The organism is Streptomyces sp. NBC_01092, assembly GCF_045039535.1.
Taxonomy (GTDB): domain Bacteria; phylum Actinomycetota; class Actinomycetes; order Streptomycetales; family Streptomycetaceae; genus Streptomyces.
The window spans coordinates 9,114,349-9,172,019 of the sequence record NZ_CP108659.1; the positions used below are offsets into that span (position 1 = coordinate 9,114,349).

Annotated in this window: 44 protein-coding genes and 1 tRNA gene (2 of these 45 only partly in view); 28 read left to right on the top strand and 17 right to left on the bottom strand. The window is 70.7% G+C overall.

What is annotated here, in order from left to right:
- The 5 genes in view from fdhD to OG254_RS41295 are tightly spaced (at most 10 nt apart) and all read right to left on the bottom strand, a layout consistent with a single transcriptional unit that may run on beyond the window.
- Nucleotides 1-479 carry the 5' portion of a formate dehydrogenase accessory sulfurtransferase FdhD gene (gene fdhD / locus OG254_RS41275; RefSeq protein WP_405592568.1) on the bottom strand. Its footprint begins 370 nt before the window's first position, so 479 of the gene's 849 nt are visible here — the first part of the coding sequence; the start codon lies at nt 477-479; its stop codon lies beyond the left edge, outside the window.
- Nucleotides 480-486: 7 nt separating this feature from the next.
- A complete protein-coding gene (locus OG254_RS41280) occupies nt 487-1,347 on the bottom strand; it encodes a 2Fe-2S iron-sulfur cluster-binding protein (protein ID WP_405592570.1) in 861 nt (286 codons plus the stop codon).
- Nucleotides 1,344-3,161, bottom strand: a complete 1,818-nt coding sequence (locus OG254_RS41285) for an NADH-ubiquinone oxidoreductase-F iron-sulfur binding region domain-containing protein (protein WP_405592572.1) — start codon at nt 3,159-3,161, stop codon at nt 1,344-1,346. Before OG254_RS41285 ends, OG254_RS41280 begins: the two co-directional genes overlap by 4 nt.
- A gap of 6 nt (nt 3,162-3,167) precedes the next feature.
- Nucleotides 3,168-5,093, bottom strand: coding sequence for a molybdopterin oxidoreductase family protein (locus OG254_RS41290; RefSeq protein WP_405592574.1), 1,926 nt, complete (start codon nt 5,091-5,093; stop codon nt 3,168-3,170).
- Between the two features lie 10 nt (nt 5,094-5,103).
- Nucleotides 5,104-6,075 (bottom strand): 2-dehydropantoate 2-reductase, encoded by a 972-nt coding sequence (locus tag OG254_RS41295; RefSeq protein WP_147995974.1) that lies wholly within the window; start codon nt 6,073-6,075, stop codon nt 5,104-5,106.
- A gap of 257 nt (nt 6,076-6,332) precedes the next feature.
- Between OG254_RS41295 and OG254_RS41300 the strand changes: the two genes are divergently transcribed.
- The 4 genes from OG254_RS41300 to OG254_RS41315 all read left to right on the top strand — a co-directional run bounded on the left by OG254_RS41300 (nt 6,333) and on the right by OG254_RS41315 (nt 9,685).
- The gene (locus tag OG254_RS41300) at nt 6,333-7,676 is read left to right on the top strand and encodes an OFA family MFS transporter (protein WP_405592576.1); all 1,344 of its coding nucleotides are present in this window, start codon (nt 6,333-6,335) and stop codon (nt 7,674-7,676) included.
- The gene (locus tag OG254_RS41305; RefSeq protein WP_261989325.1) at nt 7,645-7,779 is read left to right on the top strand and encodes a hypothetical protein; all 135 of its coding nucleotides are present in this window, start codon (nt 7,645-7,647) and stop codon (nt 7,777-7,779) included. Before OG254_RS41300 ends, OG254_RS41305 begins: the two co-directional genes overlap by 32 nt.
- A 149-nt stretch (nt 7,780-7,928) precedes the next feature.
- Nucleotides 7,929-8,867, top strand: coding sequence for a beta-ketoacyl-ACP synthase III (locus tag OG254_RS41310; RefSeq protein WP_351192651.1), 939 nt, complete (start codon nt 7,929-7,931; stop codon nt 8,865-8,867).
- 140 nt (nt 8,868-9,007) lie between these two features.
- Nucleotides 9,008-9,685 carry a GntR family transcriptional regulator gene (locus OG254_RS41315; protein WP_405592579.1) on the top strand — a complete coding sequence of 226 codons (678 nt, stop codon included), beginning with the start codon at nt 9,008-9,010 and terminating at the stop codon, nt 9,683-9,685.
- Nucleotides 9,686-9,752: 67 nt separating this feature from the next.
- Here the strand turns inward: OG254_RS41315 and OG254_RS41320 are convergent, their stop codons facing one another.
- Complete coding sequence (locus OG254_RS41320; RefSeq protein ID WP_405592581.1) at nt 9,753-10,253, bottom strand: DUF4231 domain-containing protein; 501 nt, start codon at nt 10,251-10,253, stop codon at nt 9,753-9,755.
- Nucleotides 10,254-10,554: 301 nt separating this feature from the next.
- On the opposite strand from OG254_RS41320, the gene OG254_RS41325 reads away from it, so the two are divergent.
- The 15 genes from OG254_RS41325 to OG254_RS41395 all read left to right on the top strand — a co-directional run bounded on the left by OG254_RS41325 (nt 10,555) and on the right by OG254_RS41395 (nt 31,281).
- The gene (locus OG254_RS41325; protein ID WP_351192702.1) at nt 10,555-11,736 is read left to right on the top strand and encodes an ROK family transcriptional regulator; all 1,182 of its coding nucleotides are present in this window, start codon (nt 10,555-10,557) and stop codon (nt 11,734-11,736) included.
- 112 nt (nt 11,737-11,848) lie between these two features.
- A complete protein-coding gene (locus tag OG254_RS41330) occupies nt 11,849-13,369 on the top strand; it encodes a sugar ABC transporter ATP-binding protein (RefSeq protein ID WP_351192644.1) in 1,521 nt (506 codons plus the stop codon).
- Complete coding sequence (locus tag OG254_RS41335; RefSeq protein WP_405592583.1) at nt 13,366-14,385, top strand: ABC transporter permease; 1,020 nt, start codon at nt 13,366-13,368, stop codon at nt 14,383-14,385. The genes OG254_RS41330 and OG254_RS41335 overlap by 4 nt, the downstream gene beginning before the upstream one ends.
- 17 nt (nt 14,386-14,402) lie before the next feature.
- Nucleotides 14,403-15,440: a substrate-binding domain-containing protein gene (locus tag OG254_RS41340; protein WP_405592585.1), complete on the top strand. Its 1,038-nt coding sequence runs from the start codon at nt 14,403-14,405 to the stop codon at nt 15,438-15,440.
- A gap of 366 nt (nt 15,441-15,806) precedes the next feature.
- Nucleotides 15,807-17,057 carry a Gfo/Idh/MocA family protein gene (locus tag OG254_RS41345; protein ID WP_405595500.1) on the top strand — a complete coding sequence of 417 codons (1,251 nt, stop codon included), beginning with the start codon at nt 15,807-15,809 and terminating at the stop codon, nt 17,055-17,057.
- Between the two features lie 36 nt (nt 17,058-17,093).
- Complete coding sequence (locus OG254_RS41350; RefSeq protein WP_351192633.1) at nt 17,094-18,092, top strand: sugar phosphate isomerase/epimerase family protein; 999 nt, start codon at nt 17,094-17,096, stop codon at nt 18,090-18,092.
- Nucleotides 18,093-18,470: 378 nt separating this feature from the next.
- On the top strand, nt 18,471-22,193 hold the full coding sequence (locus tag OG254_RS41355; RefSeq protein ID WP_405592587.1) for a ThuA domain-containing protein: 3,723 nt from the start codon (nt 18,471-18,473) through the stop codon (nt 22,191-22,193).
- 83 nt (nt 22,194-22,276) lie between these two features.
- On the top strand, nt 22,277-23,560 hold the full coding sequence (locus tag OG254_RS41360) for an inositol-3-phosphate synthase (RefSeq protein ID WP_405592589.1): 1,284 nt from the start codon (nt 22,277-22,279) through the stop codon (nt 23,558-23,560).
- Nucleotides 23,557-24,579, top strand: a complete 1,023-nt coding sequence (locus OG254_RS41365) for an SCO3242 family prenyltransferase (protein ID WP_405592591.1) — start codon at nt 23,557-23,559, stop codon at nt 24,577-24,579. Before OG254_RS41360 ends, OG254_RS41365 begins: the two co-directional genes overlap by 4 nt.
- Nucleotides 24,576-25,607, top strand: coding sequence for a sugar phosphate isomerase/epimerase family protein (locus tag OG254_RS41370; RefSeq protein WP_405592593.1), 1,032 nt, complete (start codon nt 24,576-24,578; stop codon nt 25,605-25,607). Before OG254_RS41365 ends, OG254_RS41370 begins: the two co-directional genes overlap by 4 nt.
- Nucleotides 25,604-26,572, top strand: coding sequence for an EboA domain-containing protein (locus tag OG254_RS41375; RefSeq protein ID WP_405592595.1), 969 nt, complete (start codon nt 25,604-25,606; stop codon nt 26,570-26,572). The genes OG254_RS41370 and OG254_RS41375 overlap by 4 nt, the downstream gene beginning before the upstream one ends.
- On the top strand, nt 26,572-27,495 hold the full coding sequence (locus OG254_RS41380) for a TatD family hydrolase (protein ID WP_405592597.1): 924 nt from the start codon (nt 26,572-26,574) through the stop codon (nt 27,493-27,495). Before OG254_RS41375 ends, OG254_RS41380 begins: the two co-directional genes overlap by 1 nt.
- Before the next feature lie 3 nt (nt 27,496-27,498).
- Complete coding sequence (gene eboE, locus OG254_RS41385) at nt 27,499-28,668, top strand: metabolite traffic protein EboE (RefSeq protein WP_405592599.1); 1,170 nt, start codon at nt 27,499-27,501, stop codon at nt 28,666-28,668.
- A complete protein-coding gene (locus tag OG254_RS41390) occupies nt 28,665-30,119 on the top strand; it encodes a nucleotide pyrophosphatase/phosphodiesterase family protein (RefSeq protein WP_405592601.1) in 1,455 nt (484 codons plus the stop codon). The genes eboE and OG254_RS41390 overlap by 4 nt, the downstream gene beginning before the upstream one ends.
- A 115-nt stretch (nt 30,120-30,234) precedes the next feature.
- Entirely contained in the window at nt 30,235-31,281 is a 1,047-nt protein-coding gene (locus OG254_RS41395; protein WP_405592603.1) for a sugar phosphate isomerase/epimerase family protein, read from the top strand.
- 65 nt (nt 31,282-31,346) lie between these two features.
- Here OG254_RS41395 and OG254_RS41400 read toward each other — a convergent pair whose 3' ends face one another.
- The 5 genes from OG254_RS41400 to OG254_RS41420 all read right to left on the bottom strand — a co-directional run bounded on the left by OG254_RS41400 (nt 31,347) and on the right by OG254_RS41420 (nt 39,330).
- Nucleotides 31,347-32,735 carry an OFA family MFS transporter gene (locus tag OG254_RS41400; RefSeq protein ID WP_405592605.1) on the bottom strand — a complete coding sequence of 463 codons (1,389 nt, stop codon included), beginning with the start codon at nt 32,733-32,735 and terminating at the stop codon, nt 31,347-31,349.
- Nucleotide 32,736: 1 nt separating this feature from the next.
- Nucleotides 32,737-34,125, bottom strand: a complete 1,389-nt coding sequence (locus OG254_RS41405) for an OFA family MFS transporter (protein WP_405592607.1) — start codon at nt 34,123-34,125, stop codon at nt 32,737-32,739.
- 121 nt (nt 34,126-34,246) lie between these two features.
- A complete protein-coding gene (locus tag OG254_RS41410; RefSeq protein ID WP_405595502.1) occupies nt 34,247-36,391 on the bottom strand; it encodes an acetate--CoA ligase family protein in 2,145 nt (714 codons plus the stop codon).
- Nucleotides 36,392-36,395: 4 nt separating this feature from the next.
- A complete protein-coding gene (gene frc, locus OG254_RS41415) occupies nt 36,396-37,637 on the bottom strand; it encodes a formyl-CoA transferase (RefSeq protein ID WP_147994591.1) in 1,242 nt (413 codons plus the stop codon).
- 10 nt (nt 37,638-37,647) lie between these two features.
- Nucleotides 37,648-39,330, bottom strand: a complete 1,683-nt coding sequence (locus OG254_RS41420) for a thiamine pyrophosphate-binding protein (protein WP_405592609.1) — start codon at nt 39,328-39,330, stop codon at nt 37,648-37,650.
- A 145-nt stretch (nt 39,331-39,475) separates the two neighbouring features.
- On the opposite strand from OG254_RS41420, the gene sucC reads away from it, so the two are divergent.
- The 3 genes from sucC to OG254_RS41435 all read left to right on the top strand — a co-directional run bounded on the left by sucC (nt 39,476) and on the right by OG254_RS41435 (nt 43,193).
- Nucleotides 39,476-40,609, top strand: coding sequence for an ADP-forming succinate--CoA ligase subunit beta (sucC, locus tag OG254_RS41425; RefSeq protein ID WP_405592611.1), 1,134 nt, complete (start codon nt 39,476-39,478; stop codon nt 40,607-40,609).
- A gap of 14 nt (nt 40,610-40,623) precedes the next feature.
- Nucleotides 40,624-41,541, top strand: coding sequence for a succinate--CoA ligase subunit alpha (gene sucD / locus OG254_RS41430; RefSeq protein WP_405592613.1), 918 nt, complete (start codon nt 40,624-40,626; stop codon nt 41,539-41,541).
- Between the two features lie 110 nt (nt 41,542-41,651).
- Nucleotides 41,652-43,193 (top strand): aldehyde dehydrogenase family protein, encoded by a 1,542-nt coding sequence (locus OG254_RS41435; RefSeq protein WP_405592615.1) that lies wholly within the window; start codon nt 41,652-41,654, stop codon nt 43,191-43,193.
- 38 nt (nt 43,194-43,231) lie between these two features.
- Here OG254_RS41435 and OG254_RS41440 read toward each other — a convergent pair whose 3' ends face one another.
- Nucleotides 43,232-44,563 (bottom strand): DUF2254 domain-containing protein, encoded by a 1,332-nt coding sequence (locus OG254_RS41440; RefSeq protein WP_405592617.1) that lies wholly within the window; start codon nt 44,561-44,563, stop codon nt 43,232-43,234.
- Nucleotides 44,564-44,706: 143 nt separating this feature from the next.
- Between OG254_RS41440 and OG254_RS41445 the strand changes: the two genes are divergently transcribed.
- Nucleotides 44,707-44,791: transfer RNA gene (locus OG254_RS41445), tRNA-Leu, on the top strand.
- A 181-nt stretch (nt 44,792-44,972) separates the two neighbouring features.
- Nucleotides 44,973-45,578, top strand: a complete 606-nt coding sequence (locus OG254_RS41450) for a response regulator transcription factor (RefSeq protein WP_351192700.1) — start codon at nt 44,973-44,975, stop codon at nt 45,576-45,578.
- 114 nt (nt 45,579-45,692) lie between these two features.
- Here OG254_RS41450 and OG254_RS41455 read toward each other — a convergent pair whose 3' ends face one another.
- The 5 genes from OG254_RS41455 to OG254_RS41475 all read right to left on the bottom strand — a co-directional run bounded on the left by OG254_RS41455 (nt 45,693) and on the right by OG254_RS41475 (nt 53,016).
- Entirely contained in the window at nt 45,693-47,648 is a 1,956-nt protein-coding gene (locus tag OG254_RS41455) for an ATP-binding cassette domain-containing protein (RefSeq protein ID WP_405592619.1), read from the bottom strand.
- Nucleotides 47,645-49,378: an ABC transporter ATP-binding protein gene (locus OG254_RS41460; protein WP_405592621.1), complete on the bottom strand. Its 1,734-nt coding sequence runs from the start codon at nt 49,376-49,378 to the stop codon at nt 47,645-47,647. The genes OG254_RS41455 and OG254_RS41460 overlap by 4 nt, the downstream gene beginning before the upstream one ends.
- Nucleotides 49,379-49,474: 96 nt before the next feature.
- Nucleotides 49,475-49,597 (bottom strand): SapB/AmfS family lanthipeptide, encoded by a 123-nt coding sequence (locus OG254_RS41465; protein ID WP_351192585.1) that lies wholly within the window; start codon nt 49,595-49,597, stop codon nt 49,475-49,477.
- 6 nt (nt 49,598-49,603) lie between these two features.
- Nucleotides 49,604-52,216, bottom strand: coding sequence for a class III lanthionine synthetase LanKC (gene lanKC, locus OG254_RS41470; RefSeq protein ID WP_405592624.1), 2,613 nt, complete (start codon nt 52,214-52,216; stop codon nt 49,604-49,606).
- A 296-nt stretch (nt 52,217-52,512) separates the two neighbouring features.
- Nucleotides 52,513-53,016: a MarR family winged helix-turn-helix transcriptional regulator gene (locus OG254_RS41475; RefSeq protein WP_405592626.1), complete on the bottom strand. Its 504-nt coding sequence runs from the start codon at nt 53,014-53,016 to the stop codon at nt 52,513-52,515.
- A 176-nt stretch (nt 53,017-53,192) separates the two neighbouring features.
- Here OG254_RS41475 and OG254_RS41480 point away from each other — a divergent pair, with 176 nt between their 5' ends.
- The 4 genes from OG254_RS41480 to OG254_RS41495 form a co-directional block, all read left to right on the top strand.
- Nucleotides 53,193-54,407 carry a cytochrome P450 gene (locus OG254_RS41480; RefSeq protein WP_405592628.1) on the top strand — a complete coding sequence of 405 codons (1,215 nt, stop codon included), beginning with the start codon at nt 53,193-53,195 and terminating at the stop codon, nt 54,405-54,407.
- A 33-nt stretch (nt 54,408-54,440) separates the two neighbouring features.
- Nucleotides 54,441-54,641: a ferredoxin gene (locus OG254_RS41485; protein WP_351192578.1), complete on the top strand. Its 201-nt coding sequence runs from the start codon at nt 54,441-54,443 to the stop codon at nt 54,639-54,641.
- Nucleotides 54,642-55,043: 402 nt separating this feature from the next.
- The gene (fusA, locus tag OG254_RS41490; protein ID WP_405592631.1) at nt 55,044-57,113 is read left to right on the top strand and encodes an elongation factor G; all 2,070 of its coding nucleotides are present in this window, start codon (nt 55,044-55,046) and stop codon (nt 57,111-57,113) included.
- A 444-nt stretch (nt 57,114-57,557) separates the two neighbouring features.
- Nucleotides 57,558-57,671: the 5' portion of a hypothetical protein gene (locus OG254_RS41495; RefSeq protein WP_405592633.1), read on the top strand. The gene runs 438 nt beyond the window's last position; the window shows 114 of its 552 coding nt (coding positions 1-114); its start codon is at nt 57,558-57,560; its stop codon lies beyond the right edge, outside the window.

The window sequence follows — 57,671 nt, forward strand, 5'->3', positions numbered from 1 at the left end:
ACCCGTTGGGCCGCGCGCAGCCGGTCGGGGAGGCTCGCGAGCAGTTCGGGTTCGACCCGGACCGGGGGAGTGTCGGCTATCGGCCAGCGGGCCGTCGTACGGACGGCGTCCAGCGACGCCTTGCCGCACAGCCCGCAGGACGACGTCGTGTACACGTTCCGTTCGAGGGTGATGTCGGGGATGGTCACCCCTGGCGAGGTCCGCACGTCCACCACGTTGTACGTGTTCGAGCCGTCCGCCGTGGCACCCGCGCAGTAGACGATGTTCTGCAGGTCGGACCCCTCGGCCAGCACGCCCTCGCTCACCAGGAAACCGGCCGCCAGCGCGAAGTCGTCGCCGGGGGTGCGCATGGTGATCGCGAGCGGCTTGCCGTTGAGGCGGATCTCCAGCGGTTCCTCGGCCACGAGCGTGTCCGGGCGGCTGGAGACCGCCCCGTCCCGGATCCGGATGACCTTGCGTCGTTCCGTGACTCGTCCCATGTGTGCCTCAGTCCCGGTTCTGTACGTGCTGGTAGCCGAAACGGCCCTTGATGCAGAGGTTGCCGTGGGTCACCGGGTTGTCGTGCGGCGAGGTGACCTTCACGATCTCATTGTCCTGCACGTGCAGGGTGAGGTTGCAGCCCACTCCGCAGTACGCGCACACGGTCGTCGTCTCGGACTGCTTCGTCTCGTCCCACGTACCCGCCGCCCGCATGTCGAACTCCGACTTGAACGACAGGGCGCCCGTGGGGCAGACCTCGATGCAGTTGCCGCAGTACACGCATGCCGAGTCGGTCAGCGGGGCGTCGTGTTCCACGGCGATCCGGGCGTCGAACCCCCGCCCGGCGACCGAGATCGCGAAGCTGTTCTGCCACTGGTCCCCGCACGCGTCCACGCACTTGTAGCAGAGGATGCACTTGTCGTAGTCGCGCACATACAGGTCGTTGTCGACCTTCGGCTCCTCGTTCAGCCGGGCCGCGTCCGGGCCGAAGCGGTCCGGCTTGGCCTCGTACTCCTTGATCCACTCGGCGACCCGCGGAGTCGTCGACAAATCGACCGAGGAGGCGAGCAGCTCAAGGACGATCTTGCGGCTGTGCCGGGCGCGCTCGGTGTCGGTGCGGACCTCCATGCCCGGCTCGGCCTTGCGCGAGCAGGCCGGGACCAGGGTCCTGGCCCCCTCGACCTCCACCACACACACGCGGCAGGCGTTCTTCGGCCGCAGCGTGTCCCCCTCGCACAGCGTCGGGATGTCCTTCCCGGCCGCCCGGCAGGCGTCGAGGATCGTCGACCCCTCGGGTGTGCGCACCGGCTCCCCGTCGATCGTGAACTCCAGCAGACGGCGCGGAATCCCCAGCGGTGTCACGGTCATTCGTACGCCCCCAGTCGGTCGATGGCGGATTCCACGGCGTTCCACGCGGTCTGCCCCAGACCGCAGATCGAGGCGTCCCGCATGGCGCGGCCGACCTCTCTGAGCAGGGCGATGTCATCGGCGGCCGCCGCACCCGTCCGCTCGACGATCCGGTGCAGCGCTTCCTCCTGACGTACGGTCCCGACCCGGCACGGCACGCACTGCCCGCACGACTCGTCGCGGAAGAACTCGGCGATCCGCAGCAGCAGCCGCGGCAGCGGGACGGTGTCGTCGAAGGCCATGACGACACCCGAGCCGAGCGTCGTGCCCGCCTCCCGCGTGCCTTCGAACGTGAGCGGGATGCCGAGCTCGTCCGGCCGTACGAAGCCGCCGGCCGCGCCGCCCAGCAGCACCGCCCGCAACCCGTCCCGGACCCCGGCCAGCTCCAGCAGCTCGCCGAGCGTCGCGCCGAACGGCAGCTCGTAGATGCCGGGCCGCTCGACACTCCCGGACACGCAGAACAGCTTCGGCCCGGTCGACCTCGCCGTGCCGATCGCCGCGTACGCCGGTGCGCCCATGGTCAGGATCGGCAGGACGTTGACCAGCGTCTCGACGTTGTTCTCCACCGTCGGCTTGCCGAACAGGCCCTTCTCCACGGGGAACGGCGGCTTCGAGCGCGGTTCGCCCCGGTAGCCCTCGATGGAGTTGAAGAGCGCTGTTTCCTCGCCGCAGATGTACGCCCCCGCGCCCCGCCGGATCTCGATGTCGAAGGCGTAGCCCTGGCCGAGGACGTCGTCGCCGAGGAATCCACGCGCGCGTGCCTGCGCGATGGCGTGCTCCAGGCGCTGCAGGGCGCGCGGATATTCGCCGCGCAGATACAGGTAGCCCTTGTGGGCGCCGGTCGCGTACGCCGCGATCGTCATCGCCTCGACCAGCGCGTACGGGTCGCCCTCCATGAGGACGCGGTCCTTGAAGGTGCCCGGCTCGGATTCGTCGGCGTTGCAGACGAGGTAGTGGGGGTGGTCGGGCTGCGACGCCGTGGCCTGCCATTTGCGGCCGGTGGGGAAGGCGGCGCCGCCACGCCCGACCAGGCCGGAGTCGCCGACCTCGCGGATGACTCCGGCGGGACCGAGCTCGAAGGCCCGGCGCAGTGCGGCGTAGCCGCCGTGGGCGCGGTAGTCGTCCAGCGAGGTCGGGTCGACGACCCCGATGCGCCGCAGCAGGACCAGATCGTCGCTCCCCGCCTGCGGCACTGCCATCGCCGCCGCCGGCTCCTCGGGCGCCGAGTCCGGCGCGCTCGCGGCGAGGACGGCGTCGTGCACGGTCGCCGGCGCCGAGACCGCCGTACGCACCGGATCCCCGGCCTTGATCGCGAGCGCCGCCGGAGCCCGTTCGCACAGGCCGAGGCACGGGCTGCGCTCGACGTGGACGCCGGGGCCGAGGCTCGCCTCGACGCCCGCGCACAGGTCGGCCGCGCCCGCCGCCGCGCAGGCCAGGTCCGTGCAGACGTGGAGCACGGTCGCGGGGCGGGGCTTGACCGAGAACATGGCGTAGAAGGTGGCGACCCCGTACGCCTCCGACGGCGGCACCGTCAGCCGCCGGCACAGGTAGTCGAGGGCGCCCTCGCTGATCCAGCCGATCCGGTCGTTGATCGCGTGCAGCCCCGGCAACAGCAGGTCGCGGCGGTCCCGGGCCGCGCGCCCGCCCCGTGCCCACCGCAGGTCGGCGTCGGAGCGGGCGGCGCCCTCCCAGGAGGACTCCGGCGGGCCCAACAGGGCGTCGACGGCGACCCGTTCGTCGTCCGACGGTTTGCTGTCACCGAAGTGCAGGTCCACTTGACGTCACCTCACGATGGTCGCGACGGGGAGCTTCTCGATCCGGATCGCCGACGCCTTGAACTCCGCCGTCCCCGCGATCGGGCAGTTCGCCTCGATCGTCAGCTGGTTGGTGTCCACCTCGTCGGGAAAGTGCATGGTCATGAAGGCGAGCCCGGGCCGCAGCGCGGGGTCGACCCACACCGGCGCGACGACCGAACCGCGCCGCGAGGACACCTGGACCTCCTCGCCGACGACGACCCCGTACCGCTCGGCGTCCTCCGGGCTGATCTCGACGTACTCGCCGCGCCGCAGCGGGGAGGCGAAACTCCCGCTCTGCACCCCGGTGTTGTACGAGTCGAGCCGTCGCCCGGTGGTGAGCCGGACCGGGTACTCCTCGTCGGTGAGGTCGACCGGCGGATCGTGCTGGACGATTCCGAACGGCGCCGCCATGCCGCGCCTGGCCGGGTCGGTCTCCCACAACCGGCCGTGCAGATAGGTCGGTTCGACCTGCTCGGTGCTCGGGCAGGGCCACTGGATGCCCTGCTCCTCCTCCAGGCGTGCGTACGTCATCCCGTAGTGGTCCGGCGACACCGACCGGAGCTCGTTCCAGACCGCCTCGGCGTCGGCGTACTTCCACTCGTGGCCGAGCCGGGCCGCGAGCTCGCAGATGATGTCGATGTCCTCGCGCGCCTCGCCGGGCGGGGTGACCGCACGCCGCACACGCTGAACTCGCCGCTCGCTGTTGGTCGTTGTGCCGTCGGTCTCGGCCCAGCCGGCGGTGGCCGGGAGGATGACGTCCGCCAACTCCGCCGTCTTCGTCAGGAAGATGTCCTGGACGACGAGGAAGTCCAGCTCCCGCATGCGCCGTACGGCCTGCTCGCTGTCCGCCTCCGACTGCGCCGGGTTCTCGCCGATGCAGTAGACGGCCTTGAGCGTGCCCTCCTCCATGGCCTCGAACATCTCGGTGAGGTTGAGGCCGTAGTGGGGCTGGATCACGGTGTCCCAGGCCGACTCGAACTTCAGCCGGCTGTCGGGGTCGAGGATGTCCTGGAAGCCGGGCAGCCGGTTGGGGATCGCCCCCATGTCGCCGCCGCCCTGCACGTTGTTCTGGCCGCGCAGGGGCTGGAGCCCGCTGCCGTAGCGGCCGACGTGCCCGGTCAGCAGGGACAGGTTGATCAGCGCGCGGACGTTGTCGGTGCCGTTGTGGTGCTCGGTGATACCGAGGGTCCAGCACAGCTGGGCGCGCTCGGCGCGGGCGTAGGCGTGGGCCAACTCCTTGATGGCGGCGGCCGGTACGCCCGTCACCTTCTCGGCCAGCGACAGCGTCCACGGCTCGACGAGTGCCTTGTACTCCTCGAAGCCGCTGGTCGCCCGCGCGATGAACGCCTCGTTCGCGAGGCCCGCGTGGATGATCTCGCGGCCGATCGCGTGCGCCATCGGGATGTCGGTGCCGACGTTGAGCCCCATCCAGCTCTCCGCCCACTCGGCCGTGGAGGTGCGGCGCGGGTCGACCGCGTACATCCGGGCGCCGTTCCTGATCCCCTTCAGCACGTGCTGGAAGAAGATCGGGTGCGCGAAGCGGGCGTTGGAACCCCACATCACGATGACGTCGGTGTGCTCGATCTCCTCGTAGGAGGAGGTGCCGCCGCCCGAGCCGAAGGCCGCCGACAGGCCCGCGACGCTTGGCGCGTGGCAGGTGCGGTTGCAGGAGTCGACGTTGTTGGTGCCCATGACGACCCGGGCGAACTTCTGCGCCACGTAGTTCATCTCGTTCGTGGCCCGGGCGCAGGAGAACATGCCGAACGCGTCCCGGTTACGGGCCAGTCCGGCGGCCGCGCGGTCGAGGGCCTCCTCCCAGCTCGCCGGCCGGAAGGGCTCGTCGCGGGAGTCCCGGACGAGGGGGTGGGTGAGCCGGGTGTAGTTCTTCGGAGTACGGTCCCGTTTCCTCATACGGCGCTCCTCATGCGGCGCTCCTCAGCGCGAGCAGGTCCGAGATGGCGTGCACGGTGCGCAGGGTGGGCACCTCCACGCCGGTGATCTCCGCCAACTCGACGACCGCCGCGAGGAGTACGTCGAGTTCGAGCGGCTTGCCCCGCTCCAGGTCCTGGAGCGTGGAGGTGCGGTGGTCGCCGACCTTCTCGGCGCCCGCGAGCCGGCGCTCGATGGAGACGCCGACCTCGCAGCCGAGGGCCTCGGCGACCGAGAGCGTCTCGGTCATCATGATCTCGATGACCTTGCGGGTGCCGCCGTGCAGACACATCTGCCGCATGGTGGCCCGGGCCAGCGCGCTGATCGGGTTGAAGGAGATGTTGCCGAGCAGCTTGAGCCAGATGTCGTTGCGCAGGTCGGGTTCGACCGGGCACTTGAGGCCGCCGGCGATCATGGCCTCGCCGAGGTCCAGACAGCGCTTGGACACGCTGCGGTCGGGCTCGCCGATGGAGAACCGGGTGCCTTCCAGGTGCCGTACGACACCCGGGCCTTCGAGTTCGGTCGCGGCGTAGACCACGCAGCCGACGGCCCGTTCGGGCGCGAGCACCGCACTGACCGTGCCGTCCGGGTCCACGCTCTCGACGCGGTGGCCGTCGTGGGGGCCGCCATGGCGGTGGAAGTACCACCAGGGGATGCCGTTCTGGGCTGCCACGACGGCCGTGGTGTCGTGCAGAAGAGGCTCGATCAGCGGCCCGCACGCCGCGTACGAGTTGGCCTTCAGACCCAGGAAGACGTAGTCGACCGGGCCGATCTCGGCCGGGTCGTCGGTGGCGTGGGCGCGGGCGGTGAAGTCGCCGCGCGGACTGAGCACCCGCACTCCGTGCTGCCTCATGGCCGCGAGATGCGGTCCACGGGCGATCAGGTGCACGTCGGCACCCGCGCGATGCAGCGCGGCTCCGACGTAGGCGCCGATGGCACCGGCGCCGAGGACTGCAACTTTCACTTCGGAACGCTCCGTTCGGTCGAGGGAGTACCGCGGAGGTGACTGGGAAGCTGTCGGACCGGCCGGAGAGCGGCCGAATCCTGTCGACGGAATATTGTCTACAGTATGGATAGGGGCTCAGCAAGGGGTCGCGCACGCCCTTCGCCACGGGTTTCCGGACGGCGTTCGACCGTTCGTCGCGCCCCGCATACCGCTCACCGCATACAGTCGACGTGCCGCCTTTTCAACGGACTTGCTCATCCCTACCGTTCGGGATCATGAGTCCACCGCTCGCGCCCCCGGGATGGAGCCGCTGGCTGGTTCCGCCCGCCGCTCTCTCGGTTCATCTGTCCATCGGCCAGGCCTACGCCTGGAGCGTGTTCAAGCCCCCGCTCGAATCCGCGCTCGGGCTCAGCGGCACACAGAGTGCGCTCCCGTTCCAGCTCGGCATCGTCATGCTCGGGCTGTCGGCCGCGTTCGGCGGCACGCTGGTGGAGCGCAACGGCCCGCGCTGGGCCATGACCGTCGCCCTGATCTGCTTCTCGTCCGGCTTCCTGCTGAGCGCCCTCGGCGCGGCCACCGAGCAGTACTGGCTGATCGTCTTCGGCTACGGCTTCGTCGGCGGCATCGGCCTGGGCATCGGCTACATCTCGCCGGTCTCCACCCTGATCAAGTGGTTCCCCGACCGGCCCGGCATGGCCACCGGCATCGCGATCATGGGCTTCGGCGGCGGCGCACTCATCGCCTCGCCGTGGTCGGCCCAGATGCTGGAGTCCTTCGGCAGCGACAGCTCCGGGATCGCGCTGGCGTTCCTGGTGCACGGGCTGTCGTACTCCGTCTTCATGCTGCTGGGCGTGCTGCTGGTGCGGGTGCCGCGCACCGAGAAGCCGGTCGGCGACGGGCCCAGCGCCTTCGACGGGCCGCAGGTGTCCGCCCGCAGCGCCGTGCGCACACCGCAGTTCTGGTGTCTGTGGATCGTGCTCTGCATGAACGTGACCGCGGGCATCGGCATCCTGGAGAAGGCCGCGCCGATGATCACGGACTTCTTCGCGAACACCTCCACACCGGTGTCGGTCTCGGCCGCGGCCGGCTTCGTCGCCCTGCTGTCCGCCGCCAACATGGCCGGCCGGATCGGCTGGTCGTCGACCTCCGACCTGATCGGGCGCAAGAACATCTACCGGCTGTACCTGGGCGCGGGCGCGCTGATGTACGGCCTGATCGCGGTGGCCGGCGACTCCTCGAAGCCGCTGTTCATTCTGTGCGCACTCGTGATCCTCTCCTTCTACGGCGGCGGATTCGCGACGATCCCCGCCTATCTGAAGGACCTCTTCGGCACCTACCAGGTCGGCGCCATCCACGGGCGGCTGCTCACCGCCTGGTCCACGGCCGGCGTCCTCGGGCCGCTGATCGTGAACTGGATCGCCGACCGGCAGGAGGAGGCGGGCAAGGACGGCTCGTCCCTGTACACGATGTCCCTGTTCATCATGATCGGGCTGCTGGCCGTCGGGTTCGTCGCCAATGAACTCGTGCGGCCCGTCGACCCGCGCCATCACATCCCCGTCCCGGCACAGAAGGAGAAGGAGGCCGTGGATGTCCAGCGACAGCAGTCAGAGTCCGCCTGACCGCCGGGGGCTCATCGCCTTCGCCTGGGTATGGGTGGGGGCGCCGCTCGCGTACGGGCTCTACGAACTCGTGCAGAAGGCGACGCAGCTGTTCACCGGGTAGCTGTTCGGGAGTTGTTCGGGCGTCCGAGGGTCTGAGGGAAGCTGACAACGCGGGCGCCCGTTTCCTGTGGCATCACGTGCCGTCGTACCGGTGAGTCACTGATCAGACTGGTGAATCCCGCTACCCGAAGTTCGAGGGGATCACCAACGATGAACGGCTCGCGCATCGCCGCAGTCGGGCACTACCAGCCCGCCAGGGTGCTCACCAACGAGGAGCTGGCGGGCATGGTCGACACCAGTGACGAGTGGATCACGTCCCGGGTCGGCATCCGCACGCGACACATCGCCGGGCCCGACGAGCCGGTCGACGAGCTCGCCGCCCACGCCGCCGCCAAGGCGCTCGCGACGGCGGGCCTCGCGCCCGGCGACATCGACCTGGTCCTGGTCGCCACCTCCACCGCCATCGACCGCTCCCCGAACATGGCCGCGCGGGTCGCCGCCCGGCTCGGCATCCCGTCGCCCGCGGCGATGGACGTCAACGTCGTCTGCGCCGGCTTCACCCACGCCCTGGCCACCGCCGACCACGCCGTGCGGGCGGGGGCCGCGGTCCGGGCGCTGGTGATCGGCGCCGACAAGATGTCCGACGTGACCGACTGGAGCGACCGCACGACCTGTGTGCTGGTCGGGGACGGGGCCGGCGCGGCCGTCGTCGAGGCGTCCGAGCAGGCCGGCGTCGGGCCGGTGCTGTGGGGCTCGGTGCCCGAGATGGGGCACGCGGTGCGTATCGAGGGCCAGCCCGCACGGTTCGCGCAGGAGGGGCAGAGCGTCTACCGCTGGGCGACGACGCAGCTGCCGGCCATCGCCCGCCGGGCCTGCGAGCGGGCCGGCCTCGCGCCGGAGGACCTCGCCGGCGTCGTCCTGCACCAGGCCAACCTGCGCATCATCGAGCCCCTCGCCGAGAAGCTCGGCGCGGTCAACGCCGTGGTCGCCCGGGATGTCGCCGAGTCCGGGAACACCTCGGCGGCGAGCATCCCGCTGGCCCTGTCCAAGCTGGTGGAGCAGGGGAGGATCTCCACCGGGGACCCGGTGCTGCTGTTCGGGTTCGGCGGGAACCTGTCGTACGCCGGACAGGTCGTCCGTTGTCCCTGACGCGCGTGTGATGTGACCAACTCCCCGTTTCCCTGGCCTTTGTGCGCCGTAGACTGTAGACGAAAGACAATCAATACTGGCTTTCAGTGACGATCGGCTACGGGATGCAGTCGCCCGGCGTTCGCCCAGGAGGGGAACCGATGTTGTCGACAGGACTGCCGCAGGGTGCGGTGCCCAAGCTCGAACGGCCCGGCCCGCTGCGCGACCGCGTCTACGAGGCGCTGCTCGAACTCATCACGACCCGCGCCCTCCAGCCCGGCCAGCACCTGGTCGAGAGCGAACTGGCAGGTCACCTGGGCGTGTCGCGCCAGCCGGTGCGGGAGGCGCTGCAGCGGCTGAACACCGAGGGCTGGGTGGATCTGCGGCCCGCACAGGGCGCGTTCGTGCACGAGCCGACGGAGGAGGAGGCCGACCAGCTCCTCACCGTCCGCACCCTCCTGGAGGCCGAGGCGGCGCGGCTCGCCGCTGCCCACGCGGACAGCGCCGGCATCAAGGCCCTGGAACAGCTGTGCGCGGAGGGCGAGAAGGCCGTCGCCGCGGACGACGTCGACACCGCCGTCGCCCTCAACGCCCGCTTCCACGCGAAGATCATGGAACTCGCTGGCAACGCGGTCCTCGCCGAGCTCGCCGCCCAGGTCGACCGCCGCGTCCGCTGGTACTACACGCCGGTCGCCCGTCAGCGCGGCCACCAGTCCTGGATCGAACACCGCGCAATGATCGCGGCGATCACCGACCGCGACGAGGCCGGCGCCACCCAGCTGATGCGCGAGCACACGGAGCACACGCGCCGGTCGTATCACGCACGGGGCAACTCCTGACCCGGGCCGAGCTGTCGTAGTCGCCGTGGTGCCCGGGCGCGGTGTTCAGGAGCGCGCCGTTCCACGGTCATGGCAGCGCATTGGTCCCCGTGGGCTCCGTGCGGGGGGCGGCCAGCTGGACCCAGGTGCCCATCTCCCGCTGCTCGATGCGGGTGACGGCGGCGGCGAGTGCCTGGTCGCGGGTCTCGGGGGCGGCGTACTGTTCCGCCCCCGTGCAGTAGAGGCGGCGTTCCGCCTCGACTGCCTCGCGGGCCTGGCTGAAGCGCAGGTAGTCGTCCTGCCAGTGGAAGGTCGAGCGCAGACCGGTGATCACTACGACGATGCCGCCCAGGACCGCGGGGACCTCGGCGTTCCTGGACCACAGGACCGCCGAGACCGGGATCGCGGCCGAGATGATCAGCAGCAGGGTCTCGGAGAGACGGAAGTTGCGGCGCGCTCTGACGGCGGCGCCGTGGTACCAGTCGTACGAGCCGTTCGCCAAGCGCATCGCGTAGCCGGGGCCGGCTTCGGGTGAGCCGCCGGACCGGGGCGTCGTCGTCGGTTCGTCGGTCGAGGATTCCTGAGCCATCCGCGCTCCCCCCAAAGCACCTGCTGTTGGCAGGGAAAGAGTAGCCAACCACAGCCCGTTGCAGGTCTCTTGGCGCAGATCGCCGATCAGCTGGGGTGCCCCCGAACCCGCCCGATGGTGTCGTTCCCCGGAGTCCGGGGCTTGCCTTTGTCCTGTGAGTGGAGAAAGTTGACGGCAATCTGCGCGCAAGTCCTTCCCACTCCCGGCAGCCACTGCTACGTTCCCCTCGAAAGCAGCCGCGGACGTGGCTGAAACCCGGCGCGCTCAGGCCGATTGAGGCGGGGAGGGGCTCGTGAGACGTATGACGGCGCGACCCGCTAACGGTCATCAGGCCAAGTTGCTCAGGCTGCTGCGCGACGGCGGGCCCAACTCCCGGGCCCAGCTCGGCGATCAGATCGACCTCTCGCGGTCCAAGCTGGCCGTGGAGGTGGAGCGCCTGCTGGAGACGGGACTGGTCGTGGCCGACGGACTCGCCGCCTCGCGCGGTGGCCGCCGGTCCCACAACATCCGGCTCAACCCCGACCTGCGCTTCCTCGGCGTCGACATCGGCGCGACCTCGGTCGACGTCGCCGTCACCAACGCCGAGCTGGAGATCCTCGGACACCTCAACCAGCCCATGGACGTACGCGAGGGCCCCGTCGCGGTCTTCGAGCAAGTCCTGTCCATGGCCGCGAAGTTGCGGGCCTCCGGGCTCGCGGAAGGTTTCGACGGCGCCGGCATCGGCGTCCCGGGACCGGTCCGCTTCCCCGAGGGCGTCCCGGTGGCTCCGCCGATCATGCCGGGCTGGGACGGCTTCCCCGTGCGGGAGGCGCTCAGCCAGGAACTCGGCTGCCCGGTCATGGTCGACAACGACGTGAACCTCATGGCGATGGGGGAGCAGCACGCGGGCGTCGCACGCTCCGTGGGCGACTTCCTCTGCGTCAAGATCGGCACCGGCATCGGCTGCGGCATCGTCGCGGGCGGTGACGTCCACCGCGGTGTCACCGGCAGCGCGGGCGACATCGGGCACATCCAGGCCGTGCCCGACGGCCGCCCCTGCGCCTGCGGCAACCGGGGCTGTCTGGAGGCCCACTTCAGCGGGGCGGCCCTCGCCCGGGACGCCGTGGACGCGGCCCAGCAGGGGCTGTCGGAGGAACTCGCCTCGCGGCTGGAGGCGAACGGCACCCTGACCGCCGTGGACGTCGCCGCCGCGGCCGCCGCGGGCGACGCCACCGCACTCGACCTGATCCGCGAGGGCGGCAACCGCGTCGGCCAGGTCATCGCCGGACTCGTCAGCTTCTTCAACCCGGGCCTGGTGGTGATCGGCGGCGGGGTGACCGGCCTCGGCCACAACCTGCTCGCCGCCATCCGCACCCAGGTCTACCGCCAGTCGCTGCCCCTCGCGACCGGCAACCTCCCCATCGTGCTGGGGGAGTTGGGCCCCACCGCCGGAGTCATCGGCGCGGCCCGGCTCATCAGCGACCACCTGTTCTCACCCGCGTAAGCCACCTTCTCCGTACGGCTCACCAGCACCGCACCTCGCACAGCGCTCAGCTTCGCCCTGCTCTGCCTCGCCCCGCCCTGAAACCGGCCCGCACGCCCGCCAAGGGGACCTCATGGCACCAGAACCACCGCTGCTCAGCATGTCCGGCATCACCAAGTCGTTCCCCGGAGTCCGCGCACTCGACGGCGTCGACCTCGACGTCCAGGCCGGTGAAGTGCACTGCCTGCTCGGCCAGAACGGCGCCGGCAAGTCCACCCTCATCAAGGTCCTGGCCGGCGCCCACCAGCCCGACACCGGCATCATCCGCTGGCGCGGCGAGGAGGTCACCCTCCGCTCGCCGATCGCCGCGATGCGCCTCGGCATCGCCACCATCTACCAGGAACTCGACCTGGTCGAGCACCTGTCGGTCGCCGAGAACGTCCACCTCGGCCACGAGCCCACGGCCGCCGGCTTCGTCGTACGGGGAAAGGTCGCGCGCGCCTCAACGGCCCAGCTGCTCAAGCGACTTGGGCACCCGGAGATCGATCCGGCACGCCTGGTGGGGGAGTTGTCGGCGGCTCAGCAGCAGATCGTGTCGATGGCCCGGGCCCTCTCCCACGACGTACGGCTGATCGTGATGGACGAGCCGTCCGCCGCCCTCGACCCGGACGAGGTCGACAACCTCTTCCGTATCGTCGGCGACCTCACCGGAGCCGGAGTCGCCGTCGTCTACATCTCGCACCGCCTGGAGGAGATCCGCCGGATCGGCGACCGGGTGACCGTGCTCAAGGACGGGCGGGCCGTGGCCGGCGGGCTCCCGGCGAAGTCGACGCCGACGCGTGACGTCGTGGCGATGATGACGGGACGCAACGTCGAGTACGTCTTCCCCGAGCGGCCGACGAAGGACACGACCGTCGGGCAGCCGCTGCTGGAGGTCCGGGGCCTTGCCCGGGACGGCGAGTTCGAGCCCCTCGACCTGACCCTGCGGCCCGGAGAGATCGTCGGGCTCGCCGGGCTGGTGGGCTCGGGGCGCTCGGAGATCCTGGAGACGATCTACGGGGCCAGGAAGCCCACCGCTGGTCAAGTCCTCGTGGACGGACGGGCGTTGCGGGCCGGCAGCGTACGGGCCGCCGTGCGCGCGGGGCTCGGGCTCGCCCCCGAGGAGCGCAAGGCGCAGGCCCTGCTGATGCTGGAGTCCGTCACCCGGAATGTGTCGGTGTCGTCCATGTCCCGCTTCTCGCGCGGCGGCTGGATCGACCGGGCCGCCGAACTGGGCGCGGCGCGGGCCGCCACCCGGGAGCTGTCACTGCGGCCCGACAACCCGTCGGTGCCCGTGCGCACCCTCTCCGGCGGCAACCAGCAAAAGGCCGTCCTGGCCCGCTGGCTGCTGCGCGGCTGCCGTGTCCTGCTGCTCGACGAACCCACCCGCGGCGTCGACGTCGGCGCCCGCGCCGAGCTGTACGCCGTGGTCCGGCGACTGGCCGACGAAGGCCTCGCCGTGCTCCTGGTCTCCAGTGAAGTGCCCGAAGTACTGGGCCTCGCCGATCGCGTCCTGGTGCTGCGCGAGGGCCGTGTCGTACACACCGCACCCGCGCGCGAACTCGACGAACACCGTGTCCTCGACCTCGTCATGGAAGGAAGCCCGGCGTCATGACGCAGCATGCCTCCCCGCCCCGGGACAGCACCGGCAAGGTGCCGTCGGCCGGTGCCGCGCCCGCCTGGCGGGGCCTGATGGCCCGCGCCGACGTGCGCACGCTCTCCCTGCTCGGCGTTCTCGCCGCGCTCATCGTCATCGGCGGCATCACCAAGCCGGACGAGTTCCTGGACACCCGCAACCTCCAGCTCGTCCTCACCCAGGCCTCCGTCATCGGCGTCGTCACCGTCGGCATGACCTTCGTCATCGTCTCCGGCGGCATCGACCTCTCCGTCGGTGCGATCGTCGCGCTGGCCTCGGTGTGGGCGACCACGGTCGCGACCCAGGAGTACGGCTTCGCCGGCATCCTCTTCACCGCGGTGATCGTCGGCGTGGGATGCGGGCTGGTCAACGGAGTGCTGATCGCGTACGGCGCCATGGTGCCCTTCATCGCGACGCTCGCCATGCTGGCGTCCGCACGCGGCCTGGCACTCCAGATCACCGACGGCAAGACGCAGATCGTCACCATTCCCTCGGTGCTCGACCTCGGCGAGCGCGACGCATACGTCCTCGGCATCCCGCCCCTGGTCATGGTGTTCGCGGTCGTGACGATCATCGGCTGGCTGATCCTGAACCGGACCACCTTCGGACGGCGCACGGTCGCCGTCGGCGGCAACGCGGAGGCGGCCCGCCTCGCCGGCATCGACGTACGCCGCCAGCGGCTCTACCTCTACCTGCTGTCCGGGCTGTGCTGCGGCATCGCCGCCTTCCTGCTGATCATCCTGTCCGGCTCCGGCCAGAACACCAACGGCAACCTCTACGAACTCGACGCCATCGCCGCCGCGATCATCGGCGGCACGCTGCTCAGCGGGGGCCGCGGCACCATCGTCGGCTCCGTGCTCGGCGTCCTGATCTTCACCACGATCACCAACATCTTCGCCCTGAACAACCTGCAGAGCGACGTCCAGCAGATCGCCAAGGGCGCGATCATCGTCGCCGCCGTGCTGGTCCAGCGCCGTACCGCAAGCACGACCTGAGGAAAGGCTTCACCGCCATGCCAGAGCTCACCAGTCGCAGAGGGCTGCTGTTCGGAACCGCCGCCATAGGTGCCGGTGCCCTCCTCGTAGGTTGCACGAGCAATGAGTCCGACGACGAGCCGGCCGCGAACGACCAGCCGGCCGCCGACGACAAGCCCGGCAAGGAGGTCACGATCGGCTTCGCCGGTCCGCAGGCCGACCACGGCTGGCTCAACGCGATCAACGACAACGCCAAGAGCCGGGCGAAGAAGTACTCCGACGTCACCCTGGAGATCACCGAGGGGTCGAATGACACGGCCGCGCAGATCGGCCAGATCGAGACCCTGATCAACAAGAAGGTCGACGTGCTGGTGGTGCTGCCGGCCGACGGCAAGGCGCTCACCCAGGTCGGTCTGAAGGCGATGCGGGCCGGCATCCCGGTCATCAACCTCGACCGGATCTTCAACACCCCGCAGGCGTACCGCTGCTGGATCGGCGGCGACAACTACGGCATGGGCCTCAACGCCGGGCACTACATCGGCGAGAAGCTCAAGGACAAGTCCGACGCCAAGGTCATCGAGCTCGCGGGCCTGGACAACCTGGAACTGACCAAGCAGCGCACCCAGGGCTTCGACGACGCCCTGAAGAACTACCCCAACATCAAGAAGGTGGCCCGCCAGGCCGCCGAGTTCACGGTCGAGTCAGGCCAGGCCAAGATGGCCCAACTCCTCCAGGCCCAGTCGAAGTTCGACGCCCTGTGGAACCACGACGACGACCAGGGCGTAGGCGCCCTGCGCGCGATCGAGCAGGCCGGGCGCGACGACTTCCTGATGGTCGGCGGCGCGGGCGCGCTGTCCGCGTTCCAGTCGATCAAGCAGGACGACGGCGTCCTCAAGGCCACGGTCCTGTACCCGCCGACCATGGCCGCCTCCGCCATCGACCTGGCCCGTGCGCTGGGCCAGGGCAAGGGCGTCGGCGGCATGGCCGAGTTCGAGATCCCCGCCTCGATCACGCTGTACTCGGCGGTCGTCGACAAGGCCAATGTCGACCAGTACATGCCCACCGGCTTCAAGTGAGGCGCACCCTGCCCGACGCGGCCGAGGGGTCCGTCGGGCAGGGCCGGGAGCGTTCTGTGGATCGAGCCGGCCTGGGCTGCGGGGGTGCTGGGAGCTCGGGGGTTTCGGGAGCTCGTGGAGTTCGTACGGGATGCGGTCGGTCTGTACGGCATGCGGTCAGGTCTGTACGGCATGCCGTCAGGTCCCTATGGGATGCGGTCAGGTCCGTATGGCATGCGGTCAGGCCCGTACGGCACGTGGTCAGGCCCGTACGGCACCGCTCGGATCCGCGCGACGGCAGGCAAGGTCCGCAAGGCGACGGCCGGCGAGGTCCGCAAGGCGCTCCCCAACCCCCCACCGCGGTACGACGACGAGGAGGACCATCGCATGGGACAGCCGCAGCAGCCCGACGAGGCGCAGGCACCGGCCACGCACTCCGAAGGGGGAGTGCAGGTCACGGGGGCCCGCAAGCCACCACTGCGCGTCGGTATGGTCGGCTATGCCTTCATGGGCGCCGCCCACTCGCAGGGCTGGCGCACCGCGGGCCGGGTCTTCGACCTCCCTCGGACTCCGGTGATGGCCGCGATCTGCGGGCGGGACGCGACGGCCGTGCAGGCCGCCGCGGAACGGCACGGCTGGGAGACGGCGGAGACCGACTGGCGAGAGCTCATCGCGCGGGACGACATCGACCTCGTCGACATCTGCACCCCGGGCGACAGCCACGCCGAGATCGCGCTCGCCGCGCTGGCCGCCGGCAAGCACGTCCTGTGCGAGAAGCCCCTCGCGAACACCGTCGAGGAGGCCCAGGCGATGGCCGCAGCGGCCGAAGAGGCTTACGGGCGCGGTCAGTTGGCGATGGTCGGCTTCAACTACCGCCGTGTGCCCGCCACCGCCCTGGCCCGCAGAATGGTCGCCGAGGGCCGCCTGGGCAACCTGCGCCATGTGAGGGTGACGTATCTTCAGGACTGGCTCGTGGACCCCGAGTTCCCGCTGACCTGGCGGCTGCGCAAGGAGTTGGCCGGTTCGGGCGCGCTCGGCGACCTGGGCGCACACATCATCGACCTGGCGCAGTACCTGGCCGGGGAGCGCCTCGGCGGGGTGTCCGCCCTGACGGAGACCTTCGTGAAGGAACGCCCGCTGCCGGGCGGCCCCACGAGCGGTCTGTCCGCCGTCTCCGCGAACGGGGCCGGCCAGGTCACCGTCGACGACGCCGCCCTGTTCACCGGCCGCTTCCCCTCCGGCGCCCTCGCCTCCTTCGAGGCGACCCGCTACGCCACCGGCCGCAAGAACGCCCTGCGCATCGAGCTGAACGGCTCAGAGGGCTCGGTCGCCTTCGACCTTGAGCGGCTCAACGAGCTCTCCTATCACGACGGCAGGGAACCGGGCGCGCACGCCGGTTTCCGCCGCATCCTCGTCACCGAACCCGACCACCCCTACCTGGACGCCTGGTGGCCGCCGGGCCACGGCCTGGGCTATGAGCACACCTTTGTCCACCAGGCCCGCGACCTGGTCCACGCCATCGCCGAGGGTCGGCAGCCCGAGCCCTCCTTCGCCGACGGGCTGCAGGTGCAGCGCGTGCTCGCGGCGGTGGAGGAGAGCGCCGAGAAGAACTCCGTCTACACCCCGATCGCCGTCTGAATCACCCCGATAGCGGCCTGAGGAGGCTGACGCGCAATGCCGCGTACGTTCACGCTGTTCACCGGCCAGTGGGCCGACCTGCCGCTGGAGGAAGTCTGTCGGCTGGCCCGCGACTTCGGCTACGACGGGCTCGAACTCGCCTGTTGGGGCGACCACTTCGAGGTTGACAAGGCCCTCGCGGACCCGTCGTACATCGACTCCAGGAAGGCCCTGCTCGACAAGTACGGCCTCAAGTGCTGGGCGATCTCCAACCATCTGGTCGGCCAGGCCGTCTGTGACGCCATCATCGACGAGCGCCATCAGGGGATTCTGCCGGGCGAGGTGTGGGGAGACGGGGATCCGGAGGGTGTGCGGCAGCGCGCCGCGGCCCGTATGAAGGACACCGCGCGTGCCGCGGCCGCCCTCGGCGTCGACACGGTGATCGGCTTCACCGGCTCCGCGATCTGGCATCTGGTCGCCATGTTCCCGCCGGCGCCCGAGTCGATGATCGAACGCGGCTACGAGGACTTCGCGACGCGCTGGAACCCCATCCTCGACGTCTTCGACGAGGAGGGCGTCCGGTTCGCGCACGAGGTCCATCCCAGCGAGATCGCCTACGACTACTGGACGACCTGGCGGGCCCTGGAGGCCGTCGGGGGCCGCCCCGCCTTCGGCCTGAACTTCGACCCCTCGCACTTCGTGTGGCAGGACCTCGACCCGGTCGGGTTCCTGTGGGACTTCCGCGACCGCATCTACCACGTCGACTGCAAGGAGGCCCGCAAGCGCCTCGACGGCCGCAACGGGCGCCTCGGCTCCCATCTGCCGTGGGGCGACCCGCGCCGGGGCTGGGACTTCGTGTCGGCCGGGCACGGTGACGTGCCCTGGGAGGACGTCTTCCGGATGCTGCGGTCCATCGACTACAAGGGGCCCATCTCCGTGGAGTGGGAGGACGCCGGCATGGACCGGCTCCAGGGCGCCCCCGAGGCGCTGACCCGGCTCAAGGCCTTCGACTTCGAGCCGCCCAGCGCGTCCTTCGACGCCGCGTTCAACAGCTGAACCACGCACCCGGCGCAGGTCGGGGACGGGGACCGGAAGCACCGCCGGTCCCCCCTCCGACCTGCACGGATCCCGCTTTGTCCTGCGATGGGAAAAAGTTCAACCGATCCTGACGCAAGGGGTGTTCGCCCCGGACGGACGCGGTTACCGTCCCTGAAGTGTTCAGGACACACACAGAAGTGTTCAAGGCGCACCGAAGTGTTCAGGACACACGGAAGTGTCCAGGACGCACCGAAGTGTTCAGGACATACCGAAGTGTTCAGGACACACGGAATTGCTTACGGCACAGCCCCCTCCGGGGTGACGGCGCACCCCGGCGCCCGCACGGCACGTCTACGCACCCACCCAGTACGGCCCACCCGTTCCCGGAGGGACTTCGTGCACAGAACGAGACTCAGAAGCACCCGCACCCCGAGGCGTTCCAGGCTTCGCACCTCCCTCGCCCTGTTCACCGGCCTGCTCCTGGCCGTGGGCGCCCCGGCCACCGTCGCCGGTGCCCACCCCGGCCACCCGGAGCACGACGAACCGGCCGCCGCCGAAGGGCAGTTCCAGCAGGTTCCGCTCGCCAAGGGCGAACCCGAGATGGGCGAGCCGATGTCGCTCGCCGTGCTCCCGGACCGCAGCGTCCTGCACACCTCGCGCGACGGCACACTGCGCCTCACCGACCAGGGCGGCGTCACCAAGATCGCCGGCAAGATCCCCGTCTACAGCCACGACGAGGAGGGCCTCCAGGGCGTCGGCATCGACCCGGACTTCAAGAACAACCGGGCGATCTACCTCTACTACGCCCCGCCGCTGGACACCCCCGCGGGCGACGCCCCGGAGGCCGGCACCGCCGAGGAGTTCAAGAAGTTCGACGGCGTCAACCGCCTCTCCCGCTTCGTCCTGAACGCCAACGGCACGCTCAACACGGCCAGCGAGAAGAAGGTCATCGACGTCGCGGCCTCCCGCGGCACCTGCTGCCACGTCGGCGGCGACATCGACTTCGACGCGGCCGGCAACCTCTACCTGTCGACCGGCGACGACACCAACCCCTTCGCCTCCGACGGCTACACGCCGATCGACGTCCGCGAGGGCCGCAACCCCGCCTTCGACGCCCGCCGCAGCGCCGGCAACACCAACGACCTGCGCGGCAAGCTCCTGCGGATCAAGGTCGCCGAGGACGGCTCGTACACCATCCCGGAAGGCAACCTCTTCGCCCCGGGCACGGACAAGACCCGTCCCGAGATCTACGCGATGGGCTTCCGCAACCCGTTCCGGATGAGCGTCGACGACAAGACCGGCATCGTCTACGTCGGTGACTACGGCCCTGACGCGGGTGCCGCTTCGGCGACGCGCGGCCCGGCAGGCCAGGTCGAGTTCGCCAAGGTCACGAAGGCCGCCAACTTCGGCTGGCCCTTCTGCACCGGCAACAACGACGCCTACGTCGACTACGACTTCGCCACCGGCACCTCCGGCGCGAAGTTCGACTGCGCCGCCCCGAAGAACACCTCGCCGTACTACACGGGCCTCACCGACCTGCCGCCCGCGCAGGCCGCCTGGATCCCGTACGACGGCGGCTCCGTGCCCGAGTTCGGCACCGGCTCCGAGTCCCCGATGGGCGGCCCGGTCTACCGCTACGACCCCGACCTCGACTCCAAGGTGAAGTTCCCCGAGGCCTACGACGGTGACTTCTTCGCCGGTGAGTTCGGCCGCCGCTGGATCAAGCGGATCGAGCAGAACGACGACGGTTCCGTCGCGAGGATCAACGACTTCCCGTGGACCGGCACCCAGATCATGGACATGGAGTTCGGCCCCGACGGCGCGCTCTACGTCCTCGACTACGGCATCTCCTGGTTCCAGGGCGACGAGCACTCCGCGCTGTACCGGATCGAGAACGCCGAGGACGGCTTCTCGCCGATCGCCGAGGTCAGCGCCGACAAGACGTCCGGCGCGGCCGGCCTGAAGGTCAAGTTCACCGGCACGGCCAAGGACGCCGACTCCCCGGACCTCACCTACAGCTGGGACTTCGGCGACGGCACCAAGGGCGAGGGCCTCAACCCCACCCACCAGTACAAGAAGGTCGGCACCTACACCGCCACCTTCACCGCCAAGGACCCCGAGGGCAACACGGGCAACGCCAGCACCCGGATCGTGGTCGGCAACACCGAGCCCAAGGTGCGGATCGACATCCCGGGCAACGGCACCATGGCCGAGTTCGGCAAGCCCGTCCCGTTCAAGGTGACCGTCACCGACCCCGAGGAGACGGTCGACTGCTCCAAGGTCAAGGTCGCCTACAGCCTCGGCCACGACTCCCACGCCCACGAGCTGACCAGCGAGATGGGCTGCGCGGGCACCCTGACACCGCCGGCCGGTGACGGCGGTCACGACCCCAACGCCAACATCTACGGTGTCGTCGGCGCCAGTTACACCGACGGCGGGGCGAACGGCCAGGAGGCGCTGACCGGCACCGCCCGCGCCGTGCTCCAGCCGCTGCACCGCCAGGCCGAGCACTTCGGCACCCAGTCGGGCGTGAAGGTCTACGACAAGACCGGCGCCAACGGCGGCAAGACCGTCGGCGACATCAACGACGGCGACTGGATCGCCTTCACCCCCTACCGCTTCGACGGACAGAAGAAGATGACCGTGCGGGCCTCCTCCGGCGGCGCGGGCGGCTTCATCGAGCTGCGCACCGGCTCGCCCGACGGACCGCTGCACGGCTCGGCGTACATCCCGCCGACCGGCAGCTGGGAGACCTTCCAGAACGTCGACGTGCCGCTGCGCGCGCTGCCCAAGGGCACCACGGAGATCTACCTGGTCTTCAAGGGCGGCGAGGGCGCGCTGTACGACGTGGACGACTTCGAGTTCTCCAAGGAGCCGTTCAGGGGCGGCAAGAAGGTCCTCGTCTTCTCCAAGACCGCCGGCTTCCGGCACGACTCCATCCCGGCCGGCATCGCCGCCCTGAAGGAGCTCGGCGCCCCGGCCGGCATCACGGTCGACGCGACCGAGGAGGCCCGGCAGTTCACCACGACCAACCTCGCCAAGTACGACGCGGTGGCGTTCCTGTCCACCACCGGTGATGTGCTCAACGCCGAGCAGCAGAAGGCGTTCGAGGACTACGTGGCGGGCGGCGGCGGTTACATGGGCATCCACGCCGCGGCCGACACCGAGTACGACTGGGCGTTCTACGGCGGTCTCGTCGGCGCCTACTTCGACTCGCACCCGGCCATCCAGAAGGCCACGGTCCGCGTCGAGGACCACGACCACCCGTCGACCGCTCACCTCGGCGACGCCTGGGAGCGCACCGACGAGTGGTACAACTACCGCACCAACCCGCGCCAGCAGGCCAAGGTCCTCGCCACCCTGGACGAGACCACCTACCAGGGCGGCACCATGAAGGGCGACCACCCGATCGCCTGGTGCCAGAGCTACGGCGGCGGCCGGTCCTTCTACACCGGCGGCGGCCACACCAAGGAGTCCTACGCCGAAGAGGCCTTCCGGGCCCATCTGCTCGGCGGTCTGCAGTACGCCACCGGCCAGGTGAAGGCGGACTGCAAGCCGAGCAAGGACTACCGGAAGATCTTCAACGGCCAGACCCTGGAGGGCTGGAAGCAGGCCGGCCCCGGCCAGTTCAACGTCAAGGACGGCACCCTGGAGACCGAGGGCGGCATGGGCCTGCTCTGGTACCAGGCCAAGGACCTGAAGTCGTACTCGCTCAAGCTCGACTGGAAGATGCAGGGCGACGACAACTCCGGGATCTTCGTGGGCTTCCCGGCCTCCGACGACCCCTGGTCCGCGGTGAACAAGGGCTACGAGATTCAGATCGACGCAACAGACGCGCCCGACCGCACCACGGGCTCCGTCTACTCGTTCAAGTCGGCCGACATCAAGGCCCGTGACCGGGTTCTGCGGCCGCCCGGCCAGTGGAACTCCTACGAGATCAAGGTCCAGGGCGAACGCCTCCAGGTGTTCCTCAACGGAGTCAAGATCAACGACTTCACCAACAAGGACCCCGAGCGGAGCCTGACCGACGGTCACATCGGCCTCCAGAACCACGGCGCCGACGACCAGGTCTCCTTCCGCAACATCCAGTTGAAGGAACTGCCCACCACGGGCGGCTGAGCGGCGGCGGGCGGGGGACGCCGGACCCCCGCCCGCCGTCTTTGTCCCTCCCCCCGGGGTCCCCGCACGACAAGGAGGCTGCCATGTCCGCGTCCCTCTCCCGACCGCGTGTGGGAGTGTGGCTGATCGGAGCCCGAGGCTCCGTCGCCACCACCGTCGTCACGGGGTGCGCCGCCATCACCGCGGGGCTGCATCCGCCCACCGGCATGGTGACCGAGAGCGCAATCTTCGCCGGCAGCGGCCTGCCCGCGCTGTCCGACCTCGTCTTCGGCGGCCACGACACCCTCGACTGCCCCCTGCCCAAACGCGCCGAGACCCTGACCGCCGGCGGCGTCCTCCCGCCGGGCGTCGCCAACGCCGTCACCGCCGAACTCGCCGCCGCGGACCGGGAGATCAGGCCAGGCGGCCCCACCCGCGGGGACACCAGGAGCGAGGCCGAACTGATCACGGCCTTCGCCGACGACATACGCGACTTCGTGCACCGCCACGAGCTGGATCGGGCGGTGGTGGTGAACGTCGCTTCGACGGAACCCGCGTCCCAGGGCCCCGACTCGCCGCTCCCTGCCAGCACCTTGTACGCACTGGCGGCCCTGCGCGCGGGCTGCCCCTACGTCAACTTCACCCCGTCCGAGGGCATGCACCACCCCGTCGCCGCCCGCGAGGCCGAGCGCAGCGGCCTGCCCTACGCCGGCCGGGACGGCAAGACCGGACAGACACTGCTGCGGGCCGTGCTCGGCCCGATGTTCGCGCAGCGGGCGCTGAGCGTCCGGGCCTGGTCCGGAACGAACCTGCTCGGCGGCGGCGACGGCGCCGCCCTCGCCGACCCGGCCGCCGCGGCCGCGAAGAACGCCGGCAAGGAACGCGTCCTCGCCGACACCCTCGGCACCGTCCCCGAGGGCGAGGTGCACATCGACGACGTCCCGGCCCTCGGCGACTGGAAGACCGCCTGGGACCACATCGCCTTCGACGGCTTCCTCGGCACCCGCATGATCCTCCAGACCATCTGGCAGGGCTGCGACTCGGCCCTCGCGGCCCCCCTGGTACTGGACCTGGCCCGCCTCACCGCCCGCGCCCACGAGACCGGCCTGACCGGCCCGCTCGCCGAACTCGGCTTCTACTTCAAGGACCCGGTGGGGGACGGGCCCGCGAGCCTGGGGGAGCAGTACGCGGCGCTGACGGGACTGGGGGAGCGGCTCCGTCCGGCGAACGGGGACGGGGACGGGAACGGGGCGACGGCTCCGGGTGGGGGTCGGGGTGGGGCCGTGGAGGAGGCTGCCGCGCGGGGCGTCGGTCACCAGGAGTCCGCCGATGAGGCCGCCGTCCAGGGTGCCGATCGGCGCGAGCCCGCTGCAGGGGAGCGGCGGTGAGCCGTAGCCGGGCCTGGGCCGAACTGCTGCGGCTCCCCGCCCTGTTCACCGTCCCCGGCGACGCCCTGAGCGGTGCCGTCGCCGCCGGAGCCCGCCCCACCCCGCGCACCCTGCTCGCTATCGGCTCCTCCCTCTGTCTCTACGAGGCCGGCATGGCCCTCAACGACTGGGCGGACCGAGCGGAGGACGCCGAGGAACGCCCCCACCGCCCTCTCCCGTCCGGCCGCGTCCACCCCGCCGCTGCCTTCACCGCGGCCTGCGCCCTGACCGGCGCCGGCCTGGCCCTCGCGGCCCGCGCCGGCCGCCCGGCCCTCACGATCGCCGCACCCCTCGCGGCCACCGTCTGGGCCTACGACCTCGCCCTCAAGCACACCCCGTTCGGTCCCGCAGCCATGGCGACGGCCCGTGCCCTGGACCTCCTCCTCGGCGCCGCGGCCACCACCGGCCACACCCGCGCGGCACTCCCATCAGCCGCCCTGCTCGGCACCCACACGCTCGCGGTCACCGTGGTGTCCCGCCAGGAGACGAAGGGCGGTTCACCCTTGGCGCCCCTCGCGGCCCTGACCACGACGGCCTTCCTGAGCCGCGTCCTCGCCCACCGCCCCACCCACTCCGAGGCAGACCGACTCTCGGGAACCGGCCCGGGAGGCGCCCGCCGGGAGGCAGTCGCCCACCGTCCGCCAGCCTCTCTCACTGCCACCGCCGCAGTTGCGACCGCCCGGCACCGACGACCGAGTCCCGGCCAGGCCAGGCCGACCACCTGGGCCTGGCCGCCCGCCCGCGCCCTGACCACAGCCCTGGCTGCCACCTACGCCGCGACCGCCGCCCGCCCTTACTTCCACGCCACCCTCAACCCTTCACCTCCGCTCACCCAACGAGCCGTCGGTGGCGGCATCCGCGCCACGATCCCGCTCCAGGCCGCTCTGTCCGCCCGATCCGGAGCCGGCCTCACCGCCCTGTTCATCGCGGGACTGGCCCCCTTGGGCCGCCGGTTCGGAAGGAAGGTGAGCATCACATGAGCCACGCGACGACCGAACCGGGCCGCTCTGCCGGGGCATCGGAAGCCGACGACGACCTTCACGGCACCAGCGCCGAGCACGCCACCAACGCCCCCGTCTCTCAGGTGCCCGCCGTGACCCCCCTCCGCTTCGGCTACGGCACCAACGGCCTCGCCGACCTCCGTCTCGACGACGCCCTGGCCCTGCTCGCCGACCTCGGTTACGACGGCGTCGGCCTGACCCTCGACCACATGCACCTCGACCCGCTCGCCCCGGACCTCGCAGCCCGCACCCACCGCCTCGCGCAGCGGCTGGACGCGCTCGGTCTGGACGTCACGGTGGAAACGGGCGCCCGCTATGTGCTCGACCCCCGCCGCAAGCACGGCCCCTCCCTGCTCGACCCCGACCCGGACGACCGCGCCCGCCGCGTCGACCTGCTCATCCGTGCCGTCCGGGTGGCCGCCGACCTCGGGGCTCACGCCGTGCACTGCTTCAGCGGAATCACACCGCCGGGAACGGACACCGACACGGCCTGGCACCGCCTGACCGACGCGCTCACCCCGGTCCTGGACGCCGCCACCACCGCCGGCGTCCCTCTCGCCGTCGAACCCGAACCCGGCCACCTCCTCGCCACCCTCGCCGACTTCCACCAGCTCCGCCGCATGCTCGGCGACCCGGAACCCCTCGGTCTCACCCTCGACATCGGCCACTGCCAGTGCCTCGAACCCCTCTCGCCGGCGGACTGCATACGCGCCGCCGCCCCTTGGCTGCGCCACGTCCAGATCGAGGACATGCGCCGCGGCATCCATGAACACCTCCCTTTCGGTGACGGCGAGATCGACTTCCCGCACGTCCTCGCCGCCCTCTCCGCCACCGGCTACCAGGGGCTGACCGTCGTCGAACTGCCCCGCCACTCCCACGCGGGCCCCCACTTCGCCGAACTCTCCCTCCCCTTCCTCCGCAGCGCCGAGGCCACGGCCACCCGATCACCCGTACTCGTCCCACCCCATGGCGATCCCTCCGCCACCCCCGAAGGGAGCACCACATGACCCACCCCCGCAGCAGCCCGGCCACCCCGGGCGCGGACACCGAGGGCCACCACCCGCACACCAAGAGCGGGACGGGCAGCGAGGCCGTGCCTGACGCCGAGAGCCCCCCGCGTGCCGGGACTCAGCCAGAGGCCGAGGCCCGCACGGACGCCGACGCTCAGCCGAACGCCGACGCTCAGCCGGACGCCGACGCCCAGGCGCAAGCCCAAGCCCAGGCCCAAACGGACACCGAGGCCCCGCCGGACGCCCCGCACCCGCCGGACGCCCCGCACCCGGCGGACCTCCGAAGCACCCCCCTCGCCCTCACCCCGCCCACCGACCTGCGCGCCCACCTCACCACCCGCCTCGACACAGCCGCCCGCAACTGGCTTCATCGAGCCCTCGACGAGGCCGCGGCCAACCCCGGCACCCATGGCCCCATCTCCGCCTGGGAGCTGCGCATCGCCGAGGCCGGGCGCCGCTGCGGTCCGGAGCACGCCGACGCCGCCCGCGTCCTGATCCTGCACGCCGCCCGAGCCGACGCGGACGCCCTCACCCGGGTCTACTTCCAGGGCACCGCGGCCGAACGCCGCGCCGTCCTGCACGCGTTGCCCCACCTCGTACCCGGGCCGCAGGCCCTCCCGCTCGTCGAGGACGCCCTGCGCACCAACGACACCCGGCTCCTCGCCGCCGCCGTCGGCCCTTACGCCGCCCGGCACCTCGACTCCCACCAGTGGCGGCACGCCGTCCTGAAGTGCCTGTTCACCGGTGTCCACGTCGACACGGTGGCCGACCTGGACCGCCGCGCCCACCGCGACACCGAACTCGCCCGCATGCTCGGCGACTACGCCGCCGAACGCACCGCCGCGGGCCGTTCCGTGCCCGACGACCTGCACCGCGTCCTGACCTTGACCGACCCCACGGCCACCCCACCCGCGCCCGCCGCCGATCCCGGCAGCCGCGGCACCGACGGCAAGGAGTCCTGATGCGCCTCTTCGACCCCCACATCCACATGACGTCGCGCACCACCGACGACTACGAGGCGATGCACGCCGCTGGCGTCCGTGCCGTCGTCGAGCCCTCCTTCTGGCTCGGCCAGCCCCGCACCTCTCCCGCCTCCTTCCTCGACTACTTCGACTCTCTCCTCGGCTGGGAGCCCTTCCGCGCCGCCCAGTACGGCATCGCCCACCACTGCACGCTCGCCCTCAACCCCAAGGAGGCGAACGACCCCCGCTGCGTCCCCGTGCTCGAGGAACTGCCCCGCTATCTCCTGAAGGACCAGGTCGTCGCCGTCGGTGAGATCGGCTATGACTCGATGACCCCCGCCGAGGACGCCGCCCTCGCCGCCCAGCTCCAACTGGCCGCGGCCCACGAGTTGCCGGCGCTCGTCCACACCCCGCACCGCGACAAGCTGGAGGGCTTGCGCCGCACCCTCGACGTCGTCCGGGAGTCCGCACTGCCCCCGGACCGTGTCCTGGTCGACCACCTCAACGAGACCACCGTCAAGGAGGCCAAGGACAGCGGCTGCTGGCTCGGCTTCTCCGTCTATCCCGACACCAAGATGGACGAGGAGCGGATGGTCGCGATCCTCCGCGAGTACGGGCCCGAGCAGGTGCTGGTGAACTCCGCGGCCGACTGGGGCAGAAGCGATCCCCTGAAGACCCGCAAGGTCGCCGACCTGATGCTCGCCGAAGGCTTCGGCGAGGACGACGTCGACCTGGTGCTGTGGCGCAACCCCGTCGCCTTCTACGGACTCAGCGGTCGCCTCAACCTCGACATAGCGACCCCGGACGCGACCCACGAGGGCAACTCCATCCTCCGCGGGGCTCCAAAGGATGCGGAAAACGGACCCGTCGGCGCACCGGGAGAGCGGAACGACCCGGCTGCCGCCCCGGCCCCGGGAGCGTGACCCATGCGCTTCCGTCACCCCGACGGCTCGACCGTCCACCTCGCCTACTGCACCAACGTGCACCCGGCCGAGACCCTCGACGGCGTCCTCGCCCAACTCCGTGACCACTGCGAACCCGTCCGCCGACGGCTCGGGCGCGACCGCCTCGGGATCGGCCTGTGGCTCGCCAAGGACGCCGCCCACGCCCTCGTCACCGACCCGTCCGCCCTGCGTGGTCTGCGCACGGAACTCGACCGGCGCGGTCTCGAGGTCGTCACCCTCAACGGCTTCCCCTATGAGGGCTTCGGCGCCGAGGAGGTCAAGTACCGCGTTTACAAGCCTGACTGGGCCGACCCCGAGCGCCTCGACCACACCACCGCCCTGGCCCGTGTCCTCGCCGGTCTCCTCCCCGACGACGTCACCGAGGGCAGCATCTCCACGCTGCCCCTCGCCTGGCGCACCGCCTATGACGACGGCCGCGCCGAAACCGCCCGCACCGCCCTGCGCACGCTCGCCGAACGCCTCGATGCCCTCCAGGAGTTGACCGGGCGCGACATCCGCGTCGGCCTCGAACCCGAACCCGGCTGCACCGTCGAGACCACCGGCGACGCCATCGCCCCGCTCACCGCGATCGGACACGACCGCATCGGCATCTGCGTCGACACCTGTCACCTCGCCACCTCCTTCGAAGATCCGCTCTCCGCGCTGGACGCGCTCACCGAAGCGCGTGTCCCTGTCGTCAAGTCCCAACTGTCGGCCGCACTGCATGCCGAACACCCGCACCTCCCCGATGTCCGCGAGGCCCTCGCCGCCTTCGACGAACCCCGCTTCCTGCACCAGACCCGCACGGCCACCGCGGCGGGCCTGCGCGGCACGGACGACCTCGGCCAGGCCCTCAGCGGTGAGGCCCTCCCCGACGCCTCCCCGTGGCGCGCCCACTTCCATGTCCCGCTCCACGCGGCCCCCGCCGCACCTCTCACCTCCACGCTCGATGTCCTGAAGGCCGCGCTGGCCCGACTCGTCGGCGGCCCGCGTCCGCTCACCCGGCACCTGGAGGTCGAGACATACACCTGGCAGGCCCTGCCGGCCGAACTGCGGCCCCGCGCCCGCAGTCAGCTCACCGAGGGCATCGCCGCCGAACTCACCCTCGCCCGCGACCTGTTGACCGACCTCGGCCTGAAGGAGCTGCCATGACCGAGCCACCCGACCCGGCGGTCCCGGCAGTCCCGGCCACCCACCCGGCGCCCCGACCGGACGCCACCGCCGCCGGCCGGCCCACCCCGCTCCTCGTCCTCGACGTCGTCGGCCTCACCCCCCGTCTCCTCGACCACATGCCCCACCTCAAGACGCTCGCCCAGTCCGGTTCACGGGCGACACTCGGCACCGTCCTGCCCGCCGTCACCTGCGCCGCCCAGTCGACGTTCCTCACCGGCGCCCACCCCTCGGAGCACGGCATCGTCGGCAACGGCTGGTACTTCCGCGACCTCGGCGACGTACTCCTGTGGCGCCAGCACAACGGCCTGGTCGCCGGCGACAAACTCTGGGACGCGGCCCGCCGCGCCCACCCCGGCTACACCGTCGCCAATATCTGCTGGTGGTACGCCATGGGCGCCGACACCGACATCACCGTCACCCCCCGTCCGATCTACTACTCCGACGGCCGCAAGGAACCCGACTGCTACACGCGACCACCCGCCCTGCACGACGAACTCACCGACAAACTCGGCACCTTCCCGCTCTTCCACTTCTGGGGCCCCGGCGCGGACCTCGTCTCCAGCCGCTGGATCATCGACGCGACCCGCCACATCATCCGCACCCGGCACCCCGACCTGACGCTCTGTTACCTCCCGCATCTCGACTACGACTTGCAGCGCTTCGGCCCCGACGACCCGCGCTCGCTGAAGGCGGCCGCCGACCTGGACGCGGCCATGGCCCCGCTCCTGGACGACGCCAGGGCGCAGGACCGTACCGTCGTGGTGCTCTCCGAATACGGCATCACCCGCGCGGACCGACCCGTCGACATCAACCGCGCCCTGCGCCGCGCGGGACTGCTGGAAGTGCACACCCAGGACGGCATGGAGTACCTCGACCCGATGGCGTCACGCGCCTTCGCCGTCGCCGACCACCAGATCGCCCACGTCTACGTACGCAGGCCGGAGGATCTCGACGCGACCCGAGACGCGCTCGACGGACTGCCCGGCATCGAGCAACTCCTCGACGACGAGGGCAAGAAGGCCCACCATCTCGACCATCCGCGCTCCGGCGAACTCGTCGCCGTCGCGGAGCCGGACGCCTGGTTCACGTACTACTACTGGCTCGACGACGCCCGCGCACCCGACTTCGCGCGACTCGTCGAGATCCACCGCAAACCCGGCTACGACCCGGTCGAACTCTTCATGGATCCCCTCGACCCCTACGTCAAGGTCAAGGCCGCGACCGCGCTCGCCCGCAAGAAACTCGGCATGCGCTACCGCATGGCGGTCGTGCCCCTGGATCCGTCACCTATTCGCGGCAGCCACGGCCGCCTCCCAGAGAGCGACGACGACGGTCCGCTCCTCATCTGCTCCACCCCCCGCGCTGTCGGCGACCGCGTAGCGGCCACCGACGTGAAGTCACTCCTGCTCCAACTCGCCGGTCTCGGCTGACCGGTCACGACCGGCACGCACCAACTAGCCGGTCCCACCGGCCCGTCGCTTCCGACTGGTCCCCAGTGAAGCACTCACCACTGACAACGGCCTTCGATCTCAAGGAGTTCCAGGCATGAGCCGCTTTTCCCAGACGGACCCCGAACTCACCCACCGCCTCAGCAGACGAGGCATGCTCGGCGTCGCGGCGGGCGCCACGGCCGCCGCTCTTGTGGGCGCCGCCACCACCCCCGCGACCGCCGCCCCCGCTCCCGGCGCGGCCTCCCACGGCGGCGGCCGCGGCCGTCCCGTCCTTCCGCCCGGCCGTCTCGGCATCCAGCTCTACAGCCTGCGCGACAAGGTCTCCACCCTCGGCTTCGCGCCCGTCTTCGCCGAACTGGAGAAGTACGGCTACGACGAGGTGGAGTTCGCCGGATACACCCAGGGCTCGGCCGGCCCGATCACCCTCGCCCAGCTCAAGCGGCTCGCGAGGAACCACGGCCTCAACCCGATCGGCAGCCACGTCGGCTACTACTCCAACGACCCGGGCGCCTACACCTTCGCCCAGAACCTCACCAAGGTCCTGGACGACGCCCAGGCCCTCGGCCTGAAGCACATAGGCACCGCGTCCGGACCCTTCCGCTACGGCTCCACCGTCGACGCCTGGAAGCGCGCCGCCGAGGAGTTCAACACCTACGGTGCGGCGGCCAGAGCGCGCGGCATGAAGTTCTACCAGCACAACCACTCCGAAGAGTTCTCCTTCGCCACCGACAACCCCAAGGTCCGTCTCTACGACGTGCTGCTCGCCGAGACCGACCCCGACCTCGTCTTCCTGGAGATGGACATCTACTGGGCCTACTCGGGCCAGTTCCGCTTCTCCAAGCGCCCCGACGGCTCACCCGCCCCCTTCGAGCCGCTCGACTACGTCCTGAAGCAGCCCCACCGTTACCCGCTCTTCCACGTCAAGGATGGCGTGAGCGACCCGTCCGACACGTACGGCTACCGCATGGTCGACGTCGGCGACGGCGACATCGACTACAAGAAGTTCATCTCCGCCGTGACGCGGCTGCGCGGGCAGCGCTCCGCCCACCACTGGCAGGCCGAGCACGACAACCCGACCGAGTCCTTCACGTTCGCCCGTCGGTCGAGCGAGCACCTGCACTCGCTGCGGGAGAAGTGCTGACGGCCGTACCACGATGAGGAGGCCCTCCCCGGAAACCGGGAGGGCCTCCTCATGTGCGGTACTCGTCAGCCTGCGGGACTCGGCACCGCCGTCCTCCCCGGCTGCCGCAGCAGCAACGCGATCGCCGCCGCCACGATCGACACGCCGCCGGCCAGGGCGTAGGCGCCGTCGTAACCCCAGGCCGCGACGACCATGGAGCCGAGACCGCCGCCGAACAGGCCGCTGACCAGCTTGCCGCTGTAGACGAGGCCGTAGTTGGTCGCGTTGTAGTTCTCCCCGAAGTAGTCGGGGGTGAGCGCCGCGAAGAGCGGGTAGAAGGCGCCGCCGCCGAAGCCGGAGAGGAACGCGAAGAACAGGAACAGCCACTCGCTCCTGAGGTCTCCGGCCCAGATCACACCGAACTGGGAGAGACCCAGCACGACGATCACGAACACCAGGGTCGGCTTACGGCCCCACCGGTCCGACAGCCAGCCCACGACACCGCGGCCGACGCCGTTGATGACCGCCATCACACCCATGGACGACGCCGCGACCAGCGGGCCGAAGCCCACGTCCTTCGCGTAGTCGACCTGGAAGGAGATCCCGAAGATCGACACCCCGGCGGTCAGCACCACGGACAGCCACATCAGTGGCAGCATGCCCGTCCTGATGGCCTCCCGCGGCGTGTACTGCTTCACCGCCGGAGGGTTCTTGGCCAGGCTCACCGCGCTCTTCTGACTGCCCGCGTACGAGAGCGGATCGATGTCCGCGGGCCACCAGTTCTTCGGCGGGTCCTTGAAGAAGAACGCGCATCCGAAGACGACGATCATGATGTAGCAGCCGATCAGGTCCAGCACCCGGTGGTAGTTCGCGGTGTCGAACCCGTAGTTGAAGATGAAGATGAACGGCAGCGATCCGTACGCGAACCCGCCATTGACGAACCCGGTCCGGGCGCCACGCCGCTCGGGGAACCACTTGCCGACCATGTTGATGCAGGTCGCGTAGATCAGGCCGGCGCCGATGCCGCCGATGACACCGAATCCGAGGATCGCGAGCCGGACATCGCTCAGGTGCGACAGTGAGAGGAACCCCAGCAGGCACATGCCGGATCCGATGTACATCGCGGTGCGGGCCGTCAGGATGCCCTTCTCGCGCAGCCAGCCCGCCGGGAAGGCGATGCCGGCCTGGAAGAACACCCAGACGCTGAGGATCCAGAAGGTGTTGCTCTGCGTCCAGCCGTGCGCGTGGGACAGGGTGTCCTCCGCGGAGCCGTACGCGTATTCGAAGACGCTGATGGCCATCATGGCGATCCACGGGAGATACACCATGAGTTTGCGGGAGTGGCCGAGGATGTCGCGGTCGGTCTCGCCGATGCGGTAGACGCGACCTCGCGCGTCGGCCACCTCGCGGTAGGGACGGTGTGCGGCGTCGGATGGTGCGGACGAGCTCTTTGCTGCGTACGGATCTGCCGTCATGTCAGGCCATGTCCTCGCCGAGAGGTTGGGGGTTGGGGGCGATACCGCGCGTGTTCTTGTCGCGTCCCGGTGGGCTGAGGAACAGTGCCACGCAGCCGGCGAAGAGCGAGATGGAGCCGGCCAAAATGAAGGCACCGGAGTGTCCCCACGCGCTGACGACCACGGCACCCATGCCCGCGCCCAGACCTGAGACGAGCTTGGCGCTGTAGACCATGCCGTAGTTGGACGCGTTGTTGTTCTCGCCGAAGTAGTCGGCGGTGAGTGCCGCGAACATCGGGAAGATGGCGCCGCCGCCGAAGCCGGAGATCGCCGAGAAGATCAGGAAGAACGTCAGGTGCTTGCTCTCGGCCGACCAGAGGATGCCGTACTGGGCGAGACCCAGGATGACGCAGACGGCGAGCAGGCACCTCTTGCGGCCGTAGAGGTCGGACAGCCAGCCGATCACGCCGCGGCCGGTGCCGTTGACGACCGCCTTGAGGGACATGGCCGTGGCCACGATCCCGCCCGCGAATCCTGCCTCCTCGCCGATGTCCACCTGGAATGCGATACCGAAGATGTTCACGCCGGACGTGCACGCCAGACAGAACCACATCAGGGCGACCCGGCCGGTCTTCCATGCCTCGATGGGGGTGTACTGGCGCACCGCGGGCGGGTTCATCCGCATCGAGCGGGCCGCGCGCGGGTCCTTCGGAGGGTTGAGGGGGTCGATCTCCGCGGGCCACCAGTTCATCGGCGGGTCCTTGAAGAAGAAGCCGGCCACCCCCACCATCAGGGCGAGGAAGAGACCGACCGAGACCAGCACCCAGCGGAAGTTGGTCAGGTCCATGTAGCCGGTGAAGAGGAAGACGAAGGGCACCGAGCCGTAGGCGAAGCCGCCGTTGACGAATCCGGTCTTGCCGCCCTTACGCTCCGGATACCACTTGCCGACCATGTTGACGCAGGTGGCGTAGACCATGCCGGCACCCATGCCGCTGAACATGCTGAAGCCGATGTAGGCGACGACGACATGTGGTGCGTAGGCCAGCGAGAGATAGCCCAGCAGTGTGCCCGCCGCACCCAGCATCATGGCGAAACGGGCCGGCAGTTTGCCGGACTCGCGCAGCTTGCCGGCCGGGAAGGCCACCGCGGCCTGGAAGAACACCCAGACCGTCATCATCCAGAAGATGTGCGCACTGGCCCAGTGGTGCGCGGTGTGGAGCGTGTCCTCGGCGGACGCGAACGCGTACTCGGCGGAGGAGATGCCCATCATGCCGATCCAGGGCAGGATCACCATCCACTTGCGTTTGCGCCCCATGATGTCGATGTCGGACTCGCCGACGCGGTAGACGCGTCCGTTCTTGTCGGTCACCTCCCGATAGGTGGCGACTCGCGTAACGTCAGTGGTAGTCACGTTGATTGCACCCCTTGCGTCGAAAGTTCTGGCCAGCGCCCCCTGTCCAATGCCTTTCGTGCGCGCGCGGGTCCCGGGGCCGGCCGACGCGCACCGTCGGCCGGCCCCCCGCTGCCTCACCTCATGAGCCGCCCCCCAACAGTCCCGCCGCCCGCGCCCAGCGGTACTTGGCGCCCAGCACGGCCACCGGCTTCTCGGTCGTGTACGGGTACGCCACGACCCCCCGCTCGTACAGGTACTGGCAGGCCTCCTCGACCTCCACGTCACCCGCGAGCGAGGCGACGACAGGCTTCTCTATGCCGCGCTCCCGGAATTCGGCGACCACGCGCGCGGTGAGCTCCGCGAAGACCATCGGGGGAGTGACGATCGTGTGCCAGTAGCCCAGGACCAACGCGTGGATGCGCGGATCCTCCAGGCCGAGCCGGATCGTCGCCTCGTACGTCGACGGCGGCTCGCCGCCCGTGATGTCCACCGGGTTGCCCGCGGCCCCGAAGGGCGGGATGAACTTCCTGAAGGCCTCGTCCAGGTCCGGCGGGATCTCCATCAGGGACAGGCCGTTGTCGGTCACCGCGTCCGACAGCAGTACGCCGCTGCCGCCGGCCCCGGTGATGATCACGATGTTGTCGCCCTTGGGGGCGGGCAGTACCGGCAGCCCGCGCGCGTACTCCAGCATGTCGTTCAGCCCGGGCGCCCGGATGACACCGGCCTGCTTCAGGATGTCCTCGTACACGGCGTCGTCGCCGGCGAGGGCTCCGGTGTGCGAGCCGGCGGCCTTGGCGCCCGCGGCCGTACGCCCCGCCTTGAGGACGATGACCGGCTTCTTCGGTACGGTCGCCTGCGCGGCCTCGACGAAGGCGCGCCCGTCCTTGAGGTCCTCCAGGTGCATCGCGATGCACTCGGTGTGCGGGTCCTCGCCGAACCAGGTCAGCAGGTCGTCCTCGTCCAGGTCGGACTTGTTGCCGAGGCCCACGATCGCCGACACGCCCGTCTTCGTGGTCCGCGCGAAGCCCAGGATGGCCATCCCGATGCCGCCGGACTGCGAGGTCAGCGCCACCCCGCCCTTGACGTCGTACGGCGTGCAGAACGTGGCGCACAGGTCCTGCCACGTCGAGTAGTAGCCGTAGATGTTCGGTCCCAGCAGCCGGATGCCGTGCCGCTCGGCGATGTCCACGATCTCGTCCTGGAGCTCGTGCTCACCGGTCTCCGCGAACCCGGAGGGGATCAGTACGGCGTTGGGGATCCCCTTGCGTCCCACCTCCTCCAGGGCCGAGGCCACGAACTTGGCGGGGATAGCGAAGACCGCCACATCCACCTCACCGGGAACGTCCGTGACACTCTTGTACGCCTTGCGGCCCAGAATGTCATCGGCCTTGGGGTTCACCGGGTGGATGTCCCCGGCGTAACCACCGTCGATGAGGTTGCGCATGACCGAATTGCCGATCTTGCCCTGCTCGTTGGAAGCCCCGATCACGGCGACCGACGACGGCTGCATCAGGCGGCGCATCGAGGTGAGGATCTCCTCGCGCGTGTAACGACGCCTGGGCTTGGCCGGAGCCTCGGAGAGGATCACGCGGATGTCGGCGGCGACCGCGCCCTCGGCGGTGGCGATCACCGGGTTGAGGTCGACCTCGGCGATCTCCGGGAAGTCCGCGACCAGTTGCGACACGCGGCGGATCTGCTCGGCGACGGCCCACCGGTCCACGGCCGCCTGGCCGCGCACGCCGCGCAGGATCTCCGCCGCCCGGATCGAGTCCAGCATGGACAGCGCCTCGTCGGCGGACACGGGTGCGAGCCGGAAGGTGACGTCCTTGAGGACCTCGACGAGCACTCCGCCGAGCCCGAAGGCGACCACCTTCCCGAACGTCGGGTCGGTGACCGCGCCGACGATGACCTCCTGCCCCTGCGGCAGCAGCTCCTGCACCTGCACGCCCTCGATCCGGGCGTCCGCGTTGTACGCGCGCGCGTTGTCGACGATCCTGTGAAACGCCGCCCGTACGTCCGTCGCGCCCTCGACGCCGACGATCACGCCGCCCGCGTCGGTCTTGTGGAGGATGTCCGGCGAGACGATCTTCATCACCACGGGCCCGCCGAAGCGAGCGGCGTACGCCACCGCCTCGTCGACGTCCGTCGCGAGCTCCTCGCCCGGTACGGCGATCCCGTACGCGTCGGCGATCACCTTGCCCTCGGGCGCGGTCAGCGCGGTCCGTCCCTCGGCCCGCACGGAGTCGAGAAGCGTCCGCACCCTGAGCTCGCGGTCTTCGGCCATCACGTCAGATCACTCCGTTCGACTTGAGCAGGCGCAGCTCCTCGTCACCGAGGCCGAGCTCGCCGATGTAGACCTCTGCGTTGTGCTGTCCGAGCAGCGGCGAACTGCTCACCTCGACGGGGGAGTCGGAGAGCTTCAGCGGGCTGCCCACGGTCACGAACTCGCCCCGCTCGGGGTGCGGCACGGTGACGACCATCTCGTTGTCGACCAGCGAGGCGTCCTCGATGATCTCCTTCGTCGACAGGATCGGCCCGCACGGGATGTTGTGGGCGTTGAGCTTCTCCAGCACTTCCCACTTGGGCAGGGTCGAGGACCACTCCTCGATCAGCTGGAACATCTTGCTGAGCTTGGGCAGCCGGGCCTCCGGTGTCGCCCACTCGGGGTCACCTGCGAGTTCGGGCCGGCCGATGAGCTCACTGAGCGGCTGCCAGCCGACGGGCTGCACGATGACGTACACGTAGTCGTTCGGGCCGCCCGGCGCGCACTTGACCGCCCAGCCGGGCTGACCGCCGCCGGAGGCGTTTCCCGAGCGGGGAACTTCCGTGCCGAAGTCCTCGTTCGGATATTCAGCGAGCGGCCCATGTGCCAGGCGTTGCTGATCCCTCAGCTTCACCCGGCACAGGTTGAGTACAGCGTGCTGCATGGCCACGTTGACCCGCTGCCCACGCCCGGTGTTCTCGCGCTGGAACAGCGCCGCGAGAATCCCCGCGACGGCGTGCACACCCGTCCCCGAGTCCCCGATCTGGGCTCCGGTCGCCAGCGGCGGCCCGTCCTCGAAACCGGTGGTCGACATCGACCCGCCCATGGCCTGAGCGACGACCTCGTACGCCTTGAAGTTGGTGTACGGGCCTTCGCCGAACCCCTTGATGGAGGCATAGACGATACGCGGATTGATCTCCTGGATGCGGTCCCAGGTGAAGCCCATCCGGTCGACCGCGCCCGGTCCGAAGTTCTCGACCATGACGTCGGAGCGCCTGATCAGCTCGGTGAGGATCTCCTTGCCGCGCTCGGTCTTGGTGTTGAGAGTGATGCTCCGCTTGTTGCAGTTGAGCATCGTGAAGTAGAGGGAGTCGACGTCCGGGAGGTCACGCAACTGCTTGCGCGTGATGTCTCCGGTCGGCGCCTCCAGCTTGACGACGTCCGCGCCGAGCCAGGCGAGCAGCTGCGTCGCGGAGGGCCCGGACTGGACGTGGGTCATGTCCAGGACGCGGATGCCTTCGAGAGCCTTGGTAGGCGTGCCAGTCATGGAGGCCACCTCACTTGTACATGGTCTGGTTCATGGTTCCGGGGGCGTACGCGTCCGGGTCGACCCAGACGTTGATCAGCGACGGCTTCCCGGACTCGCGGGCGCGCCGCAGCGCGGGGCCGATGTCGGCGGGGTCACGGACCTCCTCGCCGTAACCGCCCAGCATCTGCGCGAACTTGTCGTAGTGGACGTCGCCGAGGGTGTTGCCGACCCGCTCGCGCTCCAGGCCGTACTTCTGGGCCTGGCCGTAGCGGATCTGGTTCATGGAGGAGTTGTTGCCGACGATGCCGACGAAGGGGAGGTTGTAGCGGACGAGGGTTTCGAAGTCCCAGCCGGTGAGGGAGAACGCGCCGTCGCCGAAGAGTGCGACGACCTCCTTGTCGGGCCGCGCCTGCTTGGCCGCGAGCACGAACGGCACCCCGACGCCGAGCGTGCCCAGCGGGCCCGGGTCCATCCAGTGACCGGGCGACTTGGGCTGCACGACCTGACCGGAGAAGGTGACGATGTCGCCGCCGTCGCCGATGTAGATCGAGTCCTCGGTGAGGAAGTCGTTGATCTCGCTGACCAGCCGGTACGGGTGGATCGGTGAGGCGTCCGACTTCAGGCTCGGCAGCCGCTTCTCCAGAGCGGTCTGCTCGGCCGCGCGCAGCTCGTCGAGCCACTCCTTGCGCTTGGACGCGCCACCGTTGACGCGTCCGGAAGCGGCCTCGGTGACCGACTTCAGCACCAGTCCGGCGTCGCCCACGATGCCGAGGTCGATGTCGCGGTTCTTGCCGACGGTGCGGTAGTCGAGGTCGATCTGCACGACGGTCGCGTCCGGGGACAGCCGCTTGCCGTAGCCCATGCGGAAGTCGAAGGGCGTGCCGACGATCACGATGACATCGGCGTTGGAGAAGGCGTACCGCCGCGACAGCTGGAAGTGGTGCGGGTCGCCGGGCGGGAGGGTGCCGCGACCGGCCCCGTTCATGTAGGCCGGGATGTTGAGGGTGCGTACGAGTTCGATGGCCGCCTCGGTGCCGCGCGTCGTCCACACCTGGCTGCCGAGCAGAATGGCCGGCTTCTCGGCGTGGACCAGCAGGTCGGCGAGCTTCTCGATGGCCTCGGGGTCGCCGGCCGAGCGGGTGGAGGCACGGTAGGCGCCCTCCTTCGGCACACGCGCCTTGCTCACCGGCACCTTGGCGTCGAGGACGTCGCGCGGGATCTCCAGGAAGGAGGGCCCGGGAGCACCGTGGTAGCACTCGCGAAACGCCATGGACACCATGTCCGCCGCGCGTGCCGTGTCCGGCACGGCCGCCGCGAACTTGGTGATCGGCGTCATCATGTCGACGTGCGGAAGGTCCTGGAGGGACCCCATCTTGTGCTGGGTGAGGGCGCCTTGGCCGCCGATGAGCAGCATCGGTGACTCGGCGCGGAAGGCGTTGGCGACTCCGGTGACGGCGTCGGTGGTGCCGGGACCCGCGGTGACGACCGCGCAGCCGGGCTTGCCGGTGATGCGGGCGTAACCGTCGGCGGCGTGTGCGGCGACCTGCTCGTGACGGACGTCGACGACCTCGATGCCCTCGTCGACGCAGCCGTCGTAGATGTCGATGATGTGGCCGCCGCACAAGGTGTAGATGCGGTCGACCCCCTCGGCCTTCAGCGCCTTGGCAACGAGATGACCACCGGAAATGACGTCCTGGGTGTCGTCGGGCATGGCGAAGTCCTGTCCCTTCGTAGGGGGGTGGAACGGCTCTCGCGGTACATTGCATACAGTCGACGAATACTGTATGAACCTTGTTATCCCGCATCCGGTGGGTGGTGTCCAGGGGGCGTGCGGCACTTTTGAGTCAGGAGCCGGAATGGACCTGTACGAACACCAGGCAAGGGAACTCTTCGAAGAACACGGCATCTTGGTGCCACGGGCGGAGGTGACGGACTCACCCAAGGAAGCCCGCGGGATCGCACGCCGGCTCGGCGGCCGGGTCGTGGTCAAGGCGCAGGTGAAGACGGGTGGCCGGGGCAAGGCCGGCGGTGTGAAGGTCGCCGCGGATCCGGCCGCCGCCGAGATCACGGCCCGCCAGATCCTCGGCATGGACATCAAGGGCCACACGGTCGGCAAGGTGATGCTGGCCCAACCCGTCGACATCGAGACCGAGTTCTATGTGTCCTACGTACTCGACCGCGCAGCCGGCGGCTTCCTCGCCATCGCCTCGGCCGAGGGCGGCATGGACATCGAGGAGGTCGCCGCCACCCGGCCCGAGGCCGTGGCCCGTATCCCCATCGACCCGGCCGAGGGCGTCACCTCGGCGAAGGCCGGTGAGATCGTCGAAGCGGCAGGCCTGCCACCCCAGACCGTCGACGTGCTCGTGCGGCTGTGGGAGGTACTGGTCCGCGAGGACGCCCTCCTCGTCGAGGTCAACCCGCTCGTACGCACGGGGCAGGGACAGATCCTCGCCCTCGACGGCAAGGTCACCCTGGACGACAACGCCCGCTTCCGCCAGGCACGCTGGGGCGCCGACGGCGTCGAGCACGACGACGCGCTGGAGGCGGCGGCCGCGGCCAAGGGCCTCAACTACGTCAAGCTCGACGGCGAGGTCGGCATCATCGGCAACGGCGCCGGGCTGGTCATGTCCACCCTCGACGTCGTCGCGGGCTGCGGCGCCCGCCCCGCCAACTTCCTCGACATCGGCGGCGGCGCATCGGCCCAGATCATGGCCGACGGGCTCTCCGTCATCCTCTCCGACCCGGCCGTGAAGTCGGTCTTCGTCAACGTCTTCGGCGGGATCACCGCGTGCGACGCGGTCGCCGACGGCATCGTGCAGGCCCTGGACTCCGTCCAGTTGACCAAGCCGCTCGTCGTGCGCCTCGACGGCAACAACGCCGCCCGTGGCCGCGCCATCCTCGACGGACGCGCCCACCCCCTGGTCCAGCAGGCCACCACCATGGACGGCGCCGCGCAGCGCGCCGCCCAACTCGCCGCCGCCACAGCCTGAGGAGACATGACGACATGGCCATCTACCTCACCAAGGAGAGCAAGGTCCTCGTCCAGGGCATGACCGGCGGCGAGGGCATGAAGCACACCCGGCGCATGCTCGCCGCCGGCACGAACGTCGTCGGCGGCGTCAACCCGCGCAAGGCGGGCCGCACCGTCGACTTCGACGTCCCCCAGTGCCTCAAGGGCCTGGGAGGTACCCCCATCGCCGTCCCGGTGTTCGGCTCGGTCGCCGACGGCATGCGCGCGACCGGCGCCGACGTGACCGTCGTCTTCGTGCCGCCCGCCTTCACCAAGGCGGCCGTCATCGAAGCCGCCGACGCCGGCATCGGACTCGCCGTCGTGATCACGGAGGGCATCCCGGTCCACGACTCGGTCGTCTTCACCGCGTACGCGAAGGCCAAGGGCACCCGCATCATCGGCCCCAACTGCCCCGGCCTGATCACCCCCGGCCAGTCCAACGCGGGCATCATCCCGGCCGACATCACCAAGCCCGGCCGTATCGGCCTGGTCTCCAAGTCCGGCACGCTCACCTACCAACTGATGTACGAGCTGCGCGACATCGGGTTCTCCACCTGCGTCGGTATCGGCGGCGACCCGGTCGTCGGCACGACCCACATCGACTGCCTGGCCGCCTTCCAGGACGACCCCGACACCGAGTTGATCGTCCTCATCGGCGAGATCGGCGGCGACGCCGAGGAACGCGCGGCCGCCTACATCCGCGACCACGTCACCAAGCCGGTCGTCGGCTACATCGCCGGCTTCACCGCACCCGAGGGCAAGACCATGGGGCACGCGGGCGCGATCGTGTCCGGCTCCTCCGGTACGGCGGCGGCGAAGGAGGAGGCGCTGGAAGCGGTGGGGGTGGGGGTCGGCAGCACGCCCACCGAGACCGCGCGCCTGGTGCTGGAGCGCCTCGGCGCGAACGCGTGACGCCACTCATAGTCGACGCGAGGTCGCTTACCGGAGTCTCCGTGCCCCGCTAGCGTCCGCCGTAGCCATGTACGACCGCCCCCGATTGTGCACCGAGAGCGGAGAACCGAATGGCAACCACCCTCACCATCAAATCCGACACCTCCTGGACCGACGCCTGGCAACGCTGCCTCACGGTCGCCCCGGAGGCCTTCCGGGACGACCGTGTCCTCAACCTCTGGAACTCCACCTGGCAGGCCGACGGTCGCGCCCTGCCCGCCACCAGCCCTGTCGACGGCAGCCCGATCGCCGGCCCGCCGCGCCTGGACCGGGACACCGCCCACCAGGCCGTACGCGCCTCGCTCGACCAGCACCGCGCGTGGCGGCACATCCCGCTGGACGAACGCCGGGCGCGTGTCGCGGCCACCCTCGACGCCCTGACCCAGCACCGGGACCTGCTCGCCCTGCTCCTCGTCTGGGAGATCGGCAAGCCGTGGCGGCTCGCCCGGGCCGACGTCGACCGGGCCATCGACGGCGTGCGCTGGTACGTCGACGGCATCGAGCCGATGGTCGCCGGCCGGGCCCCACTGAACGGCCCGGTTTCCAACATCGCGAGCTGGAACTACCCGATGAGCGTGCTCGTTCACGCAGTGTTGGTACAGGCATTGGCAGGCAACGCGGTCATCGCCAAGACCCCGACCGATGGCGGTGTCGCGTGTCTGACCCTGGCCTGCGCGCTCGCCGCCCGTGAGGGAATTCCCGTCACCCTCGTCAGCGGCAGCGGAGGCGAGCTGTCCCAGGCGCTGGTGCGGGCGCCCGAGATCGGCTGCGTCTCCTTCGTCGGCGGCCGCGACACCGGCGCCGCAGTGGCCACGGCCGTCGCCGACCTCGGCAAACGACACGTACTCGAACAGGAGGGACTGAACACCTGGGGCATCTGGAACCACACGGACTGGGACGCGCTCACCGCGGTCATCCCCAAGCTCTTCGACTACGGCAAACAACGCTGCACGGCGTACCCGCGCTTCGTCGTCCAGCGTGAGCTGTTCGACGAGTTTCTGGCGGCGTACCTCCCGGCGGTGCGCACGCTCAGGGTCGGCCACCCCCTGGCGGTCGAGCAGCCGGACGACCCGTACCCGCAGCTGGACTTCGGGCCGGTGATCAACGCGGCCAAGGCCAAGGAGCTGGGCGATCAGGTCGCCGAGGCCATCGACCGCGGCGCCGTCCCCCTGCACCGCGGGAACCCGTCCGACGCCCACTTCCTGCCCGGCCAGGACACCTCGGCCTATGTCCAGCCGGTCACGCTGCTGAACCCACCGCCCTCCTCCCCGCTCCACCACGCGGAGCCGTTCGGCCCGGTCGACACGATCGTCCTGGTCGACACGGAGGCGGAGCTGCTGGCGGCCATGAACGCCTCGAACGGCGCGCTGGTCGCCACGCTGTCCACGGACGACCGGGCGACGTACGAGCGGCTCGCCCCGCAGATCCGCGCGTTCAAGGTCGGCCACGGCAAACCGCGCTCACGCGGGGACCGCGACGAGTTGTTCGGCGGGTTCGGCGCGTCCTGGCGCGGGGCGTTCGTCGGCGGCGAGCTGCTGGTGCGCGCGGTGACGCAGGGGCCGTCGGGGGAGAGGCTGCCCGGGAACTTCCCGGAGTACCAGCTTCTTCCGTGAGCAGAGACCGCCGGGGCATCGGCCGGCCGGCGAACCGGTCAGCCGATGCCCTGCCGGTCCGGGCGGAGCGCGAACGCGCGGTCCGTCGCGTTCGGGGCGGTCTCGTCGACCGCCTGCTGGAGCAGTTCGCGGTGCCGCAGCAGCGGCTCGCGCCGATCCGGATGTGCGAGCAACAGCAGGTCGTCCAGACCGGCCAGCATGCGGCGTGACACCTGCGGGCTCCCGAGGGCACACCTGCGCACCTCGGTGAACCCGAGATCCACCAGCTCGGTCCACCCCGGCACGGACTGCACCAGCCTCACGGTCCCGCCCCGGTCCTGGTGCAGTGCGACGTCCAGCGGTTGCCGGGTCAGCGCCGCCAGGAACTGCACGACGCGGTCCAGCGCCTGCACGGCCGTCGTCGGATCGTTGATCGCGGGCGACAGGGCACGCAGCGCGATGTCGCACAACTGCCGCAGCCCGAAACCGAGATCCTGGTGGTAGGTCCGCTCCACCCCGACGTAAGTGGTGTAGCGCAGTGCGCCGAGCGGCGGGGCCGCCCCGCCGTGGACCGCGAGCAGGGGCGTGCCGGGAACCACGAAGTCCCCGATCCGCGGGATCAGCCGCAGCACGACGTCGTGCCTGCGGGCCACCCGCACCAGCCGTGCGATGTGCACGTCCCGCAACACCCCCGCCCGGCCCTCGTGCGGCACCCACGCCGTCGTGGAGCCTAGTTCGGGCGGGGCCGGTCCGCCCGTGGGCGGGGGCATCGAAGCGATTGCCCGGAAGGACTCCTTGGCGATTCGCGCGATTACGTGACTGATCCGCATCAGCCGCAGGGTGGTGTTCACGTACAGCACGAAGAGCAGGAGGCTCAGCGCGACCATGCAGAGCGTAAGGATCGACTGCACCAGCGGCAGGGTCGTCACCTTTCGGGGGTCGTCGGCGGTGTCGAAGGCGGTCAGCACCAGCAGGGTCAACACGAAGGTGGCCAGGAAGACCGAGAAGGTGGCCTTGGTGATCCGGCTGCGGACGAAGAGCCGCACCACACGCGGGGTGAACTGCCCGCTCGCCATCTGCACAGCCACCAGCGAGATGCTGAAGACCACGCCGATGAAGGTCATCATCGCCGACCCGACCGCGCTCACCACGGTCTTCGCATCCTGTGCGAACCGCAGCAGCTCGTCGAGCGTCTCGTAGTCGCCGTCTTCCCGCAGCGCGTCCACGATGGCCGTGTCGAGCGCCTGCGCCGCCAACCAGACCACGAAGACACCCACCATCGCGGCGGTCGGGGCGAACCAGAATGTGTCCCGCAGATGCTCCCTGAGGGGCGACAGCACACGCGGGCGACGGCGTGCGGGAGGGCTCTGCGTAACCAGCCAGTCACTCATGGCTTGGACCCTAGATGCATCGGAGCGCGGGGTCCCGGACCCCCGCCATGTGGAAGGAAACGCAGGTGAAAGGCACTCCGAAACCTTGGTATTGTTGTCCACGTCGCCGAGGGGAACACCCCCGGCAAGGCGACAGACACCTAGTCCGGGTGGCGGAATGGCAGACGCGCTAGCTTGAGGTGCTAGTGCCCTTTATCGGGCGTGGGGGTTCAAGTCCCCCCTCGGACACAGATTCTTTCCAGCTCATGCGGGTCGAGGGTTTCCTCGGCCCGCATGAGCTGTTTCCGGAGCGCGACTGGGGCGGCTCCCGGCAATTGCGTGTGCAGGCGGAGATACTTCGTAGGGCGTCGTCGGAGTGTCCGGGGCGCGTCGCGTCATGGAGGCCGCGTCCGGCCGGGCAGGAGCGATGTTGATCCGTGTTCTTCTCGTCGAGGAGGCAGACCTGGTGCGTGGGGCACTCGCCGCCCTGCTCACACGTGAGAGGGACATCGAAGTGGTCGCGGCGTCACCGGAGCGCAGTCAGACGGTCCCGCACGCGTTGTCGTACCGGCCCGACGTGGTGGTCATCGACAGCGACGGCGATGAGGACTGTGCCCTCGGTACCTGCCAGGAGCTGGCCGCGCGGCTGCCCGAGTGCCGGGCCCTGCTCGTGGTCGGCTCGACGACGCCGGACTATCTCCGGCGGGCGCTGGCACGTCGCGTCGCGGGTCTCATCGGCAGGAACAGCCCCTGCGACATCCTGCCCCAAGGGGTCCGCAAGGTGGCCGCGGGCGAGCGGTTCATCGACCCCGGACTGGCGCTGCTGGCGCTCTCGTCGGTGGAGAACCCGCTGACCGAGAGGGAGATCGAGGTACTGCGGTTGGCGGCGGACGGCACGCCCACGCGTGAGATCGCCGACCGGCTCTCGCTGTGCGTCGGGACAGTCCGCAATCACCTGAACGCGGTCTCCAGGAAAACCGGGGCGCGCAACCGCATCGACGCGATCCGGATCGCCCGCGAGTCGGGCTGGTTGTAGGCCGGGGCGAGTGGCCGCACCCGGGCGGCGGATCGTGGTCCGATGCGGCTCCGCGGCGGCCGCACCGGCACCGCTTCCCCGCCCCAACCCGGCTCGGGCGTCGTCCCGCGTCGGTCATCCGCGCCGGACGTCGGCCGTCGCCTGGTCCCAGTGGCCGATCAGGTCGCGGTAGAGAGCGCAGTCGGCCAGCAACTGGTCGTGTGTGCCGAGGGTGCAGCGCGGGCCGTCCATGACGAGGACGAGGTCGGCGCGCAGGGCGGAGCTGATCCGGTGGGCGCAGACGATCAGGGTGGAACGGCGGCTGGCGAAGGCCCGTTCGGCGACCGCCTCGGCGGCCGGGTCGAGGTGGCACGTGGCCTCGTCCAGCAGGACCAGCGGGGCCGGCGGCAGCAGGGCGCGGACGAGTGCGATCAGCTGGCGCTCACCGGCGGACAGCAGGGCCGGGTTCACGGGAGCGTCGTAGCCGCCGAGGCGTTCGACGAGCGGGTCGGCGCCGATGGCGTGGACCGCCGCGTCGAGGGTGGGCCGGGTGGCCGTGGGCAGCAGGTAGGTGAGGTTCTCGCGCAGGGTGTCGGCGAAGACGTAAGCCTCCTGCGGGATCAGCACACGGGACCGGCCGAGTCGGCCGGGGTCCAGGGTCCGTACCGGGACTCCGCCCAGGCGTACCTGGCCGACCTGCGGTTCGAGCACCCCGGCGATGAGCGCGGCGAGCGTGGACTTGCCCGCGCCACTGGGTCCGACGACGGCCAGATGGGTGCCGGGCGCGAGGGAGAGGTCGAGGGACTGGAGGACCGGTTCGGCGGAGGGGGCGTAGCCGAAGGTGACACCGCGCAGTTCGACACGGCCGTCCTTGGGCCGGGGTCCCGCATGTCCCGACGCCTCCGGCGATCTCGATGCCGCCGGTGTCGCTGCCGCGGCCGGGTCCGGCGCCGTCGATGCTCCCCACGCCGCCGCAGGCCCCTCCTGCCCCGCACCACCCACCTCGGCAGCGACACGGCCGTCCTTGGGCCGGGGTCCCGCATGTCCCGACGCCTCCGGCGATCTCGATGCCGCCGCCGGGTCCGGCGCTGTCGACGCTCCCCACCCCGCCGCCGGCCCCTCCCGCCCCGCACCCCTCACCTCGGCCGCCTCCAAGATCCGGCCCAGTGTGACCAGTAGCCACAGCCCGCTGCCGCCGAGTCCCTGGACGAAGCCGCGCAGGGCCGGTTGGAGGCCTTGCGCGACGTAGGTCAGCGCGCCCAGGATCGCGCCGGCCGTCACTCCGCTGCGCACCAGCCAGGGTGCCCCGGCCAGGATGAGCACGATCGGCAGCCAGCCGCCGACACCCAGGGCGGCGGTGCGCAACGCGGTGAGCCGGGCCAGGGCGCGGGCCGCGCTGGCCGCCTCGTCGATACGGGCGCCGACCCGACGGCGTACGACGTCCTCGGCGCCGCACGCCGTCACGTCCCGCAGCCCGCCGGCCACCGTGCTCACCTGCTCGGCGATGGCCTCGTCGGCGAGGACGACCGCCCGCTGCCGGGCCGCCATCGCCCGCAGGGCCAGCAGGAAGAGCGTGAGCCCGGCCAGGAGGGGCGGTACGACGAACAGCAGGAGGGCCGGATCCAGCGCGGCGAGCCCGAGCAGCACGCTCACCGTCGTGACCGCGAAGCTCTGCACGAACATCACGACCGCTCCGTACGACTCGCGGGCGATCTCCACCTGCTCGGTCAGCCGTGCGACGCCCGCCGTGTCGGCGGGTCGCCCGGCGTGGAGAGAGGAGCGGTGCAGCGTGCCGGTGGTGGCCAGGGTGACCAGTTCGTCGCGGAACGGCTCGACGACTGCGGCCAGTTGGAGCGTGGCGTGCCGGGTGCCCCAGGCGCCGACGAGGACGGCGGCGGCCAGGAGACCGAGCCAGCCGAGGCCCGCGGCGCTGCGGCCCGCGAGGAAGCCGTCGTCGACGGCACGGGCGACCAGCCAGCCGGAGAGCAACGCGGGCACGGCCTCGACCAGCGACCACCAGGTGAGCCGTACGAACTCCCGGCGCCGTGTGCGCAGCGTGGAGCGCAGCAGGGCGCCCGGTGCCGGGTTCACCGGCGCGCCCCTGCGTCATCCCCGGACTCCGGGCGGAACACCGCCCGATAGCCCTCCCGTGTCCACAGCTCCCGATGCGTGCCCAGGCCCCGCACCCGTCCCGCGTCGAGCCAGACGACGACGTCCGCGCGGGCCGCCGTGGAGGCGCGGTGGGTCACGACGAGCCGGGTGCGGTGGGCGAGTGGACCGGTGCTGGTCAGGGCCTGGCCGATGTGGTGCTCGGTGACGGTGTCGAGGCTTGCCGCCACGTCGTCCAGCACCAGGAGGCGGCCTTCAGGCGCGGACTGGACGAACGCGCGCGCCAGGCCGATGCGTTGGGACTCGCCGCCGGACAGCGGGGCATCGGTGAGCGGGGTGCCGTACCCCTCGGGCATGGTCCGGACGAAGGCGTCGGCGCGTGCCGCGGTGGCCCCCGCACGCATCTCCCCGCCCCCGGGTGTGCGTGGCCCGAATCCGATCGCGTCCGCGAAGGTCTCGCCCAGCAGCACCGGTCGTTCGAAGCCGTAGGCGACGGCCCGCCGCAGCTCCGCGCGGTCCACAGCGCGCAGCGGCGTCCCGTCGAGCAGTACCTCGCCCTCGTCCGGGTCCACCAGCCGTCCGGCCAGCGCGGCCAGCAGGGACTTGCCGGATCCCGAGCGCCCTACGACGGCGGCCAGCGCGCCCGGCGGCAGCTCCAGATCGATGCCGCCCAGCGTGGCGTCGCCCTCGGCGGTGCGCACCGTGACCCCGCGGAACTCCAGTCGCCCGCCGCCCCCGGAGGGCAGGTGTGCGCTGCCGTGGGCGACCGTGGGTTCGCCCAGCACCTCGGCGACCCGTCCGGCGGTGGCGCGTGCGAAGGCCAGCCGGTTGACCGAGGCCACCAGCGAACTCACGCCGGTGGCCAGGAGCACGTACCCGCTCGCGGCAAGCATCTGACCCGGTGTGATGCGTCCTCGGGCGAGCCCCAGTCCGGCCACGGCCAGCACGGCGACCTCCAGCAGGGGCACGATCGCGGCGTCCCGTGCGGAGACCCGGGCGAACGCGCGCCACATGCCCAGGCCGTGGCGGTGCAGTTCGGGCAGCGGCTGCAGTATCCGCTCGGACTCGCGGGCCGCGGTCCCGGCGGCCGTGATGGTGCGGATGCCGGTCAGGGCGTCGACGAGTCGGGTGGCGATGTGGCCCTGCGTGGCGAAGTAGCGGTCGTTGAGGTCGGAGACGTCGCGGACGAAGGCCCGGACCATGAGGACGACCAGGGGCAGTCCGGCGAGGAAGGTGAGGCACAGCCAGGGGTCGATGAGGGCCAGGGCCACCACGGCCCCGACCGGAGGGACCAGTTCGGTCACCGCCCACACCAGGCTCGACGGGGCGTTGCCGGCCCGGGCCGTGTTGCCCACCAGACGCGCCACCAGATCGCCCTGAGTGTGCCGGCGGGTGGCGGGGGCGCCCAGGTCGAGGACATGGCCGAGCAGGGTGTGCCGCAGCCATGCCGTGCAGCGGGCGTTGGCCACGGCGCCCGCGTAGTCGTCCACGGTGTCGCACACCACCAGCAGCGCGACGGTGACGGCGGACAGGGTCAGCCACAGGGCGGTGTCGCCGCGTCCGAGCACCGCGTCGACCGTGCGGCCCATGACGGCGGGCAGGAGCACGTAGACCCCTGCCAGCAGCAGTGACGCGGCGGCCTGGACGCCGCCCCACACACCGCCCCGCCGGACCGTTTCGAACAGCAGACGGTCCGCCGCGCGTCGGTCCACGGGCCGCTCCCGTCGTCGTACGGTTCCTGCGTTTCCAGCGAAGGGCGGGGGCACTCGGAGTGCCCCCGCAGTGTGGGTGAGGACTCGTCGTGAGGACTAGCAGAGCAGCAGGCTGAGGAAGCTGCCTCCACCGCATCCCTTGCTTGCCCGGCTGCCTGGCGGCGGACGGTAACCGGTCTCCGACTCGATGGTCAGTCCCTGCAGTTCGAGGAGCGACATATGTCTTCACCTTCTCTCGTGTACTCGCGTGGGGACGGGTTGGTCATCAGCCGACAAGCCGGGTGTCAGGAACGGCAGCCCGGCCGGACTGGAGTGGAAGGCGGCGCCCAGGGCCAGCAGGACGCCCGCGGTGCCGGTGGCAAGGTCCATGGAAAGCCGCAGCAACTGCTCGCCGGGGAAGGCGAGTCGGCCGTCGAGCAGGCAGGCGTGACGGTCCAGGTGGCGTACGTGGTCCGCGATCACGGGGTCGTGCGCGGCGGCCGTGCCGGGCGGGTGCGCGCGGCTGAGGTGGAGGATCATGCCCGCCACGCCGTCGAAGAGCCCGGGTTCGATGTAGAACGACGCCCTCGCGGCCTTGCGGATCCGGTCGGCGGCCGTCGAGAACTCCTCGTCCGCGCGGTGGGCCAGGTACTCGTCGAGCACCATGCCGATGCCCACGCTGCCGTCGGCGAGATACGGCATGGTGCGCCAGCCCTCGTTGACCTCCATCGAACCGTCCGCGCGCACCAGGCAGCGGCGCAGGTCCTGACGCAGCGCGGTGGCGGCCAGGTCGAGCAGCGCCGGTTCGCCGCTGTGCTCGTACAGGCGCAGGAACAGCAGCGCGGGCCCGGACGAGCCGAACATCAGCCCCGCTCTCGGATGGGCTCCGCCACTGGTCTCGGGCACGCCGTCGGCCGGGCCGATACGGTCGGCGACGGCCTGCGCCACGTGCAGGGCGGCGTCACGGCAGGCGGCGTCGCCGAGAGTGGTCGCGAAGTGCAGCGCGTTGAGCCCGATGCCGGACAGTCCGCCCCTGAGGTCCAGTGCCAGGGCTTCCCAGTGCTCGTCCAGGCACATGTCGAGGACCTTGACGGCCTCCTCGTGGTGCCCGAGGTGTTCGAGGACGTACGCGACGCCGTGCAAGCCGTCGTAGAAGCCGAGGCGGGTTCCGGGCTCCGGATGCAGTGCGTGCCGGATCAGCCAGTCCTCGTGGTCGGGGTGGCGCCCGGCGCCGGTCACGTCCAGCGCGTACAGTACGCCCGCCGCGCCGTGCGCCACCGCGAGGCCGCCGCCCGGGACGCCGAACTGCTCGATGTCGCCCGGGAAGAGCCGGTCGCGGCGCTCGGGCGTGGCGGCGGCCAGGACGGCGTCGGCCATCGAGGCGCGGGCACGCAGCCAGCCGGCGTGGTCGGGCCGCAGACGAGGCCCTTCGTCCGCCCCGGCGGCCATCCCGCCGTTGCCGGTGAGTGTGCGGACGGCCTCGTCGAGGAACCGCCGGGGCACCGGGAACAGCCGGGCGGCCTCCCTGGCGAGCTGCCCGGCCTTGCCGCCGTCCAGCTCGATGAGGCCCGTCAGCGGCATGAAGAGGAAGATCCTCAGGCAGGCCAGCGCGTAGCGGTCGATGTCGAAGCCGGTTGCCCCGCTGGGGGCGATGAAACCCGGGGCCGCGAGGACCTGGTGCCCGGCCTCTGCCACGTCCGAGGCGCCTTCGAAGTCGATCAGTACCACCCGGCCGTCGGGGCGGACCAGGACGTTGTACGTGTGCACGTCGCCGATCACGATGCCCCGCTCATGGACCGCGGCGACCGCTTCCTCCACTTGCCGGTGCAGGTCGAGGGCCCAGGACGCGTAGTCGGCGAAGGCCGACGCGTCGGCCTCCAGGTCGGTCGGCGGATAGCGATCGACGAACACCTCGTGCAGGGGCCGTCCCTCGATGAACTCCTCGACGAGGAAGTGGTGGCCGCCCAGCTCGAAGTGATCCCGGAGCTCGGGTACGCAGGACAGGCCGCGCAGCCGTTCCAGGGCCGTCCGCTCGCGCTCCAGCCGGGTGACGGCGTCCGCGCCGTCGGCGGTGAGTCCCGCGTGCGGCCGGGCCTCCTTGAGGACGACACGTTCCTCGGTGCGGGTGTCGACCCCGGCGTACAGTCCGCCGCCGTTGGAGAAGTGCAGCGCCCTGTCGAACCGGTAGGGCAGATCGGCGACGGTGGTACGGCGGCTCTCGGCGAGCTGCGCTTCGAGGAAGCCGGGCAGTGGCACCCACTCGGGAACGTGGAAGGTGGGACCTCGCACATCCGGCACCAGACGTCCGGAGGGGTCCTCCACCGCCTGCTCCAGCACACCGTCGGCCGAGACGCAGTACCGGTCGGCGAAGGCGCCGTACCTGACGTACAGCGGACCGTCGCCCCAGCGCAGGTCGCTGAGAATGTACGGCCCCTGCCGGCCGTCGAGGGCGGCTCCGAGCTCGGTGAGGACACGCTCGCACTGGGCCTCGTCCACCGGGTAGACGGTCACGAACTTTCCGCTGGACCCGCGGTGCGCGTACTTCGCGTTGGCGAGGAACAGGGTGTCCAGGCCGGGCAGGAACTTGAAGGCGATACGGCGCGGGACGCAGTAGTCCCACACCGCGTCCAGGGTCGTCTGCGCGTTGTCCGGGCACGCCGAGACGTGGATCTTCCAGCCCTGCTTCGGGAGCTCCGCGTCGACGGGGCGGCAGACCACCCAGTCGCCGAGTTCCTCGCGCGACCAGGAGGCGGGAGGCGTGCGCCGGGTCTGATGGAACTGGCCCTGCGTTCGGCCACGGGACGGCGTGTCGTAGAAATGCGGGTGAGTGAGGCAGTAGACCTCGTACCGCTTGTCCACGGAAAGCCTCCAGTCGGGGGCTGCTGTCCTGCTCAGAGGTGCCTCGCCGCGCGACGGGGCGGGGTGGCGAACGGGCGGTCCCTGCTGCTCTCGGGCCGCGTGACCAGCGCCTGTCACCTCTCACGATGACAGAACAGGTGACAGCGAACATCGATCGTCTGTCACCGGAAGAGTGTGAGATTCACACGGTCCGCCTGTACGGATCGCACGCCTCGCAGGAGCGTCGAAGGCGCTGCGGGTGGCGCGGGGGCCGCGAGGGTGTCGCTTACGTCAGTCGTGGTCGGCCGTCAACGCGCTCAAGGCCGACGGGTTTTCGTGTCCGAGTCGTCCGAGTCGTCTCCGCCTCTCGGCCAGGGGCGCCCGGTGATCCGCTCGATGTCCGTGTTGAACTGCCGCAGGTCGGCGATGAACCGCCCGAGTCGCTCGGGGGTCCAGTCGGCCACGACCGTGGACAGGCCCGTGACGATTCCGTCGCGCTGCTGCGTGAGGAGCCTGAGGCCCTCCTCGGTGATGCGGAACTTGCGGGCCACCCCGCCGGCCGGGTCGAGGGTCCGCTCCACCAGGCCGTTGCGCAGGAGGGCCGAGGTCTGGCGGGTGAACGTCGACGCCGCGAGTCCGAAGGCCTCGACGAAGTCCGGGATGGACATCGGGCCCTGTGCCTGGAGTCGGTTGAGGATGACGTAGGCGCTCTGGTCCAGCGGGTCCCCGCCGCGCGGGCCCCGGGGTGCCCGCATCTCCTTGTGGCGGGTGAGGATCAGCAGCTCCCGCTCGATGCGCTCCGCGGCCTCTCGGGCCTCCATGCCGATCTCCTTCCCGGTTCCCTGAGCCCTCACCCTACGGTGACATTGCGCCATACATCGAAAGTGCATCATGCACTCTTGATGCATGATGCACCACGTGCGTAGCGTGCCGTGCTGTGAATGCTTTCGCGTCGCTCACCCACCTCCCCCCAGCCCCCCACTCAAGGTGATGAAGGATGCGCGAGGACGACCTTCTGCGGCTGCCGCTGCCCAGTGACAACCCCTTGGAGCCGCCCGCCGATTGGGAGCGGCTGCGCCGTCAGTGCCCGGTGGCCACCGTCGAACTCCCCAGCGGTGACAAGGCGGCCTATCTGACCCGCCACGACCACGTCAAAGCCCTGCTGGCCGACCCCCGTTTCGCCCGGCCGACCGCCGAGGACGGCGCCGCCCGGATCGCCCCCGAAGGAGCCGGCGGTCCCGCCGCCGACGGGAGCACGCCCCTGGCACTGCCCGACCGCGGGGAGCCGCACCTGCGTTGGCGACGGCAGGTCGGCAAGTACTTCACCGCCAAACGCATGACCGCCCTGCGCCCCGGCATGGTGCGCACCGCCGAGGGCCTCGTCGACGACATGATCCGGCAGGGACAGCCCGCCGATCTCAAGGCCGCCCTCGGCTTCCCGCTGCCCGTCTACGTCATCTGCGACATCCTTGGAGTCCCCGCAGCCGATCGGGACCGGTTCTCGCACTGGTCCGACGCCTTCCTCAACGTCAGCCGCTTCACCGGCGAGCAGACCCGGGCGGCCTACGACGAGTTCGCCGAGTACATGTCGGCGCGCATCGCGGCGACGCGCGCCGAGCCCGGCGAGGACCTGATCAGCATGGTGATCAGGGAGAGCGAGGGCGAGGGCGAGGGGCTGACCGACGACGAGTTGCTCGGCACCGCCATGGGGCTGCTGGTCGCCGGGCACGAGACGACCGCCAACATGATCGGCAAGATGGTCGCCATGCTGCTCGCCGACCGCACCCGGTGGGAGCTGCTGCTGGCCGACCCCACCCTCGTGCGCACCGCGGTCGACGAGGCGCTGCGCTTCGACGCCAACCTCGGCTTCGGCATCCGGCGTTATCTCACCGAGGACGTCGAGGTCGGCGGGGGGCTGCTGCCGAGCGGCACGACCGTCGTGTGCAGCATGCCCGCGGCCAACCGGGACGAGCGGGTCTTCACCGACGCCGACGACATGGTGCTGTCCCGGTCCCCGAACCCCCATCTGACGTTCGGCGCCGGACCGCACTCCTGCCTCGGGCAGAGCCTCGCGCGCACCGAACTCCAGGTCACCCTCGACGTTCTTCTCCGCAGGCTGTCGACCCTTCGACTGGACGTGTCCGTCGGGGAGTTGCGGCGAGTGGAGGGCCTCCTCGTCGGCGGGCTGCAGACGGTGCCGGTGCGGTGGTGACGGCTGCCGCACCGATCAGGAAGGGCAACTGCCGTGAAAGTCACTGTGGATCAGGACCGCTGCTGCGGCGCCGGGCAGTGCGTGCTGCTCGCACCCGATGTCTTCGACCAACGTGACGACGACGGCATCGTCACCCTGCTCGACCCCACGCCGGCGCCGGACCTGCACGCCGCCGCCCGCGAGGCAGCCGCCGTCTGCCCCGCGGCCGCCATCACCATCGACGACGACGCATAGCGGCACCCGGTCCCACGGACCGGAAAATCACGTGCCCCGACCTCGCCCGGCTCCCTAGACTCAGCACGCAATCACGCGCCGCCCCGTACACGTCGGCGCGTAGTCGTGACCAGTCGAGGGGAGTCGGGCCGTGCGTGACCGCACCGCTGTCGTCGTCTCCCCCTCCCGGTACGAGGTGATCCTGGTGTCCTCGTCCGCCCGGTGCCCGCTGCGCGGCCGGCACCGGATGCCCGTGACGAACACCTGAGAGCGCCCGAGCAGTACGCACGTCAACGCCCCTGCCGTTCCCCCGTCCTGACGGGGCGGCAGGCCGTGCTCGCGTGGGCGCCTGCGCTCGTCCGGAAATCGCGCTGACCCCTTTTCGTATCCGGATCGTCCGGATCATCCGAAAGGCCATGGGCCGTGCGCACCAACCTCAACACCCTCGCCGTCGTCCGCAACCTCGGCATCCTCGCCCACGTCGACGCGGGCAAGACCACCGTCACCGAGCGGATCCTGTACACCACCGGGACCACGCACAAGCGTGGCGAGGTCCACGACGGCACCACTGTCACCGACTTCGACTCGCAGGAGCGCGACCGCGGGATCACCATTTTCGCGGCGGCGGTCAGCTGCGCCTGGGACGGTCACCGGATCAACCTCATCGACACCCCCGGGCACGTCGACTTCGCCGACGAGGTGGAGCGTTCGCTGCGTGTGCTCGACGGCGCGGTCGCGGTGTTCGACGCCGTTGCCGGGGTCGAGCCGCAGAGCGAGTCGGTGTGGCGGCAGGCCGACCGGCACGGCGTACCGAGGATCGCCTTCGTCAACAAGATGGACCGGGCGGGCGCGGACCTCGACACGGCCGTCGCGTCCATCCGGGAACGGCTGCATCCGGCGCCGCTGGTCGTGCAGTTGCCCATCGGCGCCGAGGACGGGTTCCGCGGCGTCGTGGACCTCGTACGCATGCGCGCGCTGGTGTGGGCCGACGGCGCCGACACGGCCGTGGAAGAGCCGGTGCCGGAGGAACTGCGCGAGGAGGCCCACCGGCGTCGGCGGCTGCTGGAGGAAGCCGTGGCCGAACTGCATGCCGACGCGCTGGAGGAGTTCTGCGCCCGGTCGGCCCTCACGGCGCAGACGCTGGTCCGTGCCCTGCGGGAGCTGACCCGCGGCGGCGAGGGCGTGGTCGTGCTGTGCGGGTCGGCCTACCGCAACCGCGGCGTCGAGCCGTTGCTCGACGCGGTGGTGGCGTATCTGCCGTCGCCGCTCGACGTGCCTGCCGTACGCGGCCTGCAGGGCGACGCCGAGGAAGAGCGGCCCGCCGACCCGTCGGCGCCGTTCGCGGCGCTGGCGTTCAAGGTGAGCGCCACTTCGACGGGGCGGCTCACCTACCTGCGCGTGTATTCGGGAACGATCGAGAAGGGAGGCACCGTGCTCGACGCGGGCGCGCGGCGCACCGAGCGGATCGGGCGGATCCTGCGGGTCCAGGCCGACCGGCATGAGCAGGTCGACCGGGCCGTCGCCGGGGACATCGTGGCCGTGGTCGGCCTGAAGTCGGCACGCCCGGGCTCCACCCTGTGCGCACCGGGCGCCCCGCTCGTCCTCGAACCGCCCGGTGTCGCCGACCCGGTGGTGTCCGTGGCGGTCGAGGCGCGCAGCTCCCTCGACACCGACCGGCTGGCCTCGGCCCTGGCGCGGCTGGTGGAGGAGGACCCTTCGCTGGTCGTACGGACCGATGCCGAGACCGGGCAGACGGTGCTGTCCGGCATGGGCGAACTGCATCTGGAGGTGGCGGTGGAGAAGATCCGGCGGGATGCCGGGCTGGAGGTCAACGTCGGCCGCCCCAGGGTGTCCTACCGAGAGACCGTCGGCCGAGGGGTGACCGGCTTCGTCTTCCGGCACGTCAAACAGGACGGCGGGTCAGGGCAGTTCGCGCATGTCGTCCTCGACGTCGAGCCGCTCGCGGCCGAAGAGGGTGCGACCGGCTTCGAGTTCCGCTCCTCCGTCGTCGGCGGTCGCGTGCCGCAGGAGTACGTCCGTGCCGTGGAGGCCGGCTGCCGGGACGCCCTCGCCGAGGGCCCGCTGGGCGGCCACCCGGTGACGGGACTGCGCGTCACGCTCACCGACGGGGCGACCCATGTGAAGGACTCGTCCGACACGGCGTTCCGTACGGCCGGCCGACTCGGTCTCCGTGACGCCCTGCGCTCCTGCGCGATGGTTCTCCTGGAGCCGGTCGTCGAGGTCACGGTCACCGTGCCCGAGGACGCCGTGGGCGGAGTCCTCGGCGATCTGGCGGCGCGGCGCGGCCGGGTCTCCGGCTCGGTCGCGCGGGCGGGCGCGGCGGTCGTCACGGCGACCGTGCCGCTGGCCGAACTCTTCGGCTACGCGACGCGGTTGCGCAGCCGTACGCAGGGCCGCGGCACGTTCACGGCCCGACCGACCGGGTACGCCCCGGCGCCTGCACCGACTCCGGCGCCGGCGGTGACGCGGTAGCACGTCCACGTCGACGAGAGGCCCCTCGGCCTGACGGCCTCTCGTCGACGCCCCCGGCCGCGGGCGGGGGGCGTCGCACCCGCGAGCCCCCGGGCGGCCCCTCCTCAACACGAGGCGGGGCCGCCCCGGGTGAACGAATGGCGACCGTCACCCTCCGCGCCATCCCACCTGTGTGACAACTGAGCCACGGCTGTGCCACATGATCCCCAACTACTTCTAGTTTCCCGGCAGTTACGGCGTAGCATCGCGGCGGACACATGGTGAGCTGGTGATTCCGGGGGACTTGTGGTCGTGATCAGGGGGGCGCTACGCCTCACTTGTGCCGTCGTGGTGTGTGGTCTGGCCCTGGCCGGCTGTTCCTCCGGTGGTGACGAGCCATCCGGAGCCACACCGGACAGGAAGGCCGGGGCCACACCGACCGCCCCCCCCACGCCGACGGCTGTCGTGGACAGCGACCCCGCCGCACTGCCGAGGACCGCCGCCCGGGCCACCGCGCTGATCCGCGAGATCATCCCGGACCCCACGGCTTTCGGACCGGGTACCGTCCGCCCGACCCCG

What these genes read in the sequence shown, in the direction of transcription:
- OG254_RS41290 (WP_405592574.1), bottom strand. Translation starts at nt 5,093, where the DNA reads ATGAGGAAACGGGACCGTACTCCGAAGAACTACACCCGGCTCACCCAC.
- OG254_RS41400 (WP_405592605.1), bottom strand. Translation starts at nt 32,735, where the DNA reads ATGACGGCAGATCCGTACGCAGCAAAGAGCTCGTCCGCACCATCCGAC.
- OG254_RS41410 (WP_405595502.1), bottom strand. Translation starts at nt 36,391, where the DNA reads ATGGCCGAAGACCGCGAGCTCAGGGTGCGGACGCTTCTCGACTCCGTG.
- OG254_RS41325 (WP_351192702.1), top strand. Translation starts at nt 10,555, where the DNA reads ATGACGGCGCGACCCGCTAACGGTCATCAGGCCAAGTTGCTCAGGCTG.
- OG254_RS41305 (WP_261989325.1), top strand. Translation starts at nt 7,645, where the DNA reads ATGTCCAGCGACAGCAGTCAGAGTCCGCCTGACCGCCGGGGGCTCATC.
- OG254_RS41300 (WP_405592576.1), top strand. Translation starts at nt 6,333, where the DNA reads ATGAGTCCACCGCTCGCGCCCCCGGGATGGAGCCGCTGGCTGGTTCCG.
- OG254_RS41320 (WP_405592581.1), bottom strand. Translation starts at nt 10,253, where the DNA reads ATGGCTCAGGAATCCTCGACCGACGAACCGACGACGACGCCCCGGTCC.
- OG254_RS41340 (WP_405592585.1), top strand. Translation starts at nt 14,403, where the DNA reads ATGCCAGAGCTCACCAGTCGCAGAGGGCTGCTGTTCGGAACCGCCGCC.
- OG254_RS41435 (WP_405592615.1), top strand. Translation starts at nt 41,652, where the DNA reads ATGGCAACCACCCTCACCATCAAATCCGACACCTCCTGGACCGACGCC.
- sucD (WP_405592613.1), top strand. Translation starts at nt 40,624, where the DNA reads ATGGCCATCTACCTCACCAAGGAGAGCAAGGTCCTCGTCCAGGGCATG.
- OG254_RS41310 (WP_351192651.1), top strand. Translation starts at nt 7,929, where the DNA reads ATGAACGGCTCGCGCATCGCCGCAGTCGGGCACTACCAGCCCGCCAGG.
- OG254_RS41315 (WP_405592579.1), top strand. Translation starts at nt 9,008, where the DNA reads ATGTTGTCGACAGGACTGCCGCAGGGTGCGGTGCCCAAGCTCGAACGG.
- eboE (WP_405592599.1), top strand. Translation starts at nt 27,499, where the DNA reads ATGCGCTTCCGTCACCCCGACGGCTCGACCGTCCACCTCGCCTACTGC.
- OG254_RS41480 (WP_405592628.1), top strand. Translation starts at nt 53,193, where the DNA reads ATGCGCGAGGACGACCTTCTGCGGCTGCCGCTGCCCAGTGACAACCCC.
- OG254_RS41380 (WP_405592597.1), top strand. Translation starts at nt 26,572, where the DNA reads ATGCGCCTCTTCGACCCCCACATCCACATGACGTCGCGCACCACCGAC.
- OG254_RS41390 (WP_405592601.1), top strand. Translation starts at nt 28,665, where the DNA reads ATGACCGAGCCACCCGACCCGGCGGTCCCGGCAGTCCCGGCCACCCAC.
- OG254_RS41350 (WP_351192633.1), top strand. Translation starts at nt 17,094, where the DNA reads ATGCCGCGTACGTTCACGCTGTTCACCGGCCAGTGGGCCGACCTGCCG.
- OG254_RS41440 (WP_405592617.1), bottom strand. Translation starts at nt 44,563, where the DNA reads ATGAGTGACTGGCTGGTTACGCAGAGCCCTCCCGCACGCCGTCGCCCG.
- OG254_RS41370 (WP_405592593.1), top strand. Translation starts at nt 24,576, where the DNA reads ATGAGCCACGCGACGACCGAACCGGGCCGCTCTGCCGGGGCATCGGAA.
- OG254_RS41465 (WP_351192585.1), bottom strand. Translation starts at nt 49,597, where the DNA reads ATGTCGCTCCTCGAACTGCAGGGACTGACCATCGAGTCGGAGACCGGT.
- OG254_RS41420 (WP_405592609.1), bottom strand. Translation starts at nt 39,330, where the DNA reads ATGCCCGACGACACCCAGGACGTCATTTCCGGTGGTCATCTCGTTGCC.
- OG254_RS41345 (WP_405595500.1), top strand. Translation starts at nt 15,807, where the DNA reads ATGGGACAGCCGCAGCAGCCCGACGAGGCGCAGGCACCGGCCACGCAC.
- OG254_RS41375 (WP_405592595.1), top strand. Translation starts at nt 25,604, where the DNA reads ATGACCCACCCCCGCAGCAGCCCGGCCACCCCGGGCGCGGACACCGAG.
- OG254_RS41360 (WP_405592589.1), top strand. Translation starts at nt 22,277, where the DNA reads ATGTCCGCGTCCCTCTCCCGACCGCGTGTGGGAGTGTGGCTGATCGGA.
- OG254_RS41335 (WP_405592583.1), top strand. Translation starts at nt 13,366, where the DNA reads ATGACGCAGCATGCCTCCCCGCCCCGGGACAGCACCGGCAAGGTGCCG.
- frc (WP_147994591.1), bottom strand. Translation starts at nt 37,637, where the DNA reads ATGACTGGCACGCCTACCAAGGCTCTCGAAGGCATCCGCGTCCTGGAC.
- OG254_RS41395 (WP_405592603.1), top strand. Translation starts at nt 30,235, where the DNA reads ATGAGCCGCTTTTCCCAGACGGACCCCGAACTCACCCACCGCCTCAGC.
- sucC (WP_405592611.1), top strand. Translation starts at nt 39,476, where the DNA reads ATGGACCTGTACGAACACCAGGCAAGGGAACTCTTCGAAGAACACGGC.
- OG254_RS41280 (WP_405592570.1), bottom strand. Translation starts at nt 1,347, where the DNA reads ATGACCGTGACACCGCTGGGGATTCCGCGCCGTCTGCTGGAGTTCACG.
- OG254_RS41475 (WP_405592626.1), bottom strand. Translation starts at nt 53,016, where the DNA reads ATGGAGGCCCGAGAGGCCGCGGAGCGCATCGAGCGGGAGCTGCTGATC.
- OG254_RS41330 (WP_351192644.1), top strand. Translation starts at nt 11,849, where the DNA reads ATGGCACCAGAACCACCGCTGCTCAGCATGTCCGGCATCACCAAGTCG.